56 protein-coding genes (1 of these 56 running past the window's edge) are annotated in these 55,282 nt (G+C 70.5%); 25 read left to right on the top strand and 31 right to left on the bottom strand.

Annotation, left to right across the window (positions count from 1 at the left end; all coding sequences use genetic code 11):
- Positions 1 to 88: 88 nt before the first annotated feature.
- Positions 89 to 1,003 (bottom strand): hypothetical protein, encoded by a 915-nt coding sequence (locus tag IE307_RS14790; RefSeq protein WP_191298515.1) that lies wholly within the window; start codon positions 1,001 to 1,003, stop codon positions 89 to 91.
- 213 nt (positions 1,004 to 1,216) lie between these two features.
- Between IE307_RS14790 and IE307_RS14795 the strand changes: the two genes are divergently transcribed.
- Complete coding sequence (locus tag IE307_RS14795) at positions 1,217 to 1,753, top strand: VanZ family protein (protein ID WP_191298516.1); 537 nt, start codon at positions 1,217 to 1,219, stop codon at positions 1,751 to 1,753.
- Positions 1,754 to 1,763: 10 nt separating this feature from the next.
- Here the strand turns inward: IE307_RS14795 and IE307_RS14800 are convergent, their stop codons facing one another.
- The gene (locus IE307_RS14800; RefSeq protein ID WP_191298517.1) at positions 1,764 to 2,624 is read right to left on the bottom strand and encodes a DMT family transporter; all 861 of its coding nucleotides are present in this window, start codon (positions 2,622 to 2,624) and stop codon (positions 1,764 to 1,766) included.
- A gap of 100 nt (positions 2,625 to 2,724) precedes the next feature.
- Positions 2,725 to 3,114, bottom strand: a complete 390-nt coding sequence (locus IE307_RS14805) for a hypothetical protein (RefSeq protein ID WP_191298518.1) — start codon at positions 3,112 to 3,114, stop codon at positions 2,725 to 2,727.
- A 7-nt stretch (positions 3,115 to 3,121) separates the two neighbouring features.
- On the opposite strand from IE307_RS14805, the gene IE307_RS14810 reads away from it, so the two are divergent.
- Entirely contained in the window at positions 3,122 to 3,286 is a 165-nt protein-coding gene (locus tag IE307_RS14810; protein ID WP_308436361.1) for a response regulator transcription factor, read from the top strand.
- Between the two features lie 12 nt (positions 3,287 to 3,298).
- Here the strand turns inward: IE307_RS14810 and IE307_RS14815 are convergent, their stop codons facing one another.
- The 15 genes from IE307_RS14815 to IE307_RS14885 all read right to left on the bottom strand — a co-directional run bounded on the left by IE307_RS14815 (position 3,299) and on the right by IE307_RS14885 (position 19,081).
- Positions 3,299 to 4,777, bottom strand: a complete 1,479-nt coding sequence (locus tag IE307_RS14815) for a dihydroorotase (protein ID WP_191298519.1) — start codon at positions 4,775 to 4,777, stop codon at positions 3,299 to 3,301.
- Positions 4,774 to 6,204, bottom strand: coding sequence for an MmgE/PrpD family protein (locus IE307_RS14820; RefSeq protein ID WP_191298520.1), 1,431 nt, complete (start codon positions 6,202 to 6,204; stop codon positions 4,774 to 4,776). The genes IE307_RS14815 and IE307_RS14820 overlap by 4 nt, the downstream gene beginning before the upstream one ends.
- A complete protein-coding gene (locus IE307_RS14825) occupies positions 6,201 to 7,055 on the bottom strand; it encodes a cyclase family protein (RefSeq protein ID WP_191298521.1) in 855 nt (284 codons plus the stop codon). Before IE307_RS14825 ends, IE307_RS14820 begins: the two co-directional genes overlap by 4 nt.
- A complete protein-coding gene (locus IE307_RS14830) occupies positions 7,052 to 8,272 on the bottom strand; it encodes a CaiB/BaiF CoA transferase family protein (protein ID WP_191298522.1) in 1,221 nt (406 codons plus the stop codon). The genes IE307_RS14825 and IE307_RS14830 overlap by 4 nt, the downstream gene beginning before the upstream one ends.
- Positions 8,269 to 9,081 (bottom strand): alpha/beta fold hydrolase, encoded by an 813-nt coding sequence (locus tag IE307_RS14835; protein ID WP_191298523.1) that lies wholly within the window; start codon positions 9,079 to 9,081, stop codon positions 8,269 to 8,271. The genes IE307_RS14830 and IE307_RS14835 overlap by 4 nt, the downstream gene beginning before the upstream one ends.
- Positions 9,078 to 10,058 carry an ABC transporter ATP-binding protein gene (locus IE307_RS14840; RefSeq protein WP_191298524.1) on the bottom strand — a complete coding sequence of 327 codons (981 nt, stop codon included), beginning with the start codon at positions 10,056 to 10,058 and terminating at the stop codon, positions 9,078 to 9,080. Before IE307_RS14840 ends, IE307_RS14835 begins: the two co-directional genes overlap by 4 nt.
- Positions 10,058 to 10,879: an ABC transporter ATP-binding protein gene (locus IE307_RS14845; protein ID WP_191298525.1), complete on the bottom strand. Its 822-nt coding sequence runs from the start codon at positions 10,877 to 10,879 to the stop codon at positions 10,058 to 10,060. Before IE307_RS14845 ends, IE307_RS14840 begins: the two co-directional genes overlap by 1 nt.
- Positions 10,879 to 11,739 carry an ABC transporter permease gene (locus tag IE307_RS14850; protein ID WP_191298526.1) on the bottom strand — a complete coding sequence of 287 codons (861 nt, stop codon included), beginning with the start codon at positions 11,737 to 11,739 and terminating at the stop codon, positions 10,879 to 10,881. Before IE307_RS14850 ends, IE307_RS14845 begins: the two co-directional genes overlap by 1 nt.
- Positions 11,732 to 12,832 (bottom strand): ABC transporter permease, encoded by a 1,101-nt coding sequence (locus IE307_RS14855; protein WP_268250374.1) that lies wholly within the window; start codon positions 12,830 to 12,832, stop codon positions 11,732 to 11,734. Before IE307_RS14855 ends, IE307_RS14850 begins: the two co-directional genes overlap by 8 nt.
- Positions 12,802 to 13,521, bottom strand: a complete 720-nt coding sequence (locus tag IE307_RS14860) for an SDR family NAD(P)-dependent oxidoreductase (RefSeq protein ID WP_191298528.1) — start codon at positions 13,519 to 13,521, stop codon at positions 12,802 to 12,804. Before IE307_RS14860 ends, IE307_RS14855 begins: the two co-directional genes overlap by 31 nt.
- Positions 13,514 to 14,287 (bottom strand): maleate cis-trans isomerase family protein, encoded by a 774-nt coding sequence (locus IE307_RS14865; protein ID WP_191298529.1) that lies wholly within the window; start codon positions 14,285 to 14,287, stop codon positions 13,514 to 13,516. Before IE307_RS14865 ends, IE307_RS14860 begins: the two co-directional genes overlap by 8 nt.
- Positions 14,287 to 15,015 (bottom strand): DUF2848 family protein, encoded by a 729-nt coding sequence (locus IE307_RS14870; protein WP_191298530.1) that lies wholly within the window; start codon positions 15,013 to 15,015, stop codon positions 14,287 to 14,289. The genes IE307_RS14865 and IE307_RS14870 overlap by 1 nt, the downstream gene beginning before the upstream one ends.
- 89 nt (positions 15,016 to 15,104) lie before the next feature.
- Positions 15,105 to 15,485 (bottom strand): carboxymuconolactone decarboxylase family protein, encoded by a 381-nt coding sequence (locus tag IE307_RS14875; RefSeq protein WP_191298531.1) that lies wholly within the window; start codon positions 15,483 to 15,485, stop codon positions 15,105 to 15,107.
- Positions 15,485 to 17,473 (bottom strand): oxidoreductase, encoded by a 1,989-nt coding sequence (locus IE307_RS14880; RefSeq protein ID WP_191298532.1) that lies wholly within the window; start codon positions 17,471 to 17,473, stop codon positions 15,485 to 15,487. The genes IE307_RS14875 and IE307_RS14880 overlap by 1 nt, the downstream gene beginning before the upstream one ends.
- A 3-nt stretch (positions 17,474 to 17,476) precedes the next feature.
- Positions 17,477 to 19,081 carry an ABC transporter substrate-binding protein gene (locus tag IE307_RS14885; protein WP_191298533.1) on the bottom strand — a complete coding sequence of 535 codons (1,605 nt, stop codon included), beginning with the start codon at positions 19,079 to 19,081 and terminating at the stop codon, positions 17,477 to 17,479.
- 231 nt (positions 19,082 to 19,312) lie between these two features.
- Between IE307_RS14885 and IE307_RS14890 the strand changes: the two genes are divergently transcribed.
- The 3 genes from IE307_RS14890 to IE307_RS14900 are packed head-to-tail and all read left to right on the top strand — an operon-like array spanning position 19,313 to position 22,943.
- Complete coding sequence (locus IE307_RS14890) at positions 19,313 to 21,283, top strand: oxidoreductase (RefSeq protein WP_191298534.1); 1,971 nt, start codon at positions 19,313 to 19,315, stop codon at positions 21,281 to 21,283.
- A 21-nt stretch (positions 21,284 to 21,304) separates the two neighbouring features.
- A complete protein-coding gene (locus IE307_RS14895; RefSeq protein WP_191298535.1) occupies positions 21,305 to 22,057 on the top strand; it encodes an IclR family transcriptional regulator in 753 nt (250 codons plus the stop codon).
- A gap of 16 nt (positions 22,058 to 22,073) precedes the next feature.
- On the top strand, positions 22,074 to 22,943 hold the full coding sequence (locus IE307_RS14900) for an HpcH/HpaI aldolase/citrate lyase family protein (RefSeq protein WP_191298536.1): 870 nt from the start codon (positions 22,074 to 22,076) through the stop codon (positions 22,941 to 22,943).
- Positions 22,944 to 22,946: 3 nt separating this feature from the next.
- Here IE307_RS14900 and IE307_RS14905 read toward each other — a convergent pair whose 3' ends face one another.
- Complete coding sequence (locus IE307_RS14905; RefSeq protein ID WP_191298537.1) at positions 22,947 to 24,131, bottom strand: DUF6357 family protein; 1,185 nt, start codon at positions 24,129 to 24,131, stop codon at positions 22,947 to 22,949.
- Positions 24,132 to 24,242: 111 nt separating this feature from the next.
- Here IE307_RS14905 and IE307_RS14910 point away from each other — a divergent pair, with 111 nt between their 5' ends.
- Positions 24,243 to 24,590, top strand: coding sequence for a hypothetical protein (locus IE307_RS14910; RefSeq protein WP_191298538.1), 348 nt, complete (start codon positions 24,243 to 24,245; stop codon positions 24,588 to 24,590).
- Positions 24,591 to 24,625: 35 nt separating this feature from the next.
- Here IE307_RS14910 and IE307_RS14915 read toward each other — a convergent pair whose 3' ends face one another.
- Together IE307_RS14915 and IE307_RS14920 are read right to left on the bottom strand one after the other, a co-directional pair.
- On the bottom strand, positions 24,626 to 25,528 hold the full coding sequence (locus IE307_RS14915; protein ID WP_191298539.1) for an NAD-dependent epimerase/dehydratase family protein: 903 nt from the start codon (positions 25,526 to 25,528) through the stop codon (positions 24,626 to 24,628).
- Between the two features lie 28 nt (positions 25,529 to 25,556).
- Complete coding sequence (locus tag IE307_RS14920) at positions 25,557 to 25,961, bottom strand: Dabb family protein (protein ID WP_191298540.1); 405 nt, start codon at positions 25,959 to 25,961, stop codon at positions 25,557 to 25,559.
- A gap of 122 nt (positions 25,962 to 26,083) precedes the next feature.
- Between IE307_RS14920 and IE307_RS14925 the strand changes: the two genes are divergently transcribed.
- Together IE307_RS14925 and IE307_RS14930 are read left to right on the top strand one after the other, a co-directional pair.
- Positions 26,084 to 26,710 carry a TetR/AcrR family transcriptional regulator gene (locus IE307_RS14925; RefSeq protein ID WP_191298541.1) on the top strand — a complete coding sequence of 209 codons (627 nt, stop codon included), beginning with the start codon at positions 26,084 to 26,086 and terminating at the stop codon, positions 26,708 to 26,710.
- Between the two features lie 96 nt (positions 26,711 to 26,806).
- Complete coding sequence (locus IE307_RS14930; protein WP_229904717.1) at positions 26,807 to 27,718, top strand: ROK family protein; 912 nt, start codon at positions 26,807 to 26,809, stop codon at positions 27,716 to 27,718.
- A gap of 17 nt (positions 27,719 to 27,735) precedes the next feature.
- On the opposite strand, the gene IE307_RS14935 is transcribed toward IE307_RS14930, so the two are convergent.
- The 5 genes from IE307_RS14935 to IE307_RS14955 all read right to left on the bottom strand — a co-directional run bounded on the left by IE307_RS14935 (position 27,736) and on the right by IE307_RS14955 (position 33,656).
- Positions 27,736 to 28,857: an ROK family transcriptional regulator gene (locus IE307_RS14935; protein ID WP_229904718.1), complete on the bottom strand. Its 1,122-nt coding sequence runs from the start codon at positions 28,855 to 28,857 to the stop codon at positions 27,736 to 27,738.
- 116 nt (positions 28,858 to 28,973) lie between these two features.
- Positions 28,974 to 30,473, bottom strand: coding sequence for a glycoside hydrolase family 36 protein (locus IE307_RS14940; RefSeq protein WP_191298543.1), 1,500 nt, complete (start codon positions 30,471 to 30,473; stop codon positions 28,974 to 28,976).
- A 24-nt stretch (positions 30,474 to 30,497) separates the two neighbouring features.
- Positions 30,498 to 31,841, bottom strand: a complete 1,344-nt coding sequence (locus tag IE307_RS14945; RefSeq protein WP_191298544.1) for an ABC transporter substrate-binding protein — start codon at positions 31,839 to 31,841, stop codon at positions 30,498 to 30,500.
- 19 nt (positions 31,842 to 31,860) lie between these two features.
- Positions 31,861 to 32,796 (bottom strand): carbohydrate ABC transporter permease, encoded by a 936-nt coding sequence (locus IE307_RS14950; RefSeq protein WP_191298545.1) that lies wholly within the window; start codon positions 32,794 to 32,796, stop codon positions 31,861 to 31,863.
- Positions 32,797 to 32,807: 11 nt separating this feature from the next.
- Positions 32,808 to 33,656, bottom strand: a complete 849-nt coding sequence (locus IE307_RS14955; RefSeq protein ID WP_229904719.1) for a carbohydrate ABC transporter permease — start codon at positions 33,654 to 33,656, stop codon at positions 32,808 to 32,810.
- A 256-nt stretch (positions 33,657 to 33,912) separates the two neighbouring features.
- Here IE307_RS14955 and IE307_RS14960 point away from each other — a divergent pair, with 256 nt between their 5' ends.
- Both IE307_RS14960 and IE307_RS14965 read left to right on the top strand, forming a co-directional pair.
- Complete coding sequence (locus IE307_RS14960) at positions 33,913 to 35,880, top strand: DUF4832 domain-containing protein (RefSeq protein ID WP_191298547.1); 1,968 nt, start codon at positions 33,913 to 33,915, stop codon at positions 35,878 to 35,880.
- A 75-nt stretch (positions 35,881 to 35,955) separates the two neighbouring features.
- A complete protein-coding gene (locus IE307_RS14965) occupies positions 35,956 to 37,167 on the top strand; it encodes a Gfo/Idh/MocA family protein (protein WP_191298548.1) in 1,212 nt (403 codons plus the stop codon).
- Between the two features lie 34 nt (positions 37,168 to 37,201).
- Here the strand turns inward: IE307_RS14965 and IE307_RS14970 are convergent, their stop codons facing one another.
- Positions 37,202 to 37,852, bottom strand: a complete 651-nt coding sequence (locus IE307_RS14970; protein WP_191298549.1) for an SRPBCC family protein — start codon at positions 37,850 to 37,852, stop codon at positions 37,202 to 37,204.
- Entirely contained in the window at positions 37,849 to 38,220 is a 372-nt protein-coding gene (locus tag IE307_RS14975; RefSeq protein ID WP_191298550.1) for an ArsR/SmtB family transcription factor, read from the bottom strand. Before IE307_RS14975 ends, IE307_RS14970 begins: the two co-directional genes overlap by 4 nt.
- A gap of 243 nt (positions 38,221 to 38,463) precedes the next feature.
- Between IE307_RS14975 and IE307_RS14980 the strand changes: the two genes are divergently transcribed.
- The 10 genes from IE307_RS14980 to IE307_RS15025 all read left to right on the top strand — a co-directional run bounded on the left by IE307_RS14980 (position 38,464) and on the right by IE307_RS15025 (position 47,613).
- Entirely contained in the window at positions 38,464 to 39,105 is a 642-nt protein-coding gene (locus tag IE307_RS14980) for a hypothetical protein (RefSeq protein WP_191298551.1), read from the top strand.
- Positions 39,102 to 39,380 (top strand): hypothetical protein, encoded by a 279-nt coding sequence (locus IE307_RS14985; RefSeq protein ID WP_191298552.1) that lies wholly within the window; start codon positions 39,102 to 39,104, stop codon positions 39,378 to 39,380. Before IE307_RS14980 ends, IE307_RS14985 begins: the two co-directional genes overlap by 4 nt.
- A 123-nt stretch (positions 39,381 to 39,503) precedes the next feature.
- Positions 39,504 to 40,148: a biliverdin-producing heme oxygenase gene (locus IE307_RS14990; RefSeq protein ID WP_191298553.1), complete on the top strand. Its 645-nt coding sequence runs from the start codon at positions 39,504 to 39,506 to the stop codon at positions 40,146 to 40,148.
- Positions 40,149 to 40,323: 175 nt separating this feature from the next.
- Positions 40,324 to 41,637: a hypothetical protein gene (locus tag IE307_RS14995; RefSeq protein WP_191298554.1), complete on the top strand. Its 1,314-nt coding sequence runs from the start codon at positions 40,324 to 40,326 to the stop codon at positions 41,635 to 41,637.
- 59 nt (positions 41,638 to 41,696) lie between these two features.
- Positions 41,697 to 42,680 (top strand): WxL protein peptidoglycan domain-containing protein, encoded by a 984-nt coding sequence (locus IE307_RS15000; protein WP_191298555.1) that lies wholly within the window; start codon positions 41,697 to 41,699, stop codon positions 42,678 to 42,680.
- A complete protein-coding gene (locus IE307_RS15005) occupies positions 42,677 to 43,744 on the top strand; it encodes a heme/hemin ABC transporter substrate-binding protein (RefSeq protein ID WP_229904720.1) in 1,068 nt (355 codons plus the stop codon). Before IE307_RS15000 ends, IE307_RS15005 begins: the two co-directional genes overlap by 4 nt.
- Positions 43,741 to 44,799 carry a FecCD family ABC transporter permease gene (locus tag IE307_RS15010; RefSeq protein ID WP_191298556.1) on the top strand — a complete coding sequence of 353 codons (1,059 nt, stop codon included), beginning with the start codon at positions 43,741 to 43,743 and terminating at the stop codon, positions 44,797 to 44,799. Before IE307_RS15005 ends, IE307_RS15010 begins: the two co-directional genes overlap by 4 nt.
- Complete coding sequence (locus tag IE307_RS15015) at positions 44,796 to 45,569, top strand: heme ABC transporter ATP-binding protein (protein WP_229904721.1); 774 nt, start codon at positions 44,796 to 44,798, stop codon at positions 45,567 to 45,569. Before IE307_RS15010 ends, IE307_RS15015 begins: the two co-directional genes overlap by 4 nt.
- A 2-nt stretch (positions 45,570 to 45,571) precedes the next feature.
- Positions 45,572 to 46,624, top strand: coding sequence for a hypothetical protein (locus IE307_RS15020; protein ID WP_229904722.1), 1,053 nt, complete (start codon positions 45,572 to 45,574; stop codon positions 46,622 to 46,624).
- Positions 46,621 to 47,613: an HtaA domain-containing protein gene (locus IE307_RS15025; RefSeq protein ID WP_191298558.1), complete on the top strand. Its 993-nt coding sequence runs from the start codon at positions 46,621 to 46,623 to the stop codon at positions 47,611 to 47,613. Before IE307_RS15020 ends, IE307_RS15025 begins: the two co-directional genes overlap by 4 nt.
- Positions 47,614 to 47,718: 105 nt before the next feature.
- Here the strand turns inward: IE307_RS15025 and IE307_RS15030 are convergent, their stop codons facing one another.
- Positions 47,719 to 48,618, bottom strand: a complete 900-nt coding sequence (locus tag IE307_RS15030) for an alpha/beta fold hydrolase (protein WP_191298559.1) — start codon at positions 48,616 to 48,618, stop codon at positions 47,719 to 47,721.
- Between the two features lie 153 nt (positions 48,619 to 48,771).
- Here IE307_RS15030 and IE307_RS15035 point away from each other — a divergent pair, with 153 nt between their 5' ends.
- Together IE307_RS15035 and IE307_RS15040 are read left to right on the top strand one after the other, a co-directional pair.
- Positions 48,772 to 50,073, top strand: a complete 1,302-nt coding sequence (locus IE307_RS15035; RefSeq protein ID WP_191298560.1) for a sensor histidine kinase — start codon at positions 48,772 to 48,774, stop codon at positions 50,071 to 50,073.
- Positions 50,058 to 50,696, top strand: coding sequence for a response regulator transcription factor (locus IE307_RS15040; protein ID WP_191298561.1), 639 nt, complete (start codon positions 50,058 to 50,060; stop codon positions 50,694 to 50,696). Before IE307_RS15035 ends, IE307_RS15040 begins: the two co-directional genes overlap by 16 nt.
- Positions 50,697 to 50,719: 23 nt before the next feature.
- Here IE307_RS15040 and IE307_RS15045 read toward each other — a convergent pair whose 3' ends face one another.
- A complete protein-coding gene (locus tag IE307_RS15045; RefSeq protein WP_191298562.1) occupies positions 50,720 to 51,370 on the bottom strand; it encodes a hypothetical protein in 651 nt (216 codons plus the stop codon).
- A gap of 14 nt (positions 51,371 to 51,384) precedes the next feature.
- The gene (locus IE307_RS15050; RefSeq protein WP_191298563.1) at positions 51,385 to 52,827 is read right to left on the bottom strand and encodes an alpha/beta hydrolase; all 1,443 of its coding nucleotides are present in this window, start codon (positions 52,825 to 52,827) and stop codon (positions 51,385 to 51,387) included.
- A gap of 195 nt (positions 52,828 to 53,022) precedes the next feature.
- Here IE307_RS15050 and IE307_RS15055 point away from each other — a divergent pair, with 195 nt between their 5' ends.
- The 3 genes from IE307_RS15055 to IE307_RS15065 all read left to right on the top strand — a co-directional run.
- Positions 53,023 to 54,204 (top strand): sensor histidine kinase, encoded by a 1,182-nt coding sequence (locus IE307_RS15055; protein ID WP_191298564.1) that lies wholly within the window; start codon positions 53,023 to 53,025, stop codon positions 54,202 to 54,204.
- Positions 54,205 to 54,882, top strand: coding sequence for a response regulator transcription factor (locus tag IE307_RS15060; RefSeq protein ID WP_191298565.1), 678 nt, complete (start codon positions 54,205 to 54,207; stop codon positions 54,880 to 54,882).
- A 189-nt stretch (positions 54,883 to 55,071) separates the two neighbouring features.
- Positions 55,072 to 55,282 carry the 5' portion of a hypothetical protein gene (locus IE307_RS15065; RefSeq protein WP_191298566.1) on the top strand. Its footprint extends 377 nt past the window's final position, so 211 of the gene's 588 nt are visible here — the first part of the coding sequence; it begins with the start codon at positions 55,072 to 55,074; its stop codon lies beyond the right edge, outside the window.

Consider the following 55,282-nt stretch of genomic DNA (forward strand, 5'->3'; position numbering starts at 1 on the left):
CGTCCGGACCCGCCCTGACGGGCCAGGCCGCCGAGCACGCCGCACAGCGTGCCCAGCGGCCGGCGAAGCACCTCGACGAGGCTCGCGTTCACCGCCCTCGCCGCAGCAGCTTCCACAGCAGCAGCACGACCGCCGCCGCACCGGCCGCGACCACCGCCGGGTTCTGGCGGGCCTGGCGGACGCCCTGCTCGACGCGCTGCCGCACGGGCTCGGGCAGTCCCTCGACCGCCTCGAGGACGGTCACACCGACCTGCGTCGCCGCCACGCCGGCCTTCTCGCCGACCTGGTTGGCGATGACGGTCGCCTTCTCGCCCACCTGACCGGCGACCGCGCCGGCCTTCTGACTCACCTGGGTCGCCTTCTCGCCCGCCTGGCCCGCGACCGTGCTGGCCTTCTGGCCGACCTGGGCTGCCTTCTCGCTCACCTGGGCCGCCACGGCGGTCGCCTTCTCCCGGGCCGCATCGGCCTGCTTCGCGGGCACACCGGCCTTGTCGCCGCCGCCGTCGGCCTTCTGGCCGACCTGAGTCGCCTTCTCGCCCACCTGAGCGGCCACGGCAGTCGCCTTCTCACGGGCCGCATCGGACTGCTTCGCCGGCACACCGACCTTCTCGGTGCCGCCATCGGCCTTCTGACCCACCTGGGTCGCCTTCTCGCCCACCTGGCCCGCGACCGTGCTGGCCTTCTCGCTGACCTGCGTCGCCGCCACGCCAGCCTTCTCGCCGACCTGGGCTGCCTTCTCACTCACCTGAGCACCCACAGCGGTCGCCTTCTCACGGCCCGCATCTGCCTGCTCCGCCGGACCGCTGACCTTCTCGCCGACGCCGTCGGCCTTCTTGGCCCGCGCGGCGGCCTGCTTCACCGCGTCCACTCCCTCGGGCTTGCCCCGCCCAGACCCGTCCGCCTTGCCAGCCGGCGATTCCACGCTGCCACCGTGCTCCCGACGCGGCTGCTCGACCTGGGCGCGCAATTCACCCGCGCCGACGGGAACGTTCTTCTCGCTCATCAACATGGCCCTTTCACTAACGGTGGCAAACGGCTGCTTGATGACCTCGTGCGGCATCAGCGGTGACTTGATCTACCTCTACCCAAAAGGGCCACGGTATACGCCCCGTGCCCGAGAAACCGTCACTCAAAGCGCACTCACCAAATGGGCCGCCACCGTGCCCAGTACGCTTCGCCACTTCGGATTCCGCTGTGGGGCGAGGGGTTCTGAGCTGTGCTGGATCAGGTGCGGTGGGCGCTGGACGCCATCGTCTTCGTGTTGTCGGATCCGCTGACCGCGGGCGGCCTGGTGGTCGGAGCCGTGGTGCTCGGCGCGAGCGGGTGGTTCGCGGCGCGGAGGTTCGGGTGGCGGCCGGTTCACTCCGTGTTCGCGGGGGTCCTCCTCGGCCTCGTGCTCGCCCTGACGTTCTGGCGGTCCCAGCCGAGCTGGGCGTTGGTCGGCACGCAGTTCTGCGTCCTCAACGGCTTCTCACTGCACGGGGTGTCGGAGCTGTTCAACGCGCTGCTCTTCGTGCCGCTGGTGTGGTGCGCGGCGCTCGCGACGCGTCGGCCGCTCGCGGTGATGGTCTCGGCGGTGGGGTCGAGCGCGCTGATCGAGGTCCTGCAGCCGCTCGTCGGGCGCGGTCTGTGCGAGACGCGGGACCTGTTCAACAACAGCGCCGGAGCCGTGGTGGCGGCTGCTCTGGCCGCCGGTTACCTGGCGCTGCGCGACCGGCGCGAGGTCGTGGCCTCGGCCGGGGAACGGCCGTAACAGCCGGTCGTCACACCCGCGTGCCGGCCGGTTCCGCCGCGCGCTCCTTCTGCCGGGTGTTCGCCGAGTAGTGGGCGACGGCGATGGCTCCGACGATCGCCAGGACGAACCCGATGGCCGCGGCCGTCACGTAACCGTCGCGGACGTTGTCACCGAGGTACACCAGCCCGACGAACGACGACAGCGCCGTGTTCGTCGTGAACATGATCGCGGTGACGCCGGTGGGGCCGCCCTTCTGCAGCGCCATCGCGAACAGCACCGCCGCGGTGCACCCGTTGAGGACGATGGACCACGTCGCCGGTTCCAGGACCAGCCGCCACACGTCGTCCGGAAGGTGGAGGGTGCGTGCCGAGATGCCGACGACGCTGTAGGAGACACCGGAGCCGAAGGCCAGTGCCACCGTCGCCCAGACGTGCTGGTGGCGCCGGGCGTAGAGGGCGATCGCCCCCACCGGAACCGCCGTCGCCATGAGCAGCCAGCGCCAGTGCGGCGGCAGGGCCTGTGCGGGGCCCGGCTCCGCGGACACGCCCAGCAGCACCAGGCCGCTCGCGCCGACGAGCAGCGCGCCCCATCCCGGCGCGCGCAGGCGGGCGCCCATGAAGGCGCTGATCATCGCGGTCACGCCGACGCTGAACGCGAGCATCGACTGCACGAGGAACAACGGCAGCCGATGCAGTGCCGCGGAGGCGCAGCCGAATCCCAGCAGGTTCACACCGAGCCCGAGGAAGTACAGCCACTGGCGCCGCAGAGCGATGAGATCTCGAGACCGGCCGCCGTGCGCCCCCGCGCGCCGGACCCCCATGGACTCCAGGATCGAACCACTGCCTGACGCCAGGGTCGCCAGCACAGCGAAGAGGTAACCCAGTGCCATCCGTCCATTGTGTCAGCCGGTGTTCGTGGCGCTTTCAACATCCCCTTCGATCCCCCGGCCCGCGCCTACCAGAATCGCATTTGCCCAGGTGAAGCAGCACTCAAGCACGAGGTTCCCAGCGGAAGAAACGGGCGATCACCGCGGCGAACACGACCGCCCACAAGACGATCGAAACCAGGCCGGGCGCCAGGGCGGGCACCGAACTCAGCGTCGCCCCGGCGTCGAGACCGGACCAGCCCTTGGCGACCAGGTCGGCCGGCCCGATCAGCGGCAGCATCACCCCGGACGCCAGCCCGAGCAGCAGCAGCCACGGGTGTTCGGTCGTCGGCGCGCCGACGACCAGGCAGAACACGATGTAGACGAGCACCTGGACGGCACCCATCGTGACGACCGGCATCGTGACCGCGGTGATCACCCCGGCGTCGGTGAGCTCGGAGGTGCGCAGCCGCTTGAGCACCAGCGACTGCCTGCGGGCGGTGTACACGGTCATGCTCGCCATGAACACCGACAGCAGCATCAGCATGACCGCCGCCGAGATCGCCCAGGCCCTGCACGTGTCCGCGGGCACCGTCCGCAACTACACCTCCTCCGCGATGACCAAGCTCGGTGCCCGCAGCCGGCGCCAGGCCGCGAGCATCGCCCGCGACCACGGCTGGATCTGACCCCGCCTCAGGTCAGCGCTCGACGCCGACCGGACGGGACTGGTAGCGCCCCGACGGCTCGCCGACGATCTTGCCGTCCTGCAGCACCCTCGTGCCGCGCAGGAACGTGTCGGTGACCTTGACGGTCAGCTCCTGTCCCTCGAACGGCGTGTACTCCTGGCTCGACTCGGAGTCCTCCGCGCGCACCACCCAGCGGTGGTCCGGGTCGACCAGGGCGATGTCCGCGTCGAAGCCGACGGCGAGATCTCCCTTGGTGCGCAGGCCGTAGCGGCGGGCGGGGGCGGCGGTGACGAGGTCGGCGAGTCTGCCCAGCGGCACGCCCCGTCGGCGGCCTTCGCTGATCAGGCCGGCCAGCAGGTACTCGGTGCCGCCGAAACCGGACTTGGCCGCGAAGACGTCGTCGCGGTGCTCCCCCTCGCCGAACTTGCGCTCGTCCTTGCAGCAGGCGTGGTCGCTCACCACCCAGTCCACGGTGCCGTCGGCGACGCTCTCCCACAGCGCGTCCACGTCGGCGCGCTCGCGCAGCGGCGGGTTGACCTTGCCGCCCAGGCCGCTCGCGGTGGTGAAGTCCGCCAGAAGGTGGCCGATGGTGACCTCGCGGCGGAAGTCGATGTGCGGGAACGCCTCCGCCATCCGCATGGCGGCATCGAGCGCCTTGCGCGAGGTCAGGTGCAGCAGGTTGATGTTGGCGAGGCCGGTCTCGTGCGCCAGGTAGGACGCGATCGTGATCGCCAGGCCCTCCGAGTGCGGCGGGCGGGAGGCCGAGTACGCCTCCAGGCCGGTGAGCTTGCCCTCCTTCTCGACGCGTTCGGTGTAGGCGGTCATGATCTCGGCGGTCTCGCAGTGCAGCGACAGGGAGATCTCCGACGCCAGCTCGGGGAACTTCTCGCGTGCCGCCTGGATCCCCCGCATGACGAACTCGAAGTGGGCGTAGTCGTACCGCTCCCCCTCCGGGATCATCAGGAAGTCGCTCTGGTCGCTGGACTTCCCGTGCAGGCCGTGCGAGCCGTAGAACATGAACACCTTGAACGACGGCACGCCGTACTCGCTGATCAGCGTCGGGATCTCGTCGATGTGCTCGCTCATCATCGGCGCCAGGTGGAAGCCGTAGTCGACCCACGCGCGGCCGTTGACGGTCTGCAGCACCTCGGGGAAGAACGTCCCGTAGCTGCCGCCGCGGTTGAGGTAGTACTGACCGGTGCGCATGTAGTTCAGCGCGGTCGTGACGCCGCCCTGGGCGCAGGCGCGGCTCTCGGACTCCGAGTCGACGCCGAGCTCGTGGTAGATGCCCCAGTGCTGGTGGGCATCCACCACGCCGGGGAACGCGAGCTTGCCGCCGCCGTCGATCACCTCGGTCGCGTCCGCGATCGAAAGTTCCGGGCCGATTGCCGCGACCTTGCCGTCGCGCACGGCGATCGCGGTCCGGACGGGCTCGTCGGCACCCGGCAGCACCAGGTCGATGTTGTGCAGGACCAGGTCGTAGGCGGTCATCTCGTCTCCTCCGTGCTCTCGTTCTCTCGCCGTGCCGTCAACCGCAGCAGGTGGTGCGCCTCGGTCGTGTCGCCCAGGCCCGCGACCGCGTCGATCACGTCCTGCGCCACCGCCCGCCCCAGGACCGGGGCGGCGTTGTCGGTGAACTTGCGGGCGATCTCCTCGTCGGTCAGCGGGTTGTCCACGCCACCGCGGTTGGCCAGGACCTTGGCCGTCCACTTGCGACCGTCGCGGGAGGTGGCCCTCACGACGGCCGGGAACTGGTGCGGGAAGATCGCCGTGCACTCGTCGTCGGCCACCACGGTCGTGCGGCGCATCAGCTCCTGCCGCCGCGGATCGGCGAGGTGTTCCGGCGCGTAGTCGGCCAGCGCCGCGCCGAGCCCGCCGCCACCGAACATCCCGACCGCCGCGGCATAAGGTCCGCTGAACTGGGCCTCGTACGGGGTGCTCGGCGTCCGCTTCTTCTCGATCGGGTCGCCCACCGTCCGCACGACCGGTGCCGGTACGCCGATCTCCAGCGACTCGACGTCCTCCGGTGCCAACCCCTGCTCGCGCAACGCCTTTGCCGCGTCCACGACCGTGTGCGTGAAGTGGTTGGCCGGGTAGGGCTTGAAGAAGATGCGCGGCACCTCCCAGTGGGTGCCCAGCCCGTCGGTGATCGCTTCGGCCCGGTACTCGCCGCGCAGGAACGCCTCGAAGAAGCCGAACCTGCCCTCGAACACAGTCGGCGGCCCGGTGAAGCCGTGCCGGGCCAGCCGGGCGCTCGACACCCCCGCCTGCGCGGCCCAGCCGCAGTGCAGGCGTTTGACGGTGCCGCCGGTGCGGTTCGCCTCGATGATGCCGGACGACTGGGACGCGACGATGCCGATCGCGTGCGCGATCTCCTCTTCGTCCGCGCCACCGAGCAACGCCGCCGCCACGGCACTGCCCACCGCACCGCAGATGGACGTGGCGTGCTGCCCGTGCTCGAAGAACACAGAGTTGCCGCTGTCCGGGTCGTAGCCGGCCATGCCCACGCGGACGCAGACCTCCAGCCCGGCGGCGACGGCGGCCACCAGCAGATCGCCGCTCGCGTCGCTGTCCTGTGCCGCGGCGAGAGCGGCCGGAACGACGCTGGCGCTCGGGTGCAGCACCGACGGCAGGTGCGTGTCGTCGTAGTCGAGCGAGTGCGCGAGAACCCCGTTCGCGAACGCGGCGAGCGCGGCCGGAACCGGTGTGCTGTCACCGATGACGTGCGCCCGGCCCGTTCCGCCCTGCTCGGCGACGAACGCGAGCGCGGCGGCACTGGTGTCGAGCGCACGGCCCGCCACGCACAGCCCCAGCACGTCGAGGATCCGGTGCCGCACACTGGCCCGCACCTCGGGAGGCAACTCCCCCGCGGCGGTCTTGACGGCGAACCGAGCGATGGTCTGGCTCAGCGTTGTCATGAGTTCGCCCCCGGAACCACGGCGAGCGGCCGGACGGGAGAACCCGTGGCGCCGACGAGCTTCAACGGCGACAACACGAACAGGAACTCGTGCACACCGGCGGTGGCCAGTTCCTCCAGGTCCATCGTCTCGATGATGTGCACGCCCTTCTCGACGAGCAGCACGCGGTGCGCGGGCAGCAGGCTGTGTCCCTGGCCGGGCGCCAGTCGTTCGAACGCGATGGTGTCCGCGCCCGCCGCGTGCACGTCCAGTCCGGCGAGCCAGTAGGCGCCGTTCTCACCGACACCGGGCACCCCGCTGTCGTGTCCCGTGTAGACCTCCGCGCCGGCGTGGAAGTGCTCGCCCCAGCCACTGCGGATCAGCACGACATCGCCCTGGCGCACCTCGGTTCCCTGCGACCGGGCGGTGTGGGCCAGGTCGTCCGGGGTGATCTCGTAACCGGGTTCGCAGCGCGTCAGCCCGAGAGCGCGCGGCACGTCCAGCAGGACTCCCCGCTTGAACATCGGCAGGATCGTCTCGGCGCCGAGCGAGCTCATCGAGCCGCCGCGCTGGGCCTCGTCCGCCCGCACCCCGCCGAACATCAGGCCGTTGTGCGACACGTGGGAGAACGCGTCGATGTGCGTGCCGACGTGCGTGCCGAGCGAGATGTGGTCGGCCGCCGCCGAGCCGCCGTCGGCCCGGACCATGTCACCGTGCCTGCGGGGAAGCGTGTGCCAGTAGGGAGGGTGGTTGGGCGACTGCGGCATGCCCCGGTACAGCGGCCGGCCGAGGTCGAAGACCCGCACCCCTGAGCCGAGCGCCGTGTCCAGCCACGTCGCCGTGGTCGTCCCGGTCGCCTCGTTGACGTTCATGCGATCACACCCCGCTCGCGCATTGCCTCGATCTCCGCCGCCTCGTACCCGAGCTCCTTCAGCACGGGGCCGGTGTCCGCTCCGAGGTCACCGCCGGTCCGCCTGATCCGTCCGGGCGTGCGCGACATCCCCCACATGACGTCGTGCATCAGCACGTCGCCGAGCTTGTCGTCGTTGACCTTGCGCAACATCCCGGTCGCGCGGACGTGGTCGTCGGCGACGAGGTCCGCGGCGTCGTAGACCGGTGCCACGGCCGCACCCGCCGCGGTGAACTGCTCGATCACCTCGGCGCGGGTGCGCTCTGCGATCCAGGCCGACACGTGGCCGTCGAGCAGGTCCGCGTGCAGCGCTCGTTGCCCGCCGGTGGCGAACCACGGTTCGTCGATCACCTCGGGGTGCCCGACGAGCCGCATCACCCGTTCCGCGATGCTCTGCGCGCTGGTCGACACCGCGACCCACGAGCCGTCGCTGGTGCGGTAGGTGTTGCGGGGCGCGTTGTTCAGCGAACGGTTGCCGCGCCGCTGCTCGACCACGCCGAGCTGGTCGTACGCCGTCGGTCCCGGGCCCACCGCCGTCATCAACGGCATCAGCAGGTTCATGTCGACGACCTGGCCGACACCGGGCGACTTCGTGTCACGCTCCCAGAGCGCCATCATCGTCGCGCCCACCGCGGCCACCCCGCACAGCGAGTCGGCCAGGCCGAACGCGGGCAGCGTGGGCGGTCCGGACGCCTCACCGGTGAGGTGGGCGAACCCGCTCATCGCCTCGGCGAGCGTGCCGAAACCCGGACGGGACGAGTACGGGCCGGTCTGCCCGAACCCCGTCACCCTGACGACGATCAGCGCAGGGTTGCGCCGCCACAGGTCCTCGGGCCCGATGCCCCAGCGCTCCAGCGTGCCCGGCCGGAAGTTCTCGACCAGCACGTCGGCGGTCTCGACCAGGCGCAGCAGCAACTCCGCGCCGTCGGCCTGCGAGAGGTCGGCGGCGACGAGGCGCTTGTTGCGGGAGATCTCCTTCCACCACAACGGTTCCCCGTCCTTGGACGGCCCGTGGCCGCGCATCCCGTCGCCGCGCTTCGGGTGCTCGATCTTGACGACCTCGGCGCCGTAGTCCCCCAGCAGCTGGCAACACAGCGGACCGGCCAGGATCGTGGAGGCGTCCACGACCTTCACCCCGGTCAGCGGGCCATCGCTGTGAGCGGTCGATGTCTCGCTCATGCGCTCATGGCTCCCCTCGGTTCGATGACCTCGCGCAGAACCCGGCAGAACGCCGGCGGGTCCTGTTCGGCGAAGAAGTCCGTCGCACCCGGCACCACGACGGCGCTGCGGTGCCTGATCAGCTCTACTGCTCTCGGGTGCATGTGGGCGATCCGGTCGTCGCTGCCCGCCAGCAGCAACGCGACCTCGCCCGTCGCGCGCACGGAGTCGCGCAGGTCGTGCCGCCAGATCGCGCGGTACGACGGGGCGAAGTCGGGACCGGCGTCCAGGTAGTCCCGCACCAGCCCGGTGACGAAGTCCGGATCCGCCCACGGGTACTCGCCCCGCACGCGGTCCCAGATCCAGCGCAGGTGGGCTCCGTCGGCGGTGGCCTGCCACGGCGGCGCGAACGACGCCAGACGGTCGGCGCGTTCAGCGTCGGTGTAGACCGGAACCCCGTGCAGGATCACGCCTTTCGCGACGCCGGGACGCCGTGCCGCCGCGTGCAGGGCGAACACCGCGCCGGTCGCGCGTCCGAACAGCCACGGGTTCGTGGCGCCGACGGCGTCCGCGACGAACCAGGCCACGTCGGCGTACTCGTCGACGGTCCAGTCGTCCGGTGGCGGGTCCGACTCGCCGTAACCGGGCGTGTCCACCGCGATGGGCACGCAGAACGCGGAGAGCCCGTCGAGCACCTCGCGGTACCGCCGTGCCGACAACGGGCTCTGGTGCAGCATCACCAACGCGGGCAGGCCCGTCTCCAGCGATGCCTTGCCGGCCGTGAGGACGTGCACCGCGCCCCAGGAGGCGTCGAGGTAGGCACCCCTCATCGCGGCCCGCCGAGCGCCGCCGGCTCTCTGTCCGCGTCCGCGCGCAGGCACGCCACGTCGTGCCGGTCGGCCACCGGGAGCAGGTTCACCGGCCAGGTCGAGCACTCGGCGATCTCGACCGGGCACCGTCCACTGAGGACGCACTTGGTCGGCGCCTTGGACGGGTTGGGGATCTCGCCGCGCAACGGCACGTGCTCCCGCCGCTGCCCGACCACCGTGCTCAGCGTCGCCGACAGCAGCGCCTTCGTGTACGGGTGACGCGGGTTGGTCAGCACCTCCTGCGTCGGTCCCTGCTCCACCACCTTGCCGAGGTACATCACCGCGACCCGGTCGCTGATCAGCCCGACCGTCGCCAGGTCGTGGGAGATGAAGACGTAGGAGATCTCCCGTTCCCGCTGGAGATCGCGCAGGAGGTCGAGCACGCGCGCCCGCACCGACACGTCCAGGGACGACGTCGGTTCGTCCAGCACCACCAGCTCGGGCTCGGTGATGATCGCCCGCGCGATGCCGATGCGTTGCTGCTGACCACCGCTGAGGTTGCGCGGCAACCTCTCCGCGTGCTCTGCGGTGAGGCCGACGCGCTCCAGCATCGCGATCACGGCCGCCCTGCGCTGGGCGCGGGACATCTCCGGCCGGTGGATGATCAGCGGCTCGGCGACGATGTCCCCGACCTTGATCCGCGGGTTGAGCGACTCGTAGGGCTCCTGGAACACGACCTGGATCCGGGAGCGCAGCGCCCGCATCTCCTTCTTGCTCAACGATCCCAGGGCGATGCCGTCGAAGACCACGTCACCGGAGGTCGGCTTGATCAGGCCGAGCGCGACCCTGCCGAGCGTCGACTTGCCCGACCCGCTCTCGCCGATGACCGCGACGGTCTCGCCCTTGCCCACGGTCAACGACACCCCGTTGACGGCGTGGACCTCCTTGCCGCCGCGCCGGAACACCTGGCGCACGTCCTGCAGTTCCATGATGCTCATCAGCGGTGCACCTCCGGACCGGACAGGCTGGGGACGGCGGCCCACGGGGCGGGCGGCACCGCGGCGAGCAGCTGCCGGGTGTAGTCGTGCGACGGGTTCGTGAACACGTCGGCGACGAGCCCGGTCTCGACGACCTTCCCGGACTTCATGACGACCACCCGGTGGCAGTACTGGGCGACCACGCCGAGGTCGTGGGTGACCAGCAGCAGCGACCGGCGGCCCTGCTTCACCTGGGCGTCGATGAGGTCGAGGATCTGCCGCTGCACGGTCACGTCCAGCGCCGTGGTGGGCTCGTCCGCGATCACCAGCGACGGGTCGTGCAGCATGGCGAGCGCGATCACGACGCGCTGGGCCATGCCGCCGGACAGCTCGTGGGCGTACCCGCGCAGCACCCGCTCCGGCCCGCGCACCTGCACCGACTCGAGCCGTTCGAGCGCGAGGTCCCGCAGGTCCGAGCGGCTGATCCGGCGGTGCGCCCGCATGACGTTGCGGAACTGCTTCTCGATCGACAGCACCGGGTTGAGCGAGCCGAACGGGTTCTGCGCGACGAACCCGATCCGCGCTCCCCTGATCTCGCGCAACCGGCTGCGGTGCAACCGGATCAGGTCCGTGCCCTCGAACTCGGCGCTGCCGGACACGACCTTGCCGTATGACGGCAGCAGTCCGAGCACGGACCGGATGGTCACGGACTTGCCGGACCCGGTCTCGCCGACGATCCCGACGGCCTCGCCCTCCGGCACCTCGAACGTCACGTCGTCGATCGCCCTCACCACGCCCGCGCGGCCGCGGAACTGGGAGGTCAGTCCTGTCACCCTGAGCATCAGCTTCCCTCCACCTGTCGCTGGATGCCGTTGGCCAGCATGTTGAGGCTCGCGATGGCGATGAAGATCGCCACACCGGGCCAGATCGCGATCCACCACTGCCCGGTCGAGATCGCCTGCGCGCCCACCTGCACCATCGAGCCCCACGTGGGGGTGGGCGGGGAGACGCCGATGCCGAGGAAGTTCAGCGCCGCGATCACGATCACCGCGTTGGCCGTGGTGAGCGAGCACTGGACCAGGCACACGTCCACGACGTTCGGCATGACGTGGCGGAACACCACGCGCCGCGGCCGGGCCCCGGTGGCGATGGCGGCCTCGATGAACCGTCCGTCGCGAATGGACAACGCCTCACCGCGGATCAGCCGGATGAACCGGGGACCGTTGATGATCACGATGGCGTAGAGGATGTTCTGGATGTCGTTGCCGGTCAGCGACACGATCGTCACCGACAGCACGATCAGCGGAAACGACTGGAAGGCGTCGAGGGCGCGCATGAAACCCTCGCTCCACTTGCTCTTCACGCTCAGCGGCAGGCCGATCAGCAGACCGAGCACGAGCGAGGCGAGCGTGCCCATCAACGCGAGCGGCAGGTCGCTGCGGCCCGCGGCGATCACCCGCGAGAACACGTCGAAGCCGTTGGCGTCGGTGCCGAAGACGTACTCCGACGACGGGGCCAGCAGCACCGCGGTCGGGTCGGGCGTCATCGGGTCGTGCGGCAGCGGCGCCAGGAACGACGCGAGCAGCAGCAGGAGCAGCATCCCGCCGCCGGCCACGATGCCGGGGCTGGCGCGGACGTAGTTGACGCTGCGGGAGAAGAACGGCACGAAGAAGGGCTGCCGGAGCCCGGCGGGGTTACTCATAGCTCACCCTCGGGTCTAGGAGCAGGACCACGAGGTCCAGCAACAGGAACAGGGTCAGCGTCAGCAGTCCCGCCGTGACGACGAAGCCCTGGATGATCGGCACGTCGACCTTGAGCACGCCGTCGAGCGCCCACTGGCCCATGCCGCGCCAGTTGAAGACGCGTTCGACGATCGCGGCGCCGCCCAGCAACGAGCCGAACAGGATCGCGATGTAGGTGATCACGGTCGTGCGGGAGGCGGCGAACGCGTAGTAGACGACGGTGCGTTCACGAAGGCCGCAGGCGCGGGCGAACTCGACCTGCGGGGTGGTGAGCGCGGTGCCCATGCTGCCCCGCGCCGTCTTCGCGAAGTACGACGCGTACACCAGTCCCAGCGACAGCACGGGAAGCGCGGCGTGCGACACCGCCTCGCCGAGCGTCGTCCAGTCACCGGTGAACAGGCTGCTGATGATCAGGAACGGCCGGTCGTCCGCCGAACCGGACTCGATGGGCAGCCGCCCGATCGGCGCCGGCGCCCAGCCGAACAGGAAGAAGAACACGTAGATGCCGACCAGGGCCAGGAAGAAGTCGGGGACCGACTGCAGCACCGAGGTGACACCGCTCATGATCCGGTCCGGCACGCGGCGGGCGAAGTAGGCGCCGACGACGCCGATCGCCATGCCCAGCGAGATGGCGAGCAGGAGCGCGAAGAACACCAGCTCCAGGGTGTTGGGCAGGAACTTCCCGATCTCGTGCAGGATCGGCTCGTTCGTGAAGAACGACGTGCCGAGGTCACCCTGCAGCAGGTTGCCCCAGAACGAGAAGTACCGCTCCAGCAACGGCTTGTCGAGGCCGAGCTGGCTGTTGACGTGGGCGATCTGCTCCTTGGTCGCGAAGTCGCCGAGGATCGTGATCGCCGGCTCGCCCGGGATGAGGAACACCAGGAAGAACGACACGCTCCCCAGCACGAACAGCGAGACGGGCACGATCGCCACCCGCTTGACGATGTAACGCAGGAGAGGGCGTCGCCGCCTCTCCTTGGGTGCGGTCAGCACCGGTACCTCTGATACGGGTTTCGCGGCGGTCACAGCACACTCACCCCTCCGTCGACGCACACGGTGTGGCCGGTGACCATGGCCGCGTCCGGTGAGGCGAGCCAGCGCACCGCGGCGGCGACCTCCTCCGGCCGCACCGCCCGTCCGAGCGGGATCGAGGCGAGCTTCGCGGCCATGTAGGTCTCGTTCTCGAGCACGTCCGCCGTCATCGGGCTCGGCACGATGGTCGGCGCCACGGCGTTCACGCGGATCCGCGCGCCCGCCCACTCCAGCGAGAGGATCTTGGTGAGCTGGATGATCCCGGCCTTGGTCACGCCGTACATCGCCGATCCGGCGATCGCGACCAGCCCACCGGTCGAGGCGATGTTGACCACGTTGCCGCCGTCTACGGACAGCACCGGATGAACGGCCTGGCACATGCGGAACGTGCCGTTGAGGTTGATCTCCACGACGTCGTGCCACACCTCCTCCGGCATGGTTTCCGTGGCACCGCGGGCGTTGATGCCCGCGTTGTTCACCAGCAGGTCGACGGTCCCGGCGTGCGACACCGCCTCGGCGACGGCCGCACGGCATGAGTCACCGGAACGCAGGTCGAGCTCCACGGCGTGCTTCGCGCTCGCCGGCGCCGCTCCCCCGATGTCCGCCGCGACGACCAGGTAGCCGTGCGCCGCGAGGTCGTCGCACAACGCGGTGCCGATCCCGCCGGACGCTCCGGTGACGAGTGCGACCGGCTGTTCGTTCTCAGGCATGGACCACTCCGTTCCACTCGGCACGGGCTTTCTCGGGCAACGGCAGGGTGTTCAGCCGGACGTCGGGGCTGAGCGGCTCGTCGACGCCCGCGAGCCGCAGCAGCGCCCACAGCGTCACGAGGTTGCTGCTGATCGTCGGACGCCCGGTCTGCTGCTCGATCGCGACCAGCGAGTCGAGCGTGCGCCAGTTGGTGCAGCTGATCGCGACGGTGTCGGCGCCGGACACGTCGAGCGCCGTCGCCGCCTGGAAGCTCGCCGCGGGTTCGAGCCGGCCCTTGTCCAGGTTGGAGAGGATCTCCAGGTCGTTGCGCGCCGTGACCTCGAACCCCGCCTGGTAGAGGTAGCTGACCGCGCCGTCGGCGACGGGCCGGACGTACGGCGTCGCGAGCGCGATCCTCTTCGCGGACAACGCTGTCAGCGCGGCCACGAGCGCGCTGCTCGTCGTCACGATCGGGATGCCGTGTGCGCGGGTCAGTCCGTCGCACGTCGCCTGGTCGGAGTCACGTCCGCCGAGAAAGCTGCCCGAGGTGCAGGCGTACGCGATCGCGGACACGCCCGCCGACGCGAGCTCGGCGACCGCGCGGTCGAGGTGGTTGTGCATCGCGAGCAGGCTCGCCACCTTCTCCTCCTCCGAGGAGACCTCCGCGACGGCCACCCGGCTGGAGAACACGGCGACGTCGTGCGGCAGGAACGCCGCGAACTCGGGTTCGACGGTGGTGTTCGTGGAGGGCACGACGATGCCCACGCGTGCTCTGCGCCCGTACATCAGCTGCCTCCCGGCACGAGCGGGACGCGGTACCCGTCGCGGATCTCGGCGAGCAGGTCGACGGTCTCGTAGACGACGTCGAGCACCTCGCCCGTGGCGGAGTCCCGAAGGCTGCCGGTCCAGTCGCTGCCGTAGCGGATGGTGTTGTCGACGCTGGTGTACGTGCCGCAGTAGACGAGGTACGACGACGGCAGCGACCCCACGCGTTCGGTCAGGATCTCGACGATCCGGTCGGGCGGGAGGAACACCGACGCGTTCACGCGCTGGTACAGCTCTCCGTCCACAGTGCACTCAAGGATCAGGTCCTCCCACCGCGGCGCGACATCGCTCCAGCGCCACACCTTGCGGCCCAGCACGCTCGGGCAGTACTGCTTCGCCCAGATGATGCTGTGCTTCTCCAGCACGCGGTCGGTGTGGTCCGACCCGACACCGAGGTGGATCTCGCCCTCGTGCACGACGAGCACCAGCTCGACCTCTCCCGAGGTCGTCTCGCTGTGCACGCCGATCCGGTCGTCCGTCGTCACGGAGTTCACCGACATCGGGTAGATCCGGGGAGCGGGTATGTCGAACGCGATCCGCACGCCGACGTCGGCCACCTCCTGCTGGTGCGCGAGGGCCGCGTTCGTGTCGACCGTCGCCGAGCCCAGGTTGTAGAGGCGGTGCGGGGTCGTGACGAGCGTCTGCGGTTCCTCGCCCGTCCTCAGGACTTCGAGCGTGAAGGTGGTCACCCGCTGATCCTCGATTCGCAGTAGTGCCCCAAACAGGAGTGCCGGGGGGAGAGCCGTCCCGCGCGGGGGCACGCGGGACGGCGTGGTCGTCAGCTCTCGTCGAAGACGCGGTGCAGCACCTGGGTGGCTTCCTCGATGGCGGGCATGCCGGCGGGCAGGCCGGCGAGCGCGATCGCTTCCAGCACCTCACGGCGGCTCGCGCCGTGGGCGACGGCCCTGCGGGCGAAGTGGATGATGCCGTCCGGGTCGCCCTTGGTGGCCGTGGCGACGCCCACCAGGACGAGGTAGCGGGTCTTGAGCTCCAACGCCCTGGGTTCGTCGGCGAACAGCAGCTCGGACGCGAGGGCGTCGTAGCGGCTCAGGATCTCCGGGTCGACCTCGTCGAGCAGCTCGTGCACCGGCAGCACGTACCCGCGCTTTGCCCGCACTCGCGCGAGAGCCTCGGAGTCGGTGTTCTCGGTGGTGGTCATCAGATTTCCCTTCCGGCGAGTTCGCCTTCCCAGATGGCGTTGAACACCCGGCGCGGCGACACGCTGTCGCCGATCGCCCGCACGGGCACAACGCCCTGCAGCGCGTGGAACAGGGCGTCCTCCGCCTTGTTGCCGGTGCTGAGCACCACCGCGTCCACGTCTTCGTGCACGGTGGACTCGTTCGTCCACACGTCGGCGAGCGTCACCGCGTCCTCGTTGACGGAGACCAGCTCGTGGTCGGTGATGAACTTGACGCCCTTGTTGCGGATGCGCCGGTACGTGGCCTGGAGGTCACGACTGGCCTCCAGGTCGGGGGCGACCTGCGGCAGCCGCGTCACGATGGTCACCTTGTGGCGCAGGTCGGCGAGGTGCTCGGCGACGACGACGGCCTGGCGTGCGCCCGTGTCGTCGAAGACGAAGACCGTCGGGCCGAGCTCGGCCTTGCCCGCCATGACCTCGTTGATCGAGTACACGTTCCACTGGTCGGCGCCCGGCACGATCGTCCCGTCGCCCCAGGACGAGGGGCGCAGCGAGCTCCAGCCGTGCTTCAGCGGTGTCGAGCCGGTGGCGACGACGACCTCGTCGAACCCGGCCAGGTCGTCGGCCTCCGCCCGGTGCGAGAGCTTGACCTCGACCTGGGTCTCCCCGATCTGCGAGATCAGCCAGTCGGTGATGCCCTGCCACTCGGCGTAGGTCTCCGAGCGGGCCATCAGCGCGACCTGGCCGCCCAGTTCGGAGTTCTGCTCGAACAGGGTCACGGAATGGCCGCGTTGCGCCGCCGTCAGCGCCGCCCGCAGACCACCGGGCCCGCCACCGACCACGGCGACGCGCTTGCTCTCCTGCGCCTGCTTCAACGTGCCGACGCCGAGCTCCGACTCCCTTGCGACAGCGGGGTTGTGGATGCACGCCAGCGGCGAGTTGACGATCGAGGCGAGGCACCAGTTCGACCCGACGCACGGCCTGATCGACGTGGCCGCGTTCCGCATGGCCTTGTTCGGCCACTCCGGGTCGGCGATCAGCGTGCGGGTCATGCCCACCATGTCGGCGTCACCGCGCTCCAGCAACGCCTCGGCGAGTTCCGGGGTGTTGATCCGGCCGACCGCGACCACCGGGATGTCCGGCAGCGCCGCCTTGATCCGGGCGGTGTCCTCGAGCTGGAACCCGGCCGGCTGGGGCGTGGCGCCGTAGATGTTCATGCGCTCGACGTAGGTGCCCGCGGTGACCGACACGTAGTCGACCAGGCCGGTGTCCGTGATCGCCTTCGCGATCTCGGTCCAGTCCGCGTTGGTCAGTCCACCCGGGACGTCGCCGTCGGTGCCGTTGATGCGGACGCCGACGATCCTGTCCGGGCCGACCTCGTCCCGGGTCTTGCGGATGATGTCGAGGATCAGCCGCAGGCGGTTCTCGAAGTTGCCGCCGTACTGGTCGTCGCGGTGGTTGGTCGCCGGGGAGAGGAACTGGCCCAGCAGGTAACCGTGGGCCAGGCCGTGCACCTCGACGCCGTCGAGACCGCCTTCCGCCGCGTACCGCGCCGCGAGCACGTAGCCGTTGACCAGCTCGTCGACCTCGGCCTGCGTGAGGACGTGCGGCATCTCGCGGTAGATGGTGCAGGGCACCGAGGACGGCGCCCAGACCGGCAGGCGGTTGACCGTGCCGCTGGTCTCCCGGCCGCGGTGCCAGGGCTGGGCCAGCAGAAGGCATCCGTGCTCGTGCACGGCCGCCGCGAGCTTGCGGTAGTTGTCCACGACCGCGCGGTCGAACGCGAAGATCTTGCCCTTGTACGGCTGCGTGGTGGGGTGGACCGCCATCGCCTCCATGGTGATGACGCCGACTCCGCCGCGAGCGCGCTCCGCGTAGTAGTGCACGTGCGCGTCGCTGAAGTTGTGGTCCTTCACCAACTGGGTGCTGTGGGCGGTCATCCAGACACGGTTCTTGGCCGTCTTCGGGCCGATCCGCATCGGACTGAACAGGTTCGGGTAGTCGCTCATTCGTCAGCCCTGCTTGAGAGTGTGGACGAACATCTCGCCGTTCGGCGCGTGCTGGTAGTTCGTCAGGCCCTTGCGCACCGCGTGCACGAAGTCGCGGTCGACGATGTAGATGAAGCCGGGGTGGTTCGCCTGGATCTCGGCGGCCTTCTTCACGAGCGCGTCGCGCTCCGCGCCGGGAGTGGTCCTGCCGACCTGGGCGGTGACGGAGTCGAGCTCGGCGTCGACGTAGCCGAAGGTGTTGAGCTTGCTCTTCGAGGAGTTGTACAAGAAGAGCGAGTAGTACGGGTCGGCCACGGCGGGCGGTTCGAGGTAGAGCAGCGCCTGGAAGTTGCCGTCGTGGAAGACCGTGTTGATCTCGGTGGCGCTGGCCAGGGTCTGGATCTTGACCTCGATGCCGACCTGGCGCAGCTGGCTCTGCAGCAGGATCGCGATCTGCTCGGCCTCGGCGCCGGGACGCGCGGGGCTGATGTGCAGCGTGATCGACAGCGGGCCGACCCCGGCGGCGCTCAGCAGCTTCTTGGCCTCGTCGACGTTGTACTGGTACTTCGCGGCGTTGGGCAGGTCCAGGCCGTAGGCGGCGCTCACGGTCGCGTCGGCCGGCTTGTTGAAACCGCGGTAGACGGCGTCGACGATCGTCTTGCGGTCGATGGCGAGGGAGATCGCCTTGCGGACCTCGTTCTTGCCGAGCACCGGGTCCTTGGCGTTGAGCACCAACGGAATGCGGTCGGCGGAGACGCACGTCTGCACGTCGATGGCGGGGTTGCTGCGCAGCTGCGCGTACTGCTCGTACTGCAGACCCGTGGCGTAGGAGGCGTTGCCGGTGGACAGCAGCTGCGCGCGGCTCGCCGGGTCGGCGACACCGACGAACACGAGCTTCTCGACGTCGCCGCGCTCGCCCGTGTAGTTCGGGTTCTTGGTGAGCGTCAGGCGGTCACCGGAGACGAAGTCACCGGTCACGTGCGTCCAGGGGCCGAACGTGGAGGCGTTGCGGGACACGAAGGCCTTGCCCCACGGGTCCTCCGCGGTGACGTTCTTCTTGATCTCGGTGCTGTCCAGGACCCGGAACTGCGCCCACGTCAGGATCGCGATGTCCATCGCCGACGGGTTGTCCATGAGGATCTCGAAGTTGCGGTCGTCCACGACCTTGATCGGGTCGGCCGCCCAGTCCGCGACGTCCTGCATGAGCGTGTTGGGCGTGCCGACCTTCAGCTGGATGAGCCTGTCGATCGTCCACTTGACATCGTTGGAGGTCAGCGTGTTGCCCGCGGCGCTGCGGGCCTCCTTCAGCTTGACCTTGACGACCTTGCCGTCGGCACTGCGCTCGTAGGACTCGGCCAGCTCGCCGTTGATCTGGTCGACCTTGGCGAGGGCGTCGCAGCCCTGCTTCGGCAGGCCCTCCGTGCCCCAGCGGAAGAGCGAGCTGCCGAGCTCGAACCCGATGTTGCGCGACGGGTCGCCCTGGTAGTCGGCGGGATCGAGGCTGGTGGGAAGACCCGTGATCGCGTAGGTGAACGTGGTGCCCGCCTTCGGCCTCTCCTGGGCGGCGCCACCACCACCGCACGCCGCCACCGCGAGTGCCGCGACGACCGCCAGAGCCACAGGACGCACGACGCCAAACGCGGCGGTGCCGGTTGCAGATGTTCGGGCAACTGGTCTCCGAGTCATCAAACCTCACCTTGTTCCGGTCAACGGGAAGGGGTTACGCTCCTGTCCCACTCTCAAGAACTCGGTGACGGGCTGTCAAGACTTCATTGAAAACTAATTGAGACTGCAACAAGCGTCCACATGCGAGACCAACATCATTTTCGTTGGACCAGAACGATTTCGGAGGGTCGCCGGATGACTACTCGTTCACGTCTGCACGAGACAGTCCACAGCGGACGTCTCACGCTGCGTAATCGACTGGTCATGCCGGCGCACACGACGAACTTCGCGGCCGCCGGCGCGTTCTCCGCGCGGCACATGGCCTACCACCGGGCACGGGCCGCCGGTGGAGTCGGGCTGATCATCACCGAGGGCATGCGCGTGCACCCGACGAGCCTGGGGCGCACCAACACCGTGTCGGCCTTCGACGACGCCGTGATCCCGTCGCTGACCGAGCTGGTGCGGACCGTGCACGCCGAGGGCGCGAAGCTCGCCGCGCAGCTGCTGCACGTCGGCAGGCAGTCGGGCGGCCACAACATGCTCACCCCGGCCTGGGCGGCCTCGCCCATCCCCTGGTCCGCGACCGCCGCCGTGCCGCACCAGATGAGCACGGACGAGATCGCCGAGCTCGTCACCGCCTTCGGCGCGGCCGCACGCCGGGTGGCGGCGGCGGGAGTCGACGCCGTCGAGGTCCACCTCGGACACGGTCACCTGCTCCAGCAGTTCCTGTCGCCCGCGACGAACCAGCGCACCGACCGCTACGGCGGCAGCCTCGCGAACCGGCTGCGCCTCACCCACGAGGTGCTCGACTCGGTCGCGGCGGCGTTGCCCGCCGGAACGCCGGTGATCCTGCGGATCAGCGCGGACGAGTTCATCGAGGGAGGGCTCGGCGTCGAGGAGATGCTCGCCGCCGTGGCCCTGGTGGTCGAGGACCACGAGATCGACGTCCTGCACGTGAGCCACTCGGCGTACGTGGGCACCGCGAGCATCGCCACGCAGATGGCCGACATGAGCTTCCCTCCGCTTCCCTTCCGACACCTCCCCCGCGCGTTCAAGAAGGAGTTCCCGCAGCTCAGCGTGCTCGCCGTGGGCCGAGTCGACACCCTCGCGAACGCCGAGAGCCTCGTCGAGTCGGGTGACGCCGACCTGGTCGCGCTGGCCCGGCCGCACATCGCGAACCCGAACCTCGCGCTCCCGCTGGTGGCGACGCCCACGCGCGAGTGCATCGCCTGCAACCAGGGCTGCGCGGGCAGGCTGGAGGCGGGCCTGCCGATCAGCTGCGTGGTCAACCCCGAGGCCGGCATGGAACGGGAGTGGGACGCGCTGCGCACCGCCGCACGACGCGGGCCCCGGGGCAGGGTCCTGGTCGTCGGAGGCGGACCGGCGGGACTCGAAGCCGCGATCGCGGCCGCCTCCGCAGGACACCACACCTGTCTCGTCGAGGCGGCGGACGAGCTCGGCGGCGCTCTCCGGCTCGCCACCGCGCTCCCGATGCGCGCCGAGTTCGGCCGGTTCATCGCCGAGGCCGAGTCGCTCGCACGTCACCTCGGGGTCGACGTCAAACTCGGTGTGCGCGCCGGCGAACACCTCCTCGCGGACGGCTGGGACCACGTCGTCCTCGCCACCGGCGCCGCGGACGTGCCGGACACCCGGTTCCCCGCGCTGCCGCTGGACACCGCCGTCACCGATCCCGGCAGCACCGGTGGCCACGTCGTCCTGATCGACGAGGACGGCACCACCACGGCCCTCGCCGTGGCCGACCTGCTGCTGAGCCGCGGCTGCCGGGTCACGCTGCTGACCGACCGCCCCGCCCTGTCGTGGCGAGTACCCGTCTACTCCCGTCCAGCCCTGCTGCAACGGTTGAGCGGTCGTGGTTTCAGCGCCGTGCTGATGCGCACGCCGCTGCGTCTCGACGACGGCGTGCTGACTTACGCGGACCCGCTGTCCGGCGAGCACGGAGAGCTGGAGAATGTCTCGTCTGTGATCACCATCCGTCAGAGAGCCGCCGGCACCCCGCCCGCCCACCCCGGCGGAGTCGTGGTGGGCGACGCCTACGCACCGCGCACGGCGCTGGAAGCCGCGTTCGAGGGCAGGCTCGCCGGGCTCTCGGCGGCGGACACCCCCGACGTACGTGCCGCGGCGGCCACGCTGCGCGGCCGTCTCTGAACCAGAACCGGAAGGACGGCCATGCAAGCGGTCGAACGGGTCTCAGCCGTGCTGCTGAGCTTCACCGAGTCAAACCGCGACCTCGGCGTCACCGAGATCGCGGAAGCGGTCAACCTTCCCAAGAGCGCGGTGCACCGCATCCTGGACGCGCTGACGAAGTCCGGGCTGCTCGCCAAGGACCCCGAGCGCAGCAGGTACAGCCTCGGGCCACGCCTGATGGAGCTGAGCCTCGCCTCCCTGGGGTCCATGGACATCCGGACGCTCTCGCAGCCGATCATGGAGGACGTCCGCGACGCCGTCGGCGAGACCGTGACCCTGAGCTTCGTCGTGGGCAAGGAACGCATGTACGTCGCCCAGGTCGAGAGCAAGCAGGACGTCCGGATGACAGTCGAGGTCGGCAGGCGCGCGCCCCTGTACGCCGGTGCGTCGGGCCGGGCGATCCTGATGACGTTCTCCCCCGCCGACCTCGACGCCTACCTGGCGGGAGTCGACCTCGCACCGCTGACCGAGCGCACCATCCGCGACAGGACCACGCTGCGCGCGATGCTCGACGTCGACCAGCGCCGCGGCTACTCGGTGAGCCGCGGCGAACGCGACCCCTACGCCGCCGCGGTCGCCGCCCCGATCGTGGCCAGAGGCAACCGCGCCATCGGCTGCTTCAGCGTCTGCGGCCCGCACGAACGTCTCAAGGATGCGGTGGCCGAGACGCTGGGACCCGTCGTCACCGAGGCAGCCGCGAAGCTGTCCGCCCTGCTCAGGGGAACCAACGACTGAACTCTGGAGGTGTGCGATGCCGGACGGGCCCGCGCTGCCGGGAAGAAGCTATCTCTACGTCCCGGGCCACCGGGACACCCGCCACCTGCGCGCGTTGCACAGCGGCGCGGACGACGTGATCGTCGACCTGGAGGACGCGGTCCCCGCCGAGGCCAAGGAGCAGGCCCGTTCGGCCTGCGCCCGCCTGCTCGCCGGCGACCTCACCGGTGGGGCCAGGGTGTGGGCGCGGGTCAACTCGCACCCGGCGCACCTGGCGTCCGACCTCGCCGCCGTCGTGTCGCCGTCCCTCACCGGCGTCTGGGTGCCCAAGGCCGAGCCCGCGCTGCTGGCCGAGGTCGACGAGAGACTCACCGAGCTGGAGCGCGGCGCCGGAATTCCGATCGGTGCCACCGCTGTGATCGCACTGGTGGAGACCGCCCTGGGCGTGCTGCGAGCGGAGCAGGTGGCTCAGTCACCTCGCGTGCTGCGCCTCGGCATCGGTGAGGCGGACCTCGCGGGCGAACTGCGCCTGCGCCCCGACGCCGAGTCGAACCAGCTGCACGGCGTCCGGCTCGCCGTCGTGCTCGCCGGCGCGGCCGCCGGCCTCGCACCCCCTGTAGGCCCGGTGGAGATCTCCCTGCACGACGAGGACCGCCTCCGCGCGTCCACGACCGTGCTGCTGCGCCAGGGTTTCCGCGCGCGAACCGCGTTGCACCCGCGCCAGGTGCCGGTGATCAACGCCGTCTTCACGCCCACCTCCGGGGAGGTCGAGGAGGCGACCGCGCTGCTCGCCGTCCTCGACGAGGCCCAGCGGCGCGGGCAGGCGACGGCGGTCGACCCCGCTGGTCGCCTCGTCGACCCGGCGGTGGTCCGCAGCGCCAGGGAAGTCCTAGACCGGGCCCGGTGACCTTCAGGCCCAGTTGCCGAGCTCCGCGTCGATGCGGGGGTCGGTCCGGACCCACACCTCACCGGAGGCCGCCCCTGGAGGCGCGTCGACGCGTTCGAGTCCGAGCACCCGGACGAGTTCCAGGAGGTCGTCCCTGGCCGGACCCGCCTCCTCGAGCGTGCGGCTGTCGAACAGGACGTAGTGCACGTCCCAGCGGTCGTTGTACCCGGAGTCGGCCCAGATCTCGCAGAAGCGGGTCAGCGCCTCCCGGTCCAGTGGCGCCTGCTCCGCGACCGGTGCGGGAGTCGCGGCGAACCCCTTCGCGACGTCCTCCGGGCTCCACCACTGCCCTGCCCCGGCGACCGCCTCGGGGGTGAAGTTCCGCACCGCGAGGAAGGGTTCGAGCAGCCGGCCGGCCCCGGTCGCCTTGATGCCCAGCCCGTCCCGCTTCAAACGCGTCACCAGTCCGTCCGCCATCGCGCACGGCCCGGAGAAGGTGAAGATCCCGGTGGCGGCCACGCCGCCGGGATCCCCCACCAGCGCGAGCAGGTCCGCCGGCACGCCGTCGTACAGCGCCGCGACGTCCTTTGTGGAGCTGAGAGCACTGGACTCGTCGAACGTCACCACCAGGCCGCGCCCGTCGGCCGCGAACCAGGCGTCGACGCCGGCGCCGTAGCCGTAGTGCGTGACGCCGGAGACCGTGACCGGCTCGCGCCCGTCGACGCGGGTCAAGACCTCCAGGCGGCGCCGCAGTTCGCGCGGGTGGGTCTGCCGCAGCACGGACCTGTCGAACTCGGACCGCAGGTCGTCACGACGTCGTTCCCGCCCCGCACCGGCTCGTTGCTCGAGGTGGGCCGACCGGGCCTGCAGGAAGCTGTCGGCGTCCGGCAGCCAGGGCCCGTGCGCCTCGACCGCGGTGAACCCGCCGCGGGCGAACTCGGCCGCCAGGGTCCGGTGATCACCGCTGCTCGTGACGACCCGGTACTCGGTGCGCGAGTCCTGCCACCCCTTGACCCGGCAGATGGCGCCGATGTCCACCATGAACACCAGCGCCTCCTCGGCGGCCGAGTCCTCCACGGAGAACGAGGTGTTGTCCGCGCTCCGGTGCCGGGCGACGAACTCCAGGAAGGCGTCCGCGGCGGACTGGTCCCCGCCCGGGAGCCACTCCTGCTCGTTGTCCTTGTCGTCACTGAAGGTCAGCGGTCTCATCACCCGTCCTCGCTTTCGGACTGCACGGTCGTCGCCCGGTCATGGTGTCAGCCGCCGCGACCTCGCCCGGCACGGCACCAACACCGGGCACCGCCAGCTAGGGTGGCGCGCATGGGCGTCTCCCTCTACTACACGGCTCGCCGCGCGACCCCGCTGACCGACGCCGAACTCACGGCGGTCAGCGGGGTCGCCGACACGTACAACGCGAACGCGCCGTTCTCCGAGGACGAAGAGGGCCTGTACCTCTACGACCGGCTGGACGCGGGAACGGTGCTCGACGGATCGACCAAGATGCCCTTCGCGGACGACCGGGTGGTCCCGTCGCTGGTGCACTGGCTGGCCGCGGTCACCGCGCTGCGCACCGCGGTGCCGGACGCGGACTGGACCTTCACCCTCGACGACCACGAGATCGAGTGGGACGGCGACACCGGCTACCACCTGCCCGGCCTCGGCGACTGATCAGCGAGACCACCAGGCTCGCCCGGGCGAGCAGTTCAGCCGACCTCGTCGCGAACGGCCGTGTCGAGATCCGTGGCGCTCAGACCGAAGGTGTCCGCCGTCTCCGTCGCGTCCACGTGGAACGGTGCGTACCACTGGTAGTCCATCTCGGCCACCTCCCGGGCCATCGGCACGACGACCCCGGCCGCCCGCATCACGAACCGCGGCAGCTGGATCAGCTTGACCGGTGGCAGGCCAGCCGCGGCGGCGTAGCGCCCGGCGAGGTCGCGAAGGGTGACGGCCGGCGGTGACGGCACGTGCCAAGCCCTGCCCCACGCCCGTTCCTCCGATGCCAGAGCGACGAGCGCCTGTGCCATGTCGGTGTTGACGGTGAAGGTGTGCGGCATGTCCAGGTGACCGGTGATCCAGGCCGCCTTCCCCTTCGTCAGGGCCGGTTCGATCAGCAGGGGGTAGACGCCGTTGGCGCCCTTGCCGACGTAGTCGGAGCCGCGGACCTCGACCGTGCGGATGCCCGCGGCGAGGGCCTGCTCCCACATCCGTTTGCGCAGAAGGCCTTTGCGCCCGGCGGCGGCCATGGGCGTGTGTTCGCTCATCAGGCCGCCGGGCTGCGGGCCGTAGGCGTACATGCTGCCGGTCAGGGCGAGGACGGCGCCGTTCGCCTCGGCGGCGGCGATGACGGCCGTCTGCATGGGCGGCAACAGGCGTTGCCACTCCGTGTACGAGGGCGGGTTGGCGCAGTGGTAGATCACTTCGGCGCCGCGGGACAGCTCGGTCAGCGCGGACGGGTCGGACGCGTCCGCCGCGACCCGGTCGATCAGCCGGTGCTCGGGGCCGGAGCCGCTGCGGGTGACGATCCGGACGCCGTGGCCGCGCTCGGCGAGCAGGCGGGCGACGGTGCTGCCGATGGAACCGGCGCCGATGACGACGTGGGTGACCATGTCGGTTCTCTCCGTTCCGGAGTCCCGCTCAGACGTCCACTCCGGACCCGGTGTAGCTGGGCACGTCGGCGAGCATCGCGGCGACCTCCGAGTTGAGCTCGTTGCGGCGCCGGTGCAGCTCCTTGATCTTGTCGTTCAGGTCCGGGTCCCCGTCGTCGCTGACGTCGAAGATCTCCAGCCGTTCCACCAGGTTCAGTCCCAGGCGGTCGGTCTCGTAGGTGCTCGGGTGCGTCAGGTACTCGAACAGCCCGTCGAGGTCCTCCACGACGAACACCGCGCTGTAGGTGTAGTCGCCGCCGTGGTCGCGGCCGACGATGAACGACTTGATGGCGGAGTTCGACCGCCCCTGGTGACGCCAGCTCTCCAGCGCCGCCTCGATCTGCTCGGCGGTCGCCGTGGCCTTCATCGTGGCCCGGTTGATGTGGAAGATCATCGTTCGCTCCAGTTTCTAACGCCGTTAGATTTCCTAACGGCGTTAACCATGACGCACGGCGGCGGTAGGGTCAAGGGCGGTGGTTAGTGTTCGGGGACACCATCGAAGCGAAATGACGGACCATGTCGATCAGCACGAGGCGCGCCCGCGAACGGGCGAACACCCAGGAGCGGATCATCGAGGCCGCGCTGCACGTCCTCGAGACCGAAGGCGCCGCGGCGCTGACGATCCGGCGCATAGCCAACGATGTCGAGTACTCCGCACCGGTCGTCTACCAGCACTTCGCCAACAAGGACGCGCTGATCCTGGAACTGGTCGCGCACGGCCACCGGCTGATGCTGACCCAGGTCCTCCAGGCCTCGCAGGAGGCCGACGTCGACCGGCGCATGCGGTGCCTCGCGTCGGAGTACGTGCGGTTCGCCGGGGAGCACCCTCACCTCTACCAGGTCATGAACGACCCCACGGTCGACGCGGACGAACGGCGCCGTGTCGCGGAACCGGCCATCGACGCACTCAAGGAGTTGCTCACCACCTGGTCCGCCGCGCACGACGTGGTCCTGGCCGATCTGGACGAGGCCTGCGAGACCCTCTGGGGCACCCTGTACGGCATCGCGTCGCTCGGTCACCTCAGCAACGTCGGCAACGACCGCGCCCGCCGCCTCGCCGAACAGGCGCTCCACGCGATCCTCCTCGGCTGGCGAACCGACGCGTCGGAGAAGCGGCAGCAGGCGCCCGGCTCCGCGATGTGATCAAACGGGATGAGCGAAACCCGCCTGACAGCACCACGAACCCGGTCTGCCACTGATACTTGAGCGCACTGTCGCGCAGCTTCGACGAGATCGGAGATGCTGGTGCTCGTGCTCGGTGTGGACGTCGGCGGGACCGCCACGAAGACGGTGCTCGTCGACGACGCGGGGGCCGTGCTCGAGGTGAGATCACGGCCGACACCTCGACCGGGTCCCGAGATCGTCCCTGAGGTCCTCGACCTGGTGGCCGAACTGGCGTGCGAACTGCCGTCAGACCACGTGGGCGTCGCCGTACCCGGAATCGTCGACGAGCCGCGCGGCGTCGGCGTGTTCTCGAAGAACCTGGGCTGGCAGGACGTTCCGTTCGCAGACCTGCTCGCCGACCGCCTCTGCCGGCCCGTCGCGTTCACGCACGACGTGCGAGCGGGCGCGCTGGCCGAACACGCGCTCGGCGGCGGCGTCGGCGCCCGCACGATGCTGTTCCTCCCGATCGGCACCGGCATCGCCTCCGCTCTGGTCACCGACGGCCGCGTGCACGACGCCGACGGGTACGCGGGCGAACTGGGGCACGTCGACGTCGGTCACGGCGAGCCCTGTCCGTGCGGGGGCACCGGGTGCCTCGAGGTCGTCGCCTCCGCCTCGGCCATCGCCCGCCGCTACACGGCGAGGACCGGCCGGGAGGTCGGCGGCGCGGTCGACGTCGCGCGCCGGGTCGAGGCAGGTGAACGGGCGGCGGTCTCGGTGTGGGACGAAGCCGTGGAGGGTCTGGTCACGGCATTGGCGTGGACGGCGGGCGTGCTCGCTCCCGAGGTCGTCGTGGTGGGAGGTGGCCTGTCCGGCGCGAAAGGACTCCTGCTGAAACCGCTCACAGAAGGCCTGTCGGCCCGCCTGACGTTCCAGCGCACACCGCGACTGGCGCCCGCGGTGCTCGGCGGACTCGCGGGCTGCCGCGGTGCGGCACTGACCGCGATCGCCACTCAGTCGCAAGTGCCCGGCAGGCGGGCGGGATGACGTTCGCCGGTGGACGGTCAGGAGAACTGGGGAGCGACCGGCGCGGCGAGCTGACTGCTCAGCAGTGTGCTGTCCACCTGGTCCAGAGCGAGACGCAGCGCCCCCAGCGCGACACCTTCGTCGCGCAGGGTCGAAGCACGCAGTTCGGGCACGCGCAGGCAGTGCTTGGCGAGTTCGCGGCGCAGCGGGTCGAGGACCAGGTCGGCGGAGCGGGAGAACCCGCCGCCGTAGACGACGATCTGCGGGTCGAGGGTGAGCACGAGTGCGGCCACGCCGACGGCGAGGTCGCGGATGTAGCGCTGCACGGCGGTCTTCGCGCCGCTGTCCCCCTCCCGTGCGGCCTGGAACACCCAGGCCGCGGCCTCACCGGGTTTGGCGCCCGAGGGCACGCCGGGATGGGCCGCGAGGTGCTCCGGCGCGTTGAGCCACCGCACGGCCTTGAGCGCTCCTATCTCCCCGGCCACACCGCCGTGACCGCGGCGCAGGGTGCCGTCGATGATGAGGCCCGCGCCGGTGCGCAGACCGGCCAGCAGGTACACGATGTCGTCGGCGTCCTGGGCGACGCCCTTCCAGCGTTCGGCGACCGCGGCGAGCTTGCAGTCGTTCTCCACCCGGACGGGGCAGGTGAACCGCGTCCGCAGGTGGGCGACGGGATCGGCGTCGCTCCACCCCGGCAAGGGGGTGGAGATGATGCTGCGGCCGTTCCCGTCGACCGGGCCGGTCACCCCCATCGTGATCGCCCAGATGTCGGTGACCGCCATGCCGGCTTCGCGCAGCACGGCGTCGATGGTCTCGTCCACCGCCGTGAGCCGCTCGTCCGGACCGGCCTGCGGGTCGGCCGGGCGGCGCAGGGACCCGACCAGGTTCCCCTCGAGGTCGCAGAGCATGACGAGGATCTTGTGCACACCGACGTCGATGCCGAGCACGTGTCCGGCGTTGGCGCGGAAGCGGTAGCGCCGGGCGGGCCGCCCGACCGTGCTGCTCGCCCCCGGTTCCTCGACCTCGGCCCAGCCGTCGGCCACCAGCTGCTGCACGAGCACGTCCGCCGCGGGCCGGGACAGGCCCGTGCGGCCCGCGAGCTCGGTGACGGTCGACGGCGCGGTGCCGCGCAGGGCCCACAGGACGGACAGCTGGTTCATCTCCCTCATACGGGAGAGGTCTGTTCCGCTCATCGCCATGCTGTGCCCCTCTGGAAAGCGCGTACCCATCGCTGAATAATGCTACGCAGTTTACTAAGTCCGGTCGCGCGCCGGGCTCAAGCGATCGGATACACCTGCTCCGCGCCGGGGTCGACCGCCGGGGTGAAGTCGGCCTCGCGGCCGTCGAGCGAGAACCGGTAGCGCCCCAGCCTGCGGACGTCGGGCCGGTGGCCGAGGTAGCGGGTCATCGCCTCCAGTTCGTCGGGACGCAGCCAGCCGGGCGGGTCCGAGACCGCGCGGAAGCCGCAGATGTCGGCCAGGTCGCGCAACCAGCTCTGCTGCCGGTCGGTGAGCAGGTTGAGACGGCTGCGGAAGTACACGACGTCCGGGTCGACTTCGAGCAACGGCGCGTGCCACAGGCGGTGCAGGGTGTTGACGACGGCGTTGCGGGCCAACGCGTCCGACGGGTCCTGGGTGGCGTAGTGGTCCCACATCGGGGCGACGTCGGGACCGCTGCGCAACCCGTCGACCAGGCCGAGCGAGGGCAGCAGCGGCGCGCCACTGCCCAGCAGGTAGGCCTCCTCCCCCGCCGCTTCACGGATCGCGCGCAGGCCGGCCTGGTACGCCTCCTCGCGGTCCACGTCGGCGAAACGGGCCCCCGCAACGGCGCCGGCCTGGAGGAAGTCGAGTTTGAGGTAGGTGAACCCCCACTCGTGGGTGACGCGGTGGATGGTCTCCCTCAGGTGTTCCTGCACCGCGCCCAGAGTGAGGTCGAGCGTGTAGTACCCGGTCCCCCAGTTGTGACCCGCGACGACCGGCGCTCCGGCGGCGTCGCGCAGCAGGAGTTCCGGTCGCGTCCGCGCGGTCTCGGAGCCGGGGTGGACGATGAACGGGGCCAGCCACAGACCGGGGCGCAGCCCCGCGTCCGTGATCCGGTCGGCCAGTGCCCTCATCCCCGAGGGGAACTTGCCGTTGGCGTGCCAGTCGCCGACCCGCTCCTCCCAGCCGTCGTCGATCTGGGCCACGTCGAACGGCAGTCCCCGCAGGGCGGTGATGTCCTTGGAGAGCTGGTCCTCGGTGATGTTCTCGTAGTAGGCGTACCAGCTGCACCACACGTTCCCGGCCCGTTTGGCGCTGTGCCCGAGGCGTGCGCCGAGGTGCTCCGCGTAGGCGGCGAAGACCTCTTCCTCGTCGCCGTGCGCGAGCAGCCACGGGGCCCCGCCGGATTCGTACCAGCCGACGAGGGTGTCCCGGTCGGCGGCGAGCCGGGGCACGCCCAGGCCCAGCGCTCCCAGGAGCAGCACCCGGCCGTCAGGTCCTTCCAGCGCCGCCACCGCCGACGAGTGGTGGCGGTGGGGGTCGTCCCACGTCGTGTCGTCCGCGGTGAGGCGGCGCTCCGCACTGGCGATGCGCAGGGGGACGTCGGACAGACGGCGCCACCCGCAGGGACTCCAGGAGTTGTGCCCGTGCCGGTAGAAGAGCGCGTCGCCGAGTCCGTGCAGGAGCGCGACCCGGCCGGGTGGCAGCAGCAGGCCTCCGTCGACGAGCCTCGGAACGGCGCTGCCCTCGAGCTCCGCGCCGAACGTGCGGCCGCCGACGGTCAGGAATTGAGCCATGGGTGTCCTCCCAGGAGATCAGGCCTACTTGAAGAGGGCGTTGACCTTGTTGTTCGCTTCCTTCAAGGCATCCGCGGCCTGGGCGTCGCCGAGGACCACGGACTGGATGGCGTCCTGCACGATCGGGTTGAGCTCGGTGCCGTGCTCGGTGACGGGCAGCAGGAAGGTGTCCTTCTTGGCCGCTTCGGTGAAGGCGTGCACGTCCCGGCCCTGGGCCTGGTGCGCGGCGTCCACCTTCTGGCTGGCGCTGGTGATGGCGGGGAACACCACGGCGCGCTGGGCGACCCGGTCCTGGCAGTCGGCGGAGCCCAGGAACTTGACCCACTTCCAGGCCTGCTCCGGGTGTTCGCTCCCGGCCCAGATCGCGTCGGACAGGCCGTTGATGGAGCTCCGGCGTCCCGACGGTCCGGCCGGCACGGGCTTGAAGGCGAACTCCTGCTTCACCTTCTCGTCGGTGAAGGTGAGGATCGTCCACGAACCGGCGATCGACATCGCGCCCTTGCCCGCGATGAGCAGTTCGGAGTTGGCCACGCTGGACTGCTTGTCGAGACGGGGTGCGTACCCCTTGTCGATCAGGCGCTTGAACCAGGAGATGGTCTCGGCGAGCTTGGGGTCGTCGTACTTGTACCGGGTGCCCCAGGGGTTCTTGTCGAGGTAGGTGAACCCGTTGGCCGCGGCGAAGACCGCCCAGCCGTTCTGCCCGTTGGCGCCGTCCGCCCACTCCGGGAGGAACCCGTAGACCGCGACGTTGTTCTTGTCGAACGCCGGGTCGAGACCGTTGCGACCACTGGTGTCCACAGTGGCCTTCGCGACCACCTGCTCGAACGTGCCGCCGTCGGCCGGGTTCCAGGTCAGGTTCTCGAGCTGCGCGGGGTCGACGCCCTGCTTGCCCAGCAGACCGGTGTTGACCACCAGCGCCATCGTGTCCCAGTCCTTGGGGAGCCCGTAGCGCTTGCCGTCCTTGACCCACACCTCGCTCAGGCCCGGCTGGTAGGCGGACAGGTCGACCCTGTCGCGCTGCACCAGAGGTTCTACGTCCAGGAGCTGGTTCTGGCTGGCGAACTGCGGGTAGTAGGTGCTCTGGTTGGTCCACACGTCGGGGGCGTCACCCGAGGCGAGCTGCGTGGTGAGGTTCTGCCAGTACTGGGCCCACGCCGTCTGCGAGATCTTGACGGTGATGTCCGGGTTGGCGGCGTGGAAGGCGTCCGCGCACTCCTGGTAGGCGGGCAGCTGCCGGTCGTCCCACAGCCAGTAGTCCAGCGTCGTCGCTCCCCCGGCGCCGTCTCCACCGCTCCCGCACGCGGCGAGGGGGACGGTGAGGGCGAGGCCGAGCAGGAGGGCGCCGACACGTCGTCGTGTGGATCGCATGGTGGGTCTACCTCTCAGGTCACTTGATGCCGGTGAAGTTCAGGGACTCGACCAGGCGGCGGCCGAGGAAGATCAGCAGTACGAGCACGGGAAGCACGGTCAGGGTCGAACCGGCCATCAACCCGGTCCAGTCGGGCTGGGTGTTGGGCGACTGCTGCTGGAAGATGCCGAGCGCGACGGTCAGCACCCTGGTCTCCTCCTGGCGGCCGGTCAGCAGCGGCCACAGGAAGTCCTTCCATGACCACACGGCGGTGGTCAGCCCGATGGTGAGCAACGGGCCGCGGCTCATCGGCAGCACGACGCGCCAGAACATGCCCCAGCCGCCCACACCGTCCAAAGTGGCCGCCTCCTCGATCTCACGCGGGATCGAGAGGAAGAACTGGCGCAGGAAGAACACCGCGAACGGGGTCATGAGCACGCTCGGGGCGACCATGCCCGCGAAGGTGTTCAGCCAGCCGAGGTTCTTCACGAGCACGAAGTTGGGCAGCAGGGTGAAGATCGGCGGCACCATGAGCGCGGCGATCAGCACGCCGAAGACCAGGTCCCTGCCGGGAAAGCGGAGCCGGGCGAAGGCGTAACCGGCCATCGCGCAGCACATCGTCTGCACGACCGTGATCAGTCCGCAGTAGACGAACGAGTTGAGCAGGTAGCGCAGGAAGTCGACCTTCGCCCCGGACCCGCCCGCCGCCCGCGCCTCCTGCTGGCTCGTCAGCCCGAGCACCCGCAGGAAGTTGATCATCGTGGGGTTCTCCGGCAGCAGGCCGACGCCGTCGGTGTACAGGTCGGCGGCGGGTGTGAGCGCGGTGCGGACCATCCAGTAGAACGGGAAGATCGTCGCCACCGCGGCCACGGCCAGCAGCGCCCAGGCGGCGATCCGGCCCAACGGGATCCGACCTGACGGGTTCCGGCTCAACGGGATCCCTGTGGCCGGGGTCCGGGTGCGAGCGGGTGTCATCGGCGCACTCCTCATGCCAGGTCCGAGCGGGAAGCGCGCAGCAGCCGCATCTGCACGGCGGTCAGCACCCCGAGCAGCAGAGCGAGCACCACGGCGATGGCGGAGGCGTAGCCCATCCGGAAGTTCGTGAACGCCTGTTCGTAGATGTAGAAGTAGATGACCCTGGTGGCGCCGACCGGCCCGCCCTTGGTGGTCACCGCGATGGTGTCGAAGATCTGGAACGAGCCGATCAGGGACACCACCAGCACCAGGGCGAGCACCGGGCGCAGCAGCGGCAGGGTGATCCGGGTGAACATCCGCCACTCGCCGGCACCGTCCAGGGAGGCGCTTTCGTACAGGTAGCGGGGAATCTGCAGCATGCCCGCGTACAGCAGCAGAGCCGTGTAACCGGTGTAGGCCCAGGTGTTGATGCCCGCGACGGTGGGCATCGCCCACGTCGGCGAGGTGAGGAAGCCGGTGGTGCCGAGCCCCACCGCGCGCAGGACGTGGTTGACGAAGCCGATGTTGGCGTCGAGCATCCACATCCACAGCAGCCCCACGGTGACGTTGGGGACCAGCCAGGGCACCAGGAGCATCGCGCGGATCGCCACCGACTGGGTCAGGCGGTGCATCAACGTGGCGAGGGCGAGTGCCAGCACGGTCTGCGAGACGATGTTCAGCACGACGTAGTAGCCGGTGACCTCGAGCGCGTTCCAGAACTTGTCGTCGTCCACGAGGTCGCGGTAGTTCTCCGCACCCACGAGGTTCGGCGCGGCCAACATGCCGTAGTCGGTGAGCGAGTAGTAGACGCCCAGCACCGTCGGGTAGGCGTAGAACAGCGCGAAGCCCACCAGCACCGGCGCCAGGAACAACCACGCCACTTTGCGGTCGTCGCGTCGCCGTGGTCTCCCGACGGGCTCGCCGGTGCCCGCGAACACTTCGCGATCATCACGGTGCCGTGGTGTCGCGGTCTTGCTGGCGACCATGAACGCGCCTCCGCATCAGGGCCTTCGCGCCTCACCTCTTGCCAGTGGGGCGCTGTTGCTACATATTGATGAGGAATAGTGAAACTTTGTCAATCCTCAAGCGGAACTATTTGGACCCTGCAGCTCTCCTAGTCCCCCTGGAGGTCGCACCATGTCCACAGCCATGTCCAAGCGCGGGAAGTTGGTGGCCGCGTTGTGCGCCGCGGCTGTCGCTCTACTGCCCTCCGCGATGCCCGGCCTCACCCACGCCGCGGACGTGTCCGCACAGGGCGTTCCGGCCCGCCCCGCACCCGGCCCCTCCCCGGATCCGAGCCTGCCCGCCCACGCCCTCGCCACCGCCGACGCACCGCTCGACAACCCGCTCAAGGGGTTCGCCCGCTTCCTGCAGCCGGGCGTCGACCCGAACGCCGGCTACCCGCTCTCGCTGACCTGGGCCTACTTCGGCCTGTCCGAGGTCATGACGGACCCGAACAACTGCTCCAGCTACAACTGGAGCATCGTGGACAACGCGCTCAACACGATCGCGGCGGCGGGCAACCACGCGGCGATCCGCCTGTACATGGAGTATCCCGGCGGCGGCACGGGCACCCATCCCGGCAACGCCGTCCCCGCGTGCTTCAACGGCCAGGTTCCCATGCGGCACAACGCCTACTGGGACACCACGAGCCCGGACTACGACAACCCGTTCCTGATGAACGGGCTCAAGAACTTCATCACCGCGTTCGGCGCCCGCTACGACGGCGACCCGCGGCTCGGCTACATCCACCTGGGACTGATCGGGTTGTGGGGTGAGTGGCACACCTGGCCCTACGACACCGACACGTCGGGCGACACCTACCCCAACTACATGCCCACCAACGCGAACGCCGCCGACATCCTCAACACCTACAACCGCGCGTTCACCCGCACCAGGCTCGAACTGCGCTACGCGGACAACGCGGGCGGTGCCGCCAACACCCTGCCGCGCATCGGGTACCACGACGACTCGTTCTGCTACCGCGAAGCCGGTCAGGGCGTGACGCTGCCGATCTCCATGGGCGGCGCGCCCTGGGCCCAGTTGCAGAAGGCCCTGGAGAACGGTGTGGAGAACCGGTGGACCACGGCCTCGATGGGCGGCGAGGTCCGGCCCGAGATCCAGTCGGTCGCGTTCGCCAACTGGCCCGGCGGCTCCGGCCCCGTCGACAACATGAAAGCGTGCATCGAGCTCGAGCACACCACGTGGAAGATCAACGAGCGCAGCCTGGAGTACTCCCCCAGCGATCCCAACGTGGCCGCGGCCGTCCGGTTGATGGGCTACAACCTCACCGTCCGCAACGCCTACTTCCACAACACGGCGCAGGGCACCACCAAGGTCGGAGTGCAGATCGACAACACCGGCGTGGCCCCGTTCTACTACCCCTGGACCATGAGCCTCGGCTTGAAGGACGCGGCCGGCAACGTGGTCAGGACGTGGGACACCTCCTGGGACCTGCGGGAGGTCCAGCCCACCCGCATCCGCGCCTTCCCCGACTGGGGAGTCGGCGCCGACCCGACGTACCGGGACTTCGGCCACGCCCGGTACTTCGACGCCCCGGTGGATCTCAACGGCCTGAACACCGGCAACTACCGGCTCGTGCTGAAGGCCAAGAACCCCCTGGAAGCGATCAACGCCAACGCCAAGAAGCTGCGCTTCGCCAACGCGGGCCAGAACCCCGACGGGTGGCTCGACCTCGGTGCGATGACCGTCGGCGCCGGCCAGTCCCAGAGGAGCTACGAGGCCGAAGCCTCGGGCAACACGCTGGCAGGAGGCGCCGTCACCAGCGCGTGCGGCGGATGTTCCGGCGGCACCAAGGTCGGCTACATCGGCAACGGCGGCACCCTGAGGTTCAACAACGTCGACGGCGGCACCGGCGGCACGCGCACCGTGACCCTGCACTACGCCACCCAGGAGTCCCGCTCCGCCCGGATCCAGGCCAACGCCCTGGCGCCGCAGACCGTCAGCTTCCCGCCCACCCCGGACTGGGTCACGCCGAAGACCACCACCGTGTCGGTGACCCTCAGTGCAGGCCAGGGGAACACCATCACCCTCTCGAACCCCTCCGGCTGGGCACCGGACATCGACAAGATCACCGTGAGCTGACCACGGGCGGCCCGGGGCAGCTGAGCCCCGGGCCGCGTTCCACTCCACCATCGGCGCCGTGCGGAAGGCTTTTCCATGACCACCAACACTCCCGATGACCTCCGTCTCGGCGTCCTCGGTTACGGGCTTCGCGGTTCGATCGCCCTCACCGCCCACCGCCCCGGCGCGGGCAGCCGGGTCGTCGCACTCGCCGAGCACGACGCGGCCGCGCGGGCGGAAGCGGGCCAGGCCTTCCCCGGCGCGTTGATCACCGCCGACCACCGGGAGGTCATCGAGTCCCCGGACGTGGACGCCGTCGTGGTCCTCACCCCCGACCACACCCACTGCGATCTCGCGTGCCAGGTCCTCAAGGCGGGCAAGCCCGTCTTCGTCGAGAAGCCGCTGGACATCTCGATCGAACGGTGCGACGAACTGCTGCGCACCGCCTACGAGACCGGCAGCCGCCTCTACGTCGGGCACAACATGCGGCACATGCCCGTGGTCCGCCTGATGCGCGACATCATCACGCGGGGCGAGATCGGCCAGGTCAAAACGGTGTGGGTGCGGCACTTCGTCGGTTCCGGCGGCGACTACTACTTCAAGGACTGGCACGCCGAACGCCGTTACACCAACGGACTGCTGCTGCAGAAGGCCAGCCACGACCTCGACGTCCTGCACTGGCTCGCGAACGGCTACAGCCGGCAGGTGCAGGCCTTCGGAGACCTGATGGTCTACGGCGACAACCCGCACCGTCGCCCTCCCGGCGAGCCCAAGCACGCGGACTGGCACAACGAGAACGGCAACTGGCCGCCGCACACCCAGCGCGGGCTCAACCCCGTCATCGACGTCGAGGACGTGTCACTGGTGAACCTGCGCCTGGACAACGGAGTGCTGGCCGCCTACCAGCAATGCCACTTCACCCCGGACTACTGGCGCAACTACACCGTCATCGGCGACGCCGGCCGCCTCGAGAACTTCGGCGACGGACCCGGCGCGGTGGTGAAGGTGTGGAACTCCCGCCGCGCCTGCTACAGCGACCAGGCCGACGCCCAGTACCTCGTGCCGGACGCAGAGGACGACGACGGGCACGGCGGCGCCGACCCGCTCCTGATCGACGAGTTCCTGCGGTTCGCGCGAGAAGGCGGCGTCACGGACACCTCCCCCGTGGCCGCCCGCATGGCCGTCGCGGCCGGGGTGCGGGCCACCGAGTCCCTCCGCGCCGGCGGCGTCCCGCACGAGGTGCCGGATCTCGCCCCGGAGTTGGTGTCCTACTTCGAAAGCGGGCAGGACACGTCGGCGCGGCCGTAGCTCGAACCGGGTTTCCGGCGTGGCGGGGTGCGCCTCACCGCGCCTTCGGCTCGGGGGCGTAGAACGCCGCGGTGGCCTCCACCGCGGCCGCCACGTGATCCGGATCGCCGCCTGCGGCGAGGTGAGCCTCACCCCACGCCGCGGCGCTGCGCCGAACGAACTCCCGCCCCTCGGGCGAGGCAGGGAACTCGTCGTGGTCGAGAATCCCGCCGTCGGCCAGGAAACGAGTCAGCGCGAGGAGGTGCAGGTCCCAGCCCACACCGCCGGCGCCGGGGCCGTAGGTCGGGAACATCGGCTCGCCGACGGCCGCCGCGTGGACCAGTTCGAACACGGTGTCCCCGGCAAGGCCTGGGGACAGCCGCACCTCGACCTCGCTCGTGCCCGGCCACTCGTCGGCTTCCGGCCCGAAGAGCCAGGACACCCGCAGCAGCCGCGGCGGGTCGCACCGGAGGACCTCCCCGTGTTCACCGCCGTCCAACTGGAACGACCCGCCCAGCCGGAGGTCACCGGTGACCGGCTTCAGCCAGCGGCCCAGCCGCTCGGGGTCGGTGATGGCGTTCCACACGTCCTCGACCGGCGCGTCGTAGCGACGCCGCAACTCCATCGTGTACGCGTCGCCCGCGGGCAACGCCGCTGTTCCCATCGCCCGGCGCGCAGCGGCCAGTTCGTCGAGCACGTCCTTCATGTTCTTCCCCTCTCAGACGGATCGGCCTCGTCGTCACCTGCGGTCCGGGACGCGCGCCGGCCGCGGGCGAGCTCAGTGCCCAGGGCGTCGAGCCGCTGGTTCCAGAACCCGCGAAACCGGTCCAGCCACACGTCGACCTCGCTCAGCGGCGAGGCGTCAACGGCGTAGAACCGGCGAGCCCCCTCTGCCCGGACCGACGCGAATCCGCTCTCACGAAGAACGCGGAGGTGCTGGGAGACAGCCGGTTGGGACAGTGCGAACTCGGCCCGGATCACCTCCGTGATCGCACCCGAGGTCTGCTCGCCGTCGGCGAGCAGTTCGAGGATGCGCCGGCGCACCGGGTCACCGAGGACGTCGAACGCGTTCACGGCGGGAATCGTATCAAGCACGACTTATATAAGCCAGCGCTGGCATCACGCCGCTCGCCGTCCACCGCGGCTCCGAGCCGCGTTTCCCCAGATGGGAGGACCGGCCACAAATGGCCGGTCGCTGGCCTGGCTCCGGCGTGCCGCCCCGCCCTGTGATGACCGCGAACGTGGTGTCCCAGGAAGGGGAACGAGATGTCAACGGCCACTCCCGCGGCGCAGGAGCGAGAACGCAGACTGCGGTTGGTGCGACTGGTGGAGGTCCTGGCCGCTGTCGGCGCGATCACAGCACTGGTCGCCGGCGGCTACCTGGCCGAGGAGTTCGGGACCGGCCCGGCACTGGCGATGGTCAGCGGCCTCGCACTGCTGGTGACCGCGTCGCTCACGGCCCGGCGGATCCGGCGGAAGGTGCGGTACCGCGTCGACCGGCCGAACTCGACCGCGTGGCTGGCGGGGAAGATCGCCGCGGTGTTCGTAGGCGGCGCTGTCGTCGTCTACGTCGCGTGGGCGCTGGAAGTCCCGTCGTTGCCGCGCAGCCTGGTCGTGTTCGCCCTCATCGGCTCGCTGCTGGCCGTCGTGAACCAGCACGCCGCCCGGTGGACGCTGCTGCAGATCGACGCGACAGGGGTCAAGCTGGGCCGGACCCACCTGCCGTGGCCTGCCGTGGCACGGCTCGACCTGGCCGGTGCGGCACCGGGCCTCGTGGAGGCCGGCGTCCGGCTCGCGCCGGGGCACGTCGCCGGCGACGACGCGGTGCGGGGCACCGTGCTCACCGATCTCCCGGCCACCACGGCGATTCCCGCCGCGGCGGCCGACGCGGACCGGATCCGGCAGGCCGTCGCCGAGTTCGGCGACCGTCCCGTCGAGGTCGTGGTGAGGACGCCGTGACCAGCGGTCCGGAACGGTCGCGGCAGGCCGCCCGCGAGGCGGCGGACGATCCCCGGCTCTACGGAGCCACGCTCGACCCGGTGTACGCCGACCACTTGTGCGGCATGGACGTACCTGCCGGCATCAAGCGCGGCCGCCGCCGCGGCGAGGTGGTCCTCACCGCCGCCGCCGTCGCCTACCTGCAGCAGCTCCCGGTCGGATGGGACTGCCACGTCGACGCCGGCAGGAGGCGCATCTACTTCGAGGGGGGACCTCACCCGTTGAACCAGCTGTGAGTCGCCGAGTCGCGCAGGACCGGGAGCTGATCACTCCACGTGAGCGGCCTGTCCGAAAAGTCGCTCTGGCCCGAACCTCGCTCCCACCCTTAATTTAGGTTAGGCATACTTAAGAGGGTGGGGATGACTGCACTGGACGAGAGCTTCGCCGCCCGCTTGCGAGCGGGCACCCGGCAGGAACACGAGCACGCGGAGCGGTCGGAGTTCGTCGAGGCGCTGCTGAACGGCAGGCTGGAGCTCGACGCCTACGCCGATCTGCTGGGACAGAGCCATCTGTTCTACAGCGTCCTGGAGCAGGCGAGCGACCACTGGAAGAACGATCCGCTGGTGGGCGGGTTCGCCATCAGCGGCCTGGCCCGGCGGGAACCCCTCCGCCGGGATCTGACCCACCTGCTGGGCCACGACTGGCAAACCCGCCTCACCGCACTCCCCTCCACCCAGTCCTATGTGGACCGTTTGCACGAGGTGTGCTTCACGAAACGCGAAGCATGGGTGGCGCACCACTACACGCGCTACCTCGGCGACCTCTCCGGCGGCCAGGTCATCCGCAGGAAGATGCAGGAGATCTACGGCCTGCACGAGGACGGCGTGCGCTTCTACCGGTTCGACGAGGTGGCGAAGCCCAAACCGTTCCGCAACCACTACCGCGCCCTTCTCGACACCACCCCCTGGACCGAGACCGAGCGCGACGACCTGGTCGAGGAGACCAACAGGGCGTTCCGCCTCAACCGAGCCGTCTTCGCGGACCTCGCCGCGAAGCACCTCTGACCGCACCGGAAGCCAACGAGCCTGTCCCGCAAGGGTGTCTGCACCGCAGGCACCCTTGGTCGGCGTGCGCCTGAAGTCCTTTGTAGACAGTGAGATGCAGGTCGCACTACCGTCGTCCGGAATGGGAAGTTAGGGTTGCCTAGCCTAAGTCGGCCCCATGCATCGGAGTGAAGTCATGCAAAGACCGCAAGCCGCGAGAGCCGTCGCCGCGGGAGCAGCGGCGCTGCTCGCGGCCACCGTGTTCGGCGCGCCCAGCGCCTCCGCCGCGCCCGAGACCGTCACGAACGCCACGTTCGTCTGGGGTCTCAACGGTTACGCCCAGATCGGCATCTTCGGTCCGTGGTCGTACAAGAACCTGACCGGCAACGCCTCGGTGCTGCAGGGTTCGGTCTCCGGCGGCAGCCAGACCGAGTACTCCGTCAGCCCGGCCCCGGCGACGTCCATGCCGGTGTCCTCGCCGCAGAAGACCCCGAACGCCGTCAAGTTCACCGGCGGCACGGGCACCGTGGACCCGGCGACCGGTGCCGGCGCCCTGTCGTTCACCGGCAGCTACACCGTCAACGCCTACCCCGCGCAGTTCAACGCGCCCGACGAGGTCTACAGCAACCCCGTGGTGACCGTGGCCGCGGACGGTTCCGGTTCGCTCAGCGCGGAGTTCAGCCTCGGCGCCGGTGTCGACATCGGCGGCAACCCCACCGCGCCGCAGAACTTCGGCAGGCTGACCCTCGTCACCTACGACGCGGGCTCCCTGTCGAACCTCGGCTCGACCGGCTACCGCGTCACGCCCGACTACCAGGGTGTCCAGGTGGACGTCGCCGACGGCTCGGCCCAGGTGCGCGAGTGCGCCAGCGGGTGGGGTTCGTGGGCTCCCCAGTTCGTCAACACCGTGCCGTCCTCCATCCGCCCCCACTTCTACTCGACGGGCTGCGGCGGCAACCAGAACTACAAGCCCGCGCTTCCGTTCGACGTCGGCTACTCGGTCGCGGTCACGCCGGAACCGTCGAACACCGACCAGAGCCTCCGGGTGACCCTTCCCGAGACGGTCGAGCCCGGCGAGTTCGTGTGGACGATCGACGGCGGCAACGGCCTGGTCAACCTCGGCACGGCCGAGCGCGCGGGTGACCACTTCCTGGCCGCGGGCACGATCAACCCCGTCCGCGTCACCGACACGCGCGCCGGTTCGCCCGTGTGGTCGGTGTCGGCCCAGGTGAGCGACTTCTCGGCAGCGGGCAAGTCGTTCGACGGCAAGTACCTCGGCTGGACCCCGAACGTCACCGAGAACACCGGTGGCGCCGTGGCCGGCACCCGGACGGTCTCCGGCTTCGACGGCGGCCAGGGCCTCAAGCAGTCCGCGACGCTGGGCAGCGCTCCCCTGGACCACGCGTCCGGCTCGGCGCTGCTCGGTGCCGCTCTGGAGCTCAAGGTCCCGCTGAACGTCGCGGAGTCGGGGACGTACGACGCGACCCTCACCCTGACCGCTCTGAGCTGATCCCGTGCGTGGGCACCGTTGCACGGTGTCCACGCCCATCTCCCCCGACTGGACCCGCCATGCTCCGCTTCCTCGCCGCGTGCGCCGCGATCGTGCTGGCACTCCTCGGCCTCCCCGGCACGGCCCACGCCCAGAACGTCACCTGGGGTGTCCGGCCGGCCGACTCCGCGCTGGGCGAGAAACGGCCGAACTTCTCCTACTCCGTCGCCCCCGGTGCCGTGCTCACCGATGCGCTGGCGGTGAGCAACCACGAGAAGCGCGCGCTCACGTTCGCCGTGTACGCCGCCGACGCCTTCACCACCTCGTCGGGGCAACTGGACCTCAAGGCGGCCGGGGAACCGTCGACCGGCGCAGGCTCGTGGGCGGCCTTCGAGGCACCTGCCGTGACCGTCCCGGCAGGACAGACGGTCGCCGTGCCCTTCACCGTGACGGTGCCCGCCGACGCCACCCCCGGAGACCACAGCGGCGGCGTGATCACCTCCATCAGGGTGGAGGCCGAGACCGGCATCACCGTCGACCGGCGGCTGGGGTCGAGGATGCACCTCCGGGTCGCGGGAGCGCTCTCCCCCGCCGTCGAGATCCGGGACGTCGCGGTCCACTACGACGGCACGCCGAACCCCGTCGGAAAGGGCACCGCACGGGTCGAGTACACGGTGGTCAACACCGGCAACGTCCGGCTGACCGCCTCCCACTCCCTGCGCATGCGGGGGATGTTCGGCTGGTTCGCCGCCGACGCCCGGACCGAGCCGATCCCGGAACTCCTCCCCGGCGAGCGCGTCGTCAGGACGGCCTCCGCGGCGATGCCGCCCTCGGGCAGGGTGTCCGCCGAGATCACCGTGACACCGGCCGTCGCGGGCGGCGCCGAGCTGAAGCCGGTGACCGCGACTCCGGGCACGCTCGCGCTGCCGTGGTCCGCCGCCGTCTGCCTGCTCCTCGTCGTCTGCCTCGTGCTCGCACTCCGCGCTCGCGCCAAGGCCCGTGCGGCTCTGGAACAACAACGCATCGACGCGGCGGTCGCCGCCGCGCTGAAGAAGGAAGCATGATGCGCGCCCTGTCGCTGGTGGTGGCACTGGTCCTGCTCGCCGCGTGTTCGAGCCCGCCGGGCGGTGCGCGCGACGCCGCGAGCCAGGCCGGTGACCGCCCTCCGCTCTCGGAGCTGACCCCGATCGCCGACCCCAGGACCCACGAGGGACCGACGACGGCGCTGGTCGCGAACAACGACGTCGTCCCGATCGACCGGCCCACGCCGGCGCTTCCCGTGACCGTCACGGACAACCAGGACACCGTCGTCACGGTCACCTCGGCCGATCGCGTCCTCGCCCTGGACATCTCCGGCACGCTGGCCGCCACGGTGTTCGGGCTGGGCCTGGGAGACCGCGTGGTGGGCAGGGACACCTCGACGGGCTTCCCGTCCGCACGGCACCTCCCCCTGGTGACCGTGAACGGCCATCAGCTCAACGCCGAGGCGCTGATGAGCCTGCGTCCCACCGTCGTTCTCACCGACACCACGCTCGGGCCGTGGGACGCGGTGCTGCAACTACGTGACGCGGGAGTTCCGGTCGTCGTCCTCGACCCCAAGCGGGGGCTGGAGAACAACGCGCCCATCGTGCGCACGGTCGCCGCGGCGCTCGGCGTGCCCGCCACCGGCGAGAAACTGGTGCGGCGCATGGACTCCGAGATCACCACCACCATCGCCCAGATCGACCGGCTGGCACCGGACGAGCAGGAGCGCAAGCCGAGGGTGGTCTTCCTCTACCTGCGCGGTCAGGCGGGCATCTACTACCTGTTCGGCAAGGGGTCGGGCGCCGACGCGCTGATCCAGTCCCTCGGCGCGGTCGACGTCGCCACCGAGGCGGGCCTGGAGGGGATGCGGCCGATCAACCCCGAGGCGCTCGCCAAGGCGAGACCGGACGTGATCCTGCTGATGACCGGCGGCCTGAAGTCCGTGGGCGGGGTGGACAACATGCAGTCCGTGCCCGGTGTCGCGCAGACCCCCGCCGCGCAACGCAAGCGGTTCGTCGACATGGACGACACCGCCGTGCTCGGTTTCGGGCCCCAGACCGCCGCCGTGCTCGACGGCCTGGCCCGGGCTCTGTACGCGCCATGACCGCCGACATCGCCGTCAGGCTCGGCAACGCGCGTGAACACCGCCGCACGAAGGTGATCGCGTTGTTCGCCGGGCTGACCGCCGCACTGGTGATCGTGTCGATCGCCTCGGCGGGAGCCGGGCAGTACGGGATGCCGGTGACGGACGTCCTGCGCGCGCTCACCGGCCAGGAGCTCGCTGACCCGTACGCGGAGGGCGTGCTGTGGTCGGTCCGCTTCCCGCGCGTCGTCATGTCGCTCCTGGTGGGAGCGACGCTCGGCGTCTGCGGGGCGCTGATGCAGGGAACGTTCGGCAACCCCCTGGCCGAACCCGGTGTCGTCGGAGTGGCCTCCGGCGCGGCGGTCGGGGCCTGCGTGTCGATCGTGTTCGGCTTGACGTTCCTCGGCGCCTTCACCACGCCCGGCATCGCGTTCGCCACCGGGCTGATCACCACCCTGTCGGTGTACGCGCTCTCACGCTCGAACGGCAGGACCGGCACCGTGTCGATGATCCTCACCGGCGTCGCCGTCAACGCGGTGGCGGGAGCGCTCGTCGCCCTGCTCATGTTCGTCGGCGACCAGTCGGCACGCGAGCAGATCGTGTTCTGGCAACTGGGTTCCGTCGCGGGCGCGCGGTGGCCGTACGTCTGGGTCGTGCTCCCGCTCGCCGCCCTCACCGCGCTCGTCGCCCTCGCCACCGCTCGCAGACTCGACCTGCTCTCGCTCGGCGACCGGCAGGCGAGGCACCTCGGCGTGAACGTCGAGCGGGTGCGGCTGGTCGTCACCTGCGCCGTGGCGGTGGGGGTGTCCGCCGCCGTGTCCTACGCCGGCATCATCGCGTTCGTCGGCCTGGTCGTGCCGCACCTGGTGCGCATCGTGATGGGACCGGGTCACCTGGTGCTCGTGCCCGCGAGCCTGCTCGGCGGCGCCGTTCTGCTCGCCTCCGCCGACCTGCTCGCCCGCACCGTCGTGTCCTACGCGGACCTGCCCATCGGCATGGTCACCGCGCTGGTCGGCGGTCCGTTCTTCTTCTGGCTGCTGCGCAGGACCAGGACGACGGCCGGAGGATGGGCGTGATCAACGCGGTGGACGTGAGCGTGCGGATCGGGGGCAGCCTGCTGGTCGACCGGGTGTCCCTCCAGCTCCACGCGGGCGAGGTCCTCGTCCTGGTGGGCCCGAACGGAGCGGGCAAGTCGACCTTGCTGGCCGCGATGGCGGGCGACCTGCCACCGTCCACTGGGGACGTTCTGCTCGACGGGGTGTCCCTGGCCAGGTGGCGGCACGTCGACGCGGCTCGGCGCAGAGCCGTGCTGCCCCAGCACAACCCGGTCGCGTTCCCGTTCGACGTCCGCTCGGTCGTCGAGATGGGCAGGGCTCCCTGGCAGGGAACCCCGGAGGAGGACGAGGACGACGACGTCGTCACGACCGCGCTGCGGGACACCGGGGTCGAGCACCTGGCGGACCGCGCCCACCCGACGCTGTCGGGCGGAGAGCAGGCGAGGGTCGCGCTGGCCCGGGTGCTCGCGCAGAGCACCCCGGTGCTGCTGCTGGACGAACCGACGGCGGCGCTGGACCTGCGGCACCAGGAGCTGGTGCTGTCCCTCGCACGCCGTCGAGCGCGGGACGGGGGCGCGGTGCTGGTCGTGCTGCACGACCTGACCCTGGCGGCGGCGCACGCCGACCGCGTGGCGGTCCTCGACGGCGGCGCGCTCGTCGCCACCGGCCCGCCGCAGGACGTCTGCACGGCGGAACTGCTCAGCGACGTCTACCGCCACCCCGTCGAGGTCTTCCCGCACCCGCGCACAGGGATGCCCGTCGTACTGCCCGTGCGCTCCAGAGAGGAATGACGATGTCCCGCACAGCAAGAGCTTTGAGCGCTCTGGCCGTGACCGGCGTGGCCCTGTCCGCGCTGATGCCGGCCACCGCCGTCGCGGCGGCGAGGGTGAGCCTGTCGGTGTCCGTCGCCGATCCCGACTACGCCACCGCCGTGACCGTGCGCGGCACCGGTTTCCAGTCCATCGCCAAGGCGCACGGCGGTGTCTACGTCCTGATCGGCTGGGTCGCCGACGGCGCGTGGCAGCCGAGCAGGGGAGGCGCGGCCGGCGCGACCTACCGCTACATCCAGGACAGCGAGGCCAGGGACAACCGGGGCTACCAGAGGTTCGTGGCCTTCCCCGGCAGCGACACCGCCTCCAGCGCCAACGGAGGCACCGTCGGTGCCGACGGGTCGTGGAGCGCGGAAATGATCATTCCGGGCGCCCGCTTCCGAGCGGTGGACCGCGCGGGCAACACCAGCGAGGTCGACTGCACCAAGGTGACGTGCGGCATCATCACCATCGGCGCGCACGGCGTGGTCAACCCCACCAACGAGACCTTCACCCCGATCCGGTTCGCCGCCCCCGGCGCCCCTCCCGCCGCGACCCCGCCGCCCGCTCCGGCTCCCGGTCAGGCGCCGCCCCCGCAGCAGGGAACCCCGGCCGCGCAACCGGCGCGCGCCGCGACGCTGACGGCGGCGGCGGGCGTGGTCGAGGCGGGCGGGACCGTCGCGGTCACGGGCACCGGCTTCGCCGCCGACGAGCAGGTCACCGTGACCCTGGGCGCGTCCAAGCTCTTCCTCGCCCCGGCGAAGTCCGACGCGGCCGGTGCGGTGAACCACACCGCGACCATCCCCGCCGACGTCGCCGCGGGCGCGCACACGATCGAGTTCACCGGCGCCTCGTCCGGCGCCGTCGGTTCGGTACCGCTGACGGTGACAGCGGCGGTCGCGGAGAAGGCCTCGGAAGCCCCGGCACCACCCTCCGAGGGCTTCGACTGGCGGTGGGCGGCGGGCATCGGGGCCGGTGCCGTCCTGATCGTCGGCGCCATCCTGTTGCTGCGCAAGCGGAAGAAGGTCCACTCATGAGCATCGCCGCAGTAGCGGGCCTGGTCTTCCTGGCCGCACAGGGCCCCGTGACAGACGTACCGGTCACGACGACCACGGTCACGACGACCACCGTCACCTCGGCCAGTGCGCCCGCCCCGGTGAGCACCACCGGCCCGCCGGCGTTGGCCCCGGCCTCCACGACGAGCAGCTCACCCGCACCCGCCGGCTGCGCACTCACCCCCGGCACCGTGCGCAACGGCGAACTGTTGTGGGGCCTGAAGAAGAGCTTCCGGCAGTACGTCGGCGTCGGCCTGGGCGGTGCCACCGGCAACTCGATCACGGCGTCGGGCGGCGCCTCCATCACGAACCTGGACGAGGTCGTCATCGACGGCGTCCCCAACCCCAGGGGTGTTCCCACCGGGGCGTACCGGTTCTCGTTCGACTCCGCCGACTACACCTCACCGAGCCGGTTCACCGCCAAGTTCCGCGGCACGGTCGCCCTCGCCTACCCGAGCCACTTCTTCACCATGCTGATCTCGAACCCGCAGGTGTCCACTTCGGACGGCACGACGGTTCTGCGCGCCGACGTCGAACTCAGGACCCAGCCAGGAGCTCCCGCCAACCCGGTCGCCCTCCCCGGAGTGGAACTGGGCAGGCTCACCGCACCGGCAGCCACCCCCTCGGGCGGACTGCTCACCTGGCCGTCAGTCCCGGTCACCCTGGCGACTTCGGAGGCGTTCGCCGGCTTCTACCAGACCGGAGCCGACCTCGACCCGCTGACGATGCGCCTCGGCGCCGACTGCGCGGACACCCCGCCACCACCGCAGACCGCGACCGTCGCTCCCCCACCCGCGTCGAGCGGCGACGACCTCGTCCCCGAGGCCCGCTTCCGCCCCACCGGCGGCACCCCGGCACTGGCGGCCACGGGCGCCGACATCGAGCACGGCCTGTGGGCGGGTGTGGTCATCGTCCTGAGCGGCCTCGCCCTGGTGCTGGCGGCCTACCGGCCACGCACGCGCGGCCGGTGACGTCCGGGTCGCCGTTCACCGCGGACGACGTCCTCGCGGCGTGGACCTCGCCGGCGTTCGCGCGGTCGTCACGGGGGCGTCGTCCGGGCTCACCGCCTCTGACCGCTAGCGAACAGCCTTCAACATCTCCTCCACGGCACCGGCGATGACGTCGGGCCGTTCGGTCACGATCCCCTCGTGCGACGTGTTCTCGGCGACCACGTGCTTCCGATTCGGCCCTGCCTGGGCGAAGCGCGCCTGCGCGTCCCGCCACAACTGGGCGGCGTCGGGTGAGTCGGTGAACGGGGTCTGGGACGCGACGATCGCGGTCACCGGCACGTCCTGCGGCCAGGTGAGCTCGTGGAACGCGCGGTGGGTGGGGGCGTAGTCGACCATCACCGACAGCAGCTGGCGGTTCTTCTTGGTCGACGGTTGGGCCAGCAGTGCGTTCTTCTGCTTCTCCACGGCCGGTGCGAACGCCGTCAGCATGTCGTCGGTGAAGAAGTCGGGCACGTTGGCGTCGACGAGCACGGCACCGGACACCCAGCCGGGGTTCTCGTTCACGAAGCCGGTGGCGACCTCGCCGGCGATCGAGTGCGAGACCAGCACCACGTCGTCGGTCACCCCCAGCTCCTTCAGCCCGGCCTCCAGGTCCGACACCGCGTTCTCCACCCGCCACGGTCCCGAGATCTCGTCGCTCTCGCCTTCACCGGCCCGGTCGTAGGTGATGACCTTCGACCCCGTGGCCCGCGCCAGCCGCGGCGCCAGGTCCTTCCAGTACGACGAGCTCAGCCCGCCGCCCGCGTCCAGCACCAGCGCGGGCAGCTTCCCCTCCGTCACGTGGAAGACGACCTCGTGCTCGGCGTTCGTCACCTTGCGGGTCGTGGTCGCGGGTGCGCTCGGCGCGGTCGACGACGTGCTGCTCGCGGCGTCCGGTGTGGAGCACGCGGCGAGCGAGACGGCCAGCAGGATCGCGGAGGGGACGAGGAACTTCCTGCGGCGCAACGGGTTCGTGTGATTGACCATGACGAGAACCCTAGAAATCGCCGGGTGGTCCGACGATCCGGTCGGCCACCGGTTTCCCGGTGGAGGAAACTCCACTGTGCGAGACGCGGCCGCCCGGCCATGATCGTGGGCAGCTGGACCACTCCCGACACCCATGGACGACGTTGGAGCGCGATGACCGACACCGGTGCGCCTGTTCCCCGCCGCGGTCGCGCGTGGCGAACGGGGCTGGCCCTGCGGCTGCGCCGGCTGGGCTGGTCGCTGGTGCTGCTGCTCGGAGCGGCGGCGGGAGCGGCGCTGGCCACCGTCTGGCTCACGTCGACCTCGCTGATCGTGCTCGGGGCCGGGATCCCGCTCACCCTGCTCGCGACGGTGCTGGTCCGCTGGTTCGCGGACCTGCACCGCGGGTGGGCGGCCGACCGGCTCGGCGAACCGGTGGACCGGTCCTACCTGGAGCTCCCCCGATCCGGGTGGCCGAGTCGCTCGTGGACGGTCCTGCGCGACCCGGCGAGCTGGCGGGACTGGGCCTGGCTGGTGGTCAACTCGATCACCATCTGGTTCACCGGCGGCCTGTCGCTCGTGCTCTTCCTCCTCGGCGTGACCGCCCTGATCTACCCGGTCATCTACGAGCTGACGCCTCCGCAGGTGTTCCGCACGCCGCTGGGTGAGGGCTTCCGCCTGGACAGCGTCCAGAAGTCGTTCGCCCTGGTGCCGATCGGAGCGGTGCTCCTGGCGCTCTGGTACGCCACCTCCGGGCCGCTGACGCGCCTGAACGCCCTGGTGATGCGCTCCCTGCTGGGCCCCACCGAGCAGGTGCGCCTGCGGGCCCGCGTCGCCCACCTGGCGGCGACCCGAGCCGAGAACATCGACACCCAGGCCAGCGAGCTGCGCCGGATCGAACGGGACCTCCACGACGGCGCTCAGGCCCGTCTCGTGTCGCTGGGGATGAGCCTGGGCCTGGCGAAGCAGATGCTCGACCACGACCCGCAGGCCGTCCAGCGGATGCTGTCCGACGCCCAGACGGTGACCGCCGACGCCCTGACCGAACTGCGCGACCTCGTGCGCGGCATCCACCCACCGGTGCTGGCCGACCGCGGCCTCGACGGCGCACTGCGAGCACTGGCCCTCGCCAACCCGATCAAGACCACCGTGGTCACCGACCTGCCGGGACGACTGCCCGCGCCCGTGGAGTCCGCGGCCTACTTCGCCGTCAGCGAGGCCCTGTCGAACGCCATCAAGCACGCCGGCGCGAGCCTCGTCCGGATCGAGGTCGAGTTCACGCCCCGCTCCGACGTCGCGGGGGAACTCGTGATGCGGGTGACCGACGACGGACGTGGTGGCGCGGACGTCGACGCCGGCAACGGACTGCGCGGCGTCGCCCGCCGCCTGGCGGCCTTCGACGGCACCCTGACCGTGCACAGCCCGTCCGGAGGGCCCACCGAGATAAGGATGTCGTTGCCGTGCGCCTCGTCATAGCCGAAGACCTCGCGCTGCTCCGCGAAGGCCTGATCAGGATCTTCGAGGCGAACGGTTTCGAGGTCCTGGACGCCGTCGACAACGGCCCTGACCTGCTCCGCGCACTGACCACCCTCCGGCCCGACATCGCCGTCGTGGACGTGCGCCTGCCGCCGACGTTCACCGACGAGGGCTTGCGCGCCGCGATCGCGGCGCGCAAGGAGATCCCCGGTCTACCGGTCATGGTGTTGTCGCAGTACGTGGAGCAGCTCTACGCGAGAGAACTCGTGGCCGACCGCGCCGGAGCGGTGGGGTACCTGCTCAAGGACCGGGTCATGGTCGTCGACCAGTTCGTCACCGACGTGCGGAAGGTCGCCGCGGGCGGCACGGTCATGGACCCCGAGGTGGTCTCCGCACTGGTGAACCGCCGGTCGGCCGACCTCAGGACCCTGTCCCCCAAGGAGACGGAGGTTCTCTCGCTGATGGCGCAGGGACGCTCCAACGCCGCGATCGCGACGCGGATGCTGGTCACCGAGAAGACGGTCAGCAAGCACACCTTCAACATCTTCACCAAGCTCCGGCTCGACCAGTCCGACGACGACAACCGCCGCGTCCTGGCCGTCCTCGCCTACCTGGAAGCATGACCCTCCGGCAGGCGAAGGCGGAACTACCCGGCCCCGCCGTCGAGCAGCCAGCTGAACCGCAGCCTCAACGCCCGCTCGGTGCTGGCCACCCCGGCCGCGACCGCCAACGTGATGTTGAGCCACACCGGCAGGTCCACCGGTGAGACGAAGGTCCCGATCTGCGCCGCGATCGGCGCCGGCTGGGTCAGCTTCTCCAGCAGTTGCAGGACCAGGACCGCCAGCGAGACGAGGAGCACCACCGTCGAGACGACGCTGATCCCCCGGCTGAGCGCCGGGTGGGCCCGGTCGAGGTGCGCGCGGCGCCCTTCTGCTGAGGAGCGGTCGGGCTCGAGGCACTGCTCGAGCCCGTCGGGGGTGACGTAGTGGCACCGCTTGAGCCCGAAGGCGCTCTGCTTCACCTCGATCTTGCCGCCCGGTACGGGAAACGCGGCCGGGAGGCGGGATCGGGTGTGGTGCCTGCCGTCGACGTACAGATCGGCGTTGGTGTATCCGTCGGCGTCGGTGCGGTTGTGCCGGACGTCGACGGCGTAGACGGTGTGCCCGCCGCCGCCGGCCAGCCGGAGGTAGAACAGGGAACGGCCGAACAGCTGCCACCACCGGAACCGCAGCAGCGGGTGCCCGTCACCGGGCTTGAGGCGCCGGGCGGCGCGGCGCTCGCGCATCTCCTCGAACACGGCAGGCCTCCCGCTCACTGACCCGGTTGCGCGGCGCAGGCGAGGTCCTGCGCCGGGAGTTGCCCGGTGGTGAGGAACTTCGTCGCCGCGTCCGTGGCGCACCGGTTGTCGCTCCACGGGTAGATGCCGTGCCCGCCCTCGTCGGCGGTCACCAGGGTGGCCCGCTTCCCGAGCGCCCGCCGCATCTCCTGCGCACCGGCCAGCGGGGTGCCCGGATCGCGCTCGTTCTGCAGCATCAGGACGTTCGACGGGCCCCGGTCCCCGACGCGCACCGGCGGCTCGGTGCGCTGGTCCGGCCAGAACGCGCACGGACCGATGTTGGCCGTGACCGCGCCGAGCATCGGGTACTTCACCCGGTCGACGGCGACCGCGCGCCGGTAGTCGCGGACCGAGTCCGGCCAGCGCGAATCACCGCAGATCACGTACAGCCGGGCGGACATGGCGTTGTCCCGGTCGGTCACCGGCAGCTGGGGCACCGGCTGGTTCGCCTCGATCGCCTGCCAGGTCTTGGCCAGCGCGGGCAGGGCGGCGTCGCTGTAGAGGTACTCGAAGGTGAGCCCGCGGAAGGCCAGCCCGGTCACGCCCTGGACCGGTGCGGCGTCCAACCGCTTCGCCAGGTCGAAGTACTTGGCGGTCACCTGCTCCGGGGTCGTGCCCAGCCCGTAGTCCGGGTGCGCCGCGGCATACGCGGCGAAGTCGGGGAACCGGTCCTCCAGACCGCGGGCGAACAGGCGCATCGCCGTGACGTCGTACCCGCCGGGCCCCAGGTTGCTGTCGAGCACGATCCGATCACCGCGGTCGGGGAACATCGTCGCGTACACGGCACCGAGGTAGGTGCCGTAGGAGGCGCCGAGGAAGGAGATCTTCCTCTCGCCCAACGCCTTCCGGATCCGCTCCATGTCACGAGCGGTGTTCGCGGTGGTGGTGTGCGGCAGCATCCTGGCCGTCGGCGAAGTGGCGCACTGCGTCGCGATGGAGCGCGCGTACCCGGCTTCGCGGGTGACGTCGGCCGGGGTGTGGGCGTAGGCCGCGAAAGCACCTCGTGCCTGCTGCTCCGCGGTCAGCTCGCAGGTCACCGGCGTGCTGTGGCCGACACCGCGCGGGTCGAACCCGATGACGTCGTAGGAGTCGAGCACGTCCTTCGGCAGGCCCGTGGCGGCGAGCAGTGCGGGGTAGTCGAGTCCTCCCCCGCCGGGGCCACCCGGATTGGTCAGCAGCACACCCCGGCGCTTGGCCGGGTTCTCGCTGGCCAGCCGGGAGATCGCGATCTCGATCCGCTCGCCACCGGGCCTGCGGTGGTCCAGCGGGACTTCGAGGGTCGAGCACTCGAGCCGAGGTGCGGCCACGCCCTCGGGGCAGGCGCCCCACGTCAGGGTCTGCGCCGCTGCTGAGCCGGCGGGAACGGCGGTGGCCAGCAGGGCGGTCGCGGCGAGGGCGACCGGCAAGGTCCTGCGCATCGTTGTTGTCCTCCTGTCGAACGTGCGGATACGTGCCCGGCTGGCCACCACTCTGTCCATTCCGCGCCGCGACCACATCGGTCCCACGGCTCGACCGCATTGGCCCCGGGTCGAGTGCGCGGTTACGACCTGGGTCGGGGGTGGTCTGGACCCGGGGCTCCTGCGCCGGTCCCGGCTCTTCGCGACAATGGCCTGGTGAGCACGGATTCGGCACCGCGGTCGGCGTGGTGGTGGGGGCAGGCGTGGCGGCTGGTCGTGGCCGCCACGCTGGGTGTCCCCTTCTGGTTCTCCACCGCGGTGCTCGTGCCGCCGGGATGCGCGGCGAACACGTGTTCCTGGCTCGTCACCGGTGATCCGCTGATCGCGCTCGCCTGCCTGGCGCTGCTGCTGTGGCGGCAGCGCTTCCCGCTCGTCGTGGCCACACTGGTCACGGTCGCCTCCAGCGCGTCGACGCTGGCCGCCGGTGCCGCGCTGCTGGCCCTGTGCTCGCTCTCCACCCGCCGCCGCCCGGTCGAGATCGGCGCGGTGGTGCTGACCTTCGTGACCGCCTCGCAGGTGCTCGGGGACGTCTACCCGCTCAACGTCCCCGAGGTGTCGTTGTGGCTCGAACTCGCCTTCCCGCTGCTGTGCGCGGGTACCGCGGTGGCCGTCGGCGTGGCGATCGGCGCCCGACGCGTCGAAGCGCGATCCCTGCTGGAACGAGCCGAGAGCGCGGAACGCGAACAGCACGCACGAGCCGCCCAGGCCCGCGCCCAGGAGCGGAACCGGATCGCCCGCGAGATGCACGACGTGCTCGCGCACCGGATCTCCCTGGTCGCCATGCAGGCCGGCGTCCTGGACCACCGCACCGACCTCACCGCAGAGGACACCCGCCTGCTGGTCCGCGGTATCGCCGACGCCTCCCAGCTCGCGCTGGAGGAACTGCGCGACGTGCTCGGTGTGCTGCGGGCCGACCCGGACCGCCCGGAACCACCACAACCCTCACTCGACCGCCTGCCCGACCTGATCGCCGACTCCCGCGCCTCCGGCCTGGACGTCACGCTCGCCGACACCGTCGTGGGCGACCCTCCCGAGCTCCTCGGGCGAACCTGCTACCGCATCGTCCAAGAAGGACTGACCAACGCCGCCAAACACGCCCCCGGCGCCGAAGTCCACGTCACCCTCGACGGAACAGCCGGCGACGAACTGCGCGTCAGCGTCCGCAACCCGCCCGCCACCAAGACCGGCACCACCCCACCGGCCTCCGGCTTCGGGCTGCCCGGCCTGGCCGAACGCGTCGCCCTCGCGGGCGGCACCCTCGACCACCGCCCCGCGCCCGGCGGCGGCTACCTGCTCACCGCGCGACTACCCTGGCCGAACCGGACGGGAAGAGGCTGAGTGGACAGCGAGCACGAACCGACACGGGTGGCCATCGTCGACGACGACCAGCTGGTGCGGATGGCCCTGCGGCTGCTCCTCGAAGGCGAGCCGGACCTGGCCGTGGTCGCGGAGGCAGCCGACGGGGAGACCGCTCTCACCGCGGTCGAACAGCAGCGCCCCGACGTGGTGCTGATGGACGTGCGCATGCCCGGCCGCGACGGCATCAGCGCCACCAGAGAACTCCTCGCCCGCCCGTCACCGCCCAAGGTCCTCATGCTGACCACCTTCGACTCCGACGACCTCGTGCTCGCCGCACTGGAGGCCGGAGCCCTCGGCTTCGTCTTCAAGGACACCCCTCCGGCCCGCATAGTCGACGCGGTGCGCACCGTCGCCGAGGGCAACCCCGTCCTGTCCCCGGCGGCCACCGCCAGGGTGATCGCCGCCGCCACCGGCCCGCGCTCCTCCAGCACCCGCCGCGACCGGCAAGGGGCCGCACGAACGAGACTGTCCACTTTGACCGAACGCGAACTCGACACGGCGCAGGCCATCGCCGACGGGCTCAACAACCCGGAGATCGCCGAACGGCTGCACATCAGCGTCGCGACGGTGAAAGCCCACACCAGCAACCTGTTCGCCAAGCTGGCGGTCGAGAACCGCGTGCAGATCGCACTCGTGGTCCGCGACGCGGAGGACTGAGACGGCGAACTCGCAGGCCTGGCTCGACGAGCGGGTGATCCGACCGCAGCGGAGTTGCGCGTGCCGGAATCACGTAATGCAGGGCAGCTGCCCCCCATGATCGGCTAAGGTCGTTCGACGCGACAACCCGACCACGGCGAGGGCCGGGACGGTCCACATCGGATCGTCTCTCCGCTTGGAGCGATACCGATGTCCAGTGACTTCTTCGTAGACCGCGCCGAAACCTGGTACGTCAAGATCTGGATCGCATCGCACGGCGTCTACTCCTGGGTGCTCGAGCGGATCGCCGAGCACACCACGGATCCCGCCGTCGCCGAGGTGCTCCGCGAGCACGCCGACGACAAGGCGTTCAGCCTCGCCTGGTATCCCGAATTCGGCGCGGAGATCGTGCGGGTGATTC

Origin of the sequence: Lentzea cavernae, from assembly GCF_014653695.1 — a bacterium.
GTDB lineage: Bacteria > Actinomycetota > Actinomycetes > Mycobacteriales > Pseudonocardiaceae > Lentzea > Lentzea cavernae.

What these genes read in the sequence shown, in the direction of transcription:
- IE307_RS14860 (WP_191298528.1), bottom strand. Translation starts at nt 13,521, where the DNA reads ATGCCTGAGAACGAACAGCCGGTCGCACTCGTCACCGGAGCGTCCGGC.
- IE307_RS14925 (WP_191298541.1), top strand. Translation starts at nt 26,084, where the DNA reads ATGTCGATCAGCACGAGGCGCGCCCGCGAACGGGCGAACACCCAGGAG.
- IE307_RS14840 (WP_191298524.1), bottom strand. Translation starts at nt 10,058, where the DNA reads ATGAGCATCATGGAACTGCAGGACGTGCGCCAGGTGTTCCGGCGCGGC.
- IE307_RS14950 (WP_191298545.1), bottom strand. Translation starts at nt 32,796, where the DNA reads ATGACACCCGCTCGCACCCGGACCCCGGCCACAGGGATCCCGTTGAGC.
- IE307_RS14990 (WP_191298553.1), top strand. Translation starts at nt 39,504, where the DNA reads ATGACTGCACTGGACGAGAGCTTCGCCGCCCGCTTGCGAGCGGGCACC.
- IE307_RS14790 (WP_191298515.1), bottom strand. Translation starts at nt 1,003, where the DNA reads ATGAGCGAGAAGAACGTTCCCGTCGGCGCGGGTGAATTGCGCGCCCAG.
- IE307_RS14875 (WP_191298531.1), bottom strand. Translation starts at nt 15,485, where the DNA reads ATGACCACCACCGAGAACACCGACTCCGAGGCTCTCGCGCGAGTGCGG.
- IE307_RS15005 (WP_229904720.1), top strand. Translation starts at nt 42,677, where the DNA reads ATGATGCGCGCCCTGTCGCTGGTGGTGGCACTGGTCCTGCTCGCCGCG.
- IE307_RS15000 (WP_191298555.1), top strand. Translation starts at nt 41,697, where the DNA reads ATGCTCCGCTTCCTCGCCGCGTGCGCCGCGATCGTGCTGGCACTCCTC.
- IE307_RS15025 (WP_191298558.1), top strand. Translation starts at nt 46,621, where the DNA reads ATGAGCATCGCCGCAGTAGCGGGCCTGGTCTTCCTGGCCGCACAGGGC.
- IE307_RS14810 (WP_308436361.1), top strand. Translation starts at nt 3,122, where the DNA reads ATGAACACCGACAGCAGCATCAGCATGACCGCCGCCGAGATCGCCCAG.
- IE307_RS14865 (WP_191298529.1), bottom strand. Translation starts at nt 14,287, where the DNA reads ATGTACGGGCGCAGAGCACGCGTGGGCATCGTCGTGCCCTCCACGAAC.
- IE307_RS14830 (WP_191298522.1), bottom strand. Translation starts at nt 8,272, where the DNA reads ATGAGCGAGACATCGACCGCTCACAGCGATGGCCCGCTGACCGGGGTG.
- IE307_RS15035 (WP_191298560.1), top strand. Translation starts at nt 48,772, where the DNA reads ATGACCGACACCGGTGCGCCTGTTCCCCGCCGCGGTCGCGCGTGGCGA.
- IE307_RS14945 (WP_191298544.1), bottom strand. Translation starts at nt 31,841, where the DNA reads ATGCGATCCACACGACGACGTGTCGGCGCCCTCCTGCTCGGCCTCGCC.
- IE307_RS14850 (WP_191298526.1), bottom strand. Translation starts at nt 11,739, where the DNA reads ATGAGTAACCCCGCCGGGCTCCGGCAGCCCTTCTTCGTGCCGTTCTTC.
- IE307_RS14895 (WP_191298535.1), top strand. Translation starts at nt 21,305, where the DNA reads ATGCAAGCGGTCGAACGGGTCTCAGCCGTGCTGCTGAGCTTCACCGAG.
- IE307_RS14970 (WP_191298549.1), bottom strand. Translation starts at nt 37,852, where the DNA reads ATGAAGGACGTGCTCGACGAACTGGCCGCTGCGCGCCGGGCGATGGGA.
- IE307_RS14805 (WP_191298518.1), bottom strand. Translation starts at nt 3,114, where the DNA reads ATGACCGTGTACACCGCCCGCAGGCAGTCGCTGGTGCTCAAGCGGCTG.
- IE307_RS14890 (WP_191298534.1), top strand. Translation starts at nt 19,313, where the DNA reads ATGACTACTCGTTCACGTCTGCACGAGACAGTCCACAGCGGACGTCTC.
- IE307_RS15030 (WP_191298559.1), bottom strand. Translation starts at nt 48,618, where the DNA reads ATGGTCAATCACACGAACCCGTTGCGCCGCAGGAAGTTCCTCGTCCCC.
- IE307_RS14995 (WP_191298554.1), top strand. Translation starts at nt 40,324, where the DNA reads ATGCAAAGACCGCAAGCCGCGAGAGCCGTCGCCGCGGGAGCAGCGGCG.
- IE307_RS14940 (WP_191298543.1), bottom strand. Translation starts at nt 30,473, where the DNA reads ATGGCTCAATTCCTGACCGTCGGCGGCCGCACGTTCGGCGCGGAGCTC.
- IE307_RS14965 (WP_191298548.1), top strand. Translation starts at nt 35,956, where the DNA reads ATGACCACCAACACTCCCGATGACCTCCGTCTCGGCGTCCTCGGTTAC.
- IE307_RS14930 (WP_229904717.1), top strand. Translation starts at nt 26,807, where the DNA reads ATGCTGGTGCTCGTGCTCGGTGTGGACGTCGGCGGGACCGCCACGAAG.
- IE307_RS14920 (WP_191298540.1), bottom strand. Translation starts at nt 25,961, where the DNA reads ATGATCTTCCACATCAACCGGGCCACGATGAAGGCCACGGCGACCGCC.
- IE307_RS14845 (WP_191298525.1), bottom strand. Translation starts at nt 10,879, where the DNA reads ATGCTCAGGGTGACAGGACTGACCTCCCAGTTCCGCGGCCGCGCGGGC.
- IE307_RS15020 (WP_229904722.1), top strand. Translation starts at nt 45,572, where the DNA reads ATGTCCCGCACAGCAAGAGCTTTGAGCGCTCTGGCCGTGACCGGCGTG.
- IE307_RS14935 (WP_229904718.1), bottom strand. Translation starts at nt 28,857, where the DNA reads ATGAACCAGCTGTCCGTCCTGTGGGCCCTGCGCGGCACCGCGCCGTCG.
- IE307_RS15010 (WP_191298556.1), top strand. Translation starts at nt 43,741, where the DNA reads ATGACCGCCGACATCGCCGTCAGGCTCGGCAACGCGCGTGAACACCGC.
- IE307_RS14910 (WP_191298538.1), top strand. Translation starts at nt 24,243, where the DNA reads ATGGGCGTCTCCCTCTACTACACGGCTCGCCGCGCGACCCCGCTGACC.
- IE307_RS14905 (WP_191298537.1), bottom strand. Translation starts at nt 24,131, where the DNA reads ATGAGACCGCTGACCTTCAGTGACGACAAGGACAACGAGCAGGAGTGG.
- IE307_RS15050 (WP_191298563.1), bottom strand. Translation starts at nt 52,827, where the DNA reads ATGCGCAGGACCTTGCCGGTCGCCCTCGCCGCGACCGCCCTGCTGGCC.
- IE307_RS14820 (WP_191298520.1), bottom strand. Translation starts at nt 6,204, where the DNA reads ATGACAACGCTGAGCCAGACCATCGCTCGGTTCGCCGTCAAGACCGCC.
- IE307_RS14825 (WP_191298521.1), bottom strand. Translation starts at nt 7,055, where the DNA reads ATGAACGTCAACGAGGCGACCGGGACGACCACGGCGACGTGGCTGGAC.
- IE307_RS14960 (WP_191298547.1), top strand. Translation starts at nt 33,913, where the DNA reads ATGTCCACAGCCATGTCCAAGCGCGGGAAGTTGGTGGCCGCGTTGTGC.
- IE307_RS14800 (WP_191298517.1), bottom strand. Translation starts at nt 2,624, where the DNA reads ATGGCACTGGGTTACCTCTTCGCTGTGCTGGCGACCCTGGCGTCAGGC.
- IE307_RS14900 (WP_191298536.1), top strand. Translation starts at nt 22,074, where the DNA reads ATGCCGGACGGGCCCGCGCTGCCGGGAAGAAGCTATCTCTACGTCCCG.
- IE307_RS14835 (WP_191298523.1), bottom strand. Translation starts at nt 9,081, where the DNA reads ATGAGGGGTGCCTACCTCGACGCCTCCTGGGGCGCGGTGCACGTCCTC.
- IE307_RS14880 (WP_191298532.1), bottom strand. Translation starts at nt 17,473, where the DNA reads ATGAGCGACTACCCGAACCTGTTCAGTCCGATGCGGATCGGCCCGAAG.
- IE307_RS14915 (WP_191298539.1), bottom strand. Translation starts at nt 25,528, where the DNA reads ATGGTCACCCACGTCGTCATCGGCGCCGGTTCCATCGGCAGCACCGTC.
- IE307_RS14815 (WP_191298519.1), bottom strand. Translation starts at nt 4,777, where the DNA reads ATGACCGCCTACGACCTGGTCCTGCACAACATCGACCTGGTGCTGCCG.